The sequence below is a fragment of the Bacillota bacterium genome, from assembly GCA_013178125.1.
Classification (GTDB): Bacteria; Bacillota; SHA-98; order Ch115; family JABLXJ01; genus JABLXL01.
The window spans coordinates 115,344-156,498 of sequence record JABLXJ010000008.1 but is presented as its reverse complement, the minus strand read 5'-3'; the positions used below and the strand labels follow the sequence as shown (position 1 = coordinate 156,498).

The 41,155-nt window shown below is 53.7% G+C and carries 38 protein-coding genes and 1 tRNA gene (1 of these 39 running past the window's edge); 21 read left to right on the top strand and 18 right to left on the bottom strand.

Annotated elements, in window-relative coordinates:
* Positions 1 to 235 precede the first annotated feature (235 nt).
* From HPY71_08950 to HPY71_08930, 5 genes are all read left to right on the top strand, one after another.
* Entirely contained in the window at positions 236 to 820 is a 585-nt protein-coding gene (locus HPY71_08950; GenBank protein NPV53639.1) for a DUF5317 domain-containing protein, read from the top strand.
* 295 nt (positions 821 to 1,115) lie between these two features.
* Positions 1,116 to 3,842, top strand: a complete 2,727-nt coding sequence (gene secA / locus HPY71_08945; GenBank protein ID NPV53638.1) for a preprotein translocase subunit SecA — start codon at positions 1,116 to 1,118, stop codon at positions 3,840 to 3,842.
* Between the two features lie 176 nt (positions 3,843 to 4,018).
* A protein-coding gene (gene prfB / locus HPY71_08940) for a peptide chain release factor 2 (protein NPV53637.1) occupies positions 4,019 to 5,117 on the top strand; the annotation gives its coding sequence in 2 pieces (ribosomal slippage) (positions 4,019 to 4,087 and positions 4,089 to 5,117; 1,098 coding nt in all).
* A 975-nt stretch (positions 5,118 to 6,092) separates the two neighbouring features.
* On the top strand, positions 6,093 to 7,127 hold the full coding sequence (locus tag HPY71_08935; protein NPV53636.1) for an ROK family transcriptional regulator: 1,035 nt from the start codon (positions 6,093 to 6,095) through the stop codon (positions 7,125 to 7,127).
* Positions 7,128 to 7,535: 408 nt separating this feature from the next.
* Positions 7,536 to 7,754 (top strand): hypothetical protein, encoded by a 219-nt coding sequence (locus HPY71_08930; protein ID NPV53635.1) that lies wholly within the window; start codon positions 7,536 to 7,538, stop codon positions 7,752 to 7,754.
* Between the two features lie 18 nt (positions 7,755 to 7,772).
* Here the strand turns inward: HPY71_08930 and HPY71_08925 are convergent, their stop codons facing one another.
* The 3 genes from HPY71_08925 to HPY71_08915 all read right to left on the bottom strand — a co-directional run bounded on the left by HPY71_08925 (position 7,773) and on the right by HPY71_08915 (position 9,763).
* Entirely contained in the window at positions 7,773 to 8,267 is a 495-nt protein-coding gene (locus tag HPY71_08925; GenBank protein ID NPV53634.1) for a phosphohydrolase, read from the bottom strand.
* 28 nt (positions 8,268 to 8,295) lie between these two features.
* On the bottom strand, positions 8,296 to 9,075 hold the full coding sequence (locus tag HPY71_08920; GenBank protein ID NPV53633.1) for a sugar phosphate isomerase/epimerase: 780 nt from the start codon (positions 9,073 to 9,075) through the stop codon (positions 8,296 to 8,298).
* 199 nt (positions 9,076 to 9,274) lie between these two features.
* The gene (locus tag HPY71_08915) at positions 9,275 to 9,763 is read right to left on the bottom strand and encodes a hypothetical protein (protein NPV53632.1); all 489 of its coding nucleotides are present in this window, start codon (positions 9,761 to 9,763) and stop codon (positions 9,275 to 9,277) included.
* A gap of 904 nt (positions 9,764 to 10,667) precedes the next feature.
* On the opposite strand from HPY71_08915, the gene HPY71_08910 reads away from it, so the two are divergent.
* A complete protein-coding gene (locus HPY71_08910) occupies positions 10,668 to 11,747 on the top strand; it encodes a DMT family transporter (protein NPV53631.1) in 1,080 nt (359 codons plus the stop codon).
* A 242-nt stretch (positions 11,748 to 11,989) separates the two neighbouring features.
* Here HPY71_08910 and HPY71_08905 read toward each other — a convergent pair whose 3' ends face one another.
* Complete coding sequence (locus HPY71_08905) at positions 11,990 to 12,646, bottom strand: hypothetical protein (GenBank protein ID NPV53630.1); 657 nt, start codon at positions 12,644 to 12,646, stop codon at positions 11,990 to 11,992.
* Between the two features lie 128 nt (positions 12,647 to 12,774).
* Between HPY71_08905 and HPY71_08900 the strand changes: the two genes are divergently transcribed.
* Positions 12,775 to 12,954, top strand: a complete 180-nt coding sequence (locus HPY71_08900) for a hypothetical protein (protein ID NPV53629.1) — start codon at positions 12,775 to 12,777, stop codon at positions 12,952 to 12,954.
* Positions 12,955 to 13,127: 173 nt separating this feature from the next.
* Here HPY71_08900 and HPY71_08895 read toward each other — a convergent pair whose 3' ends face one another.
* Positions 13,128 to 14,798: an IS1634 family transposase gene (locus tag HPY71_08895; protein NPV53628.1), complete on the bottom strand. Its 1,671-nt coding sequence runs from the start codon at positions 14,796 to 14,798 to the stop codon at positions 13,128 to 13,130.
* A gap of 171 nt (positions 14,799 to 14,969) precedes the next feature.
* Here HPY71_08895 and HPY71_08890 point away from each other — a divergent pair, with 171 nt between their 5' ends.
* From HPY71_08890 to HPY71_08840, 11 genes are all read left to right on the top strand, one after another.
* Positions 14,970 to 15,056 (top strand): AraC family transcriptional regulator, encoded by an 87-nt coding sequence (locus HPY71_08890; GenBank protein NPV53627.1) that lies wholly within the window; start codon positions 14,970 to 14,972, stop codon positions 15,054 to 15,056.
* Between the two features lie 207 nt (positions 15,057 to 15,263).
* Positions 15,264 to 15,695 carry a hypothetical protein gene (locus tag HPY71_08885; protein NPV53626.1) on the top strand — a complete coding sequence of 144 codons (432 nt, stop codon included), beginning with the start codon at positions 15,264 to 15,266 and terminating at the stop codon, positions 15,693 to 15,695.
* A 30-nt stretch (positions 15,696 to 15,725) separates the two neighbouring features.
* Positions 15,726 to 16,136 carry a hypothetical protein gene (locus HPY71_08880; protein ID NPV53625.1) on the top strand — a complete coding sequence of 137 codons (411 nt, stop codon included), beginning with the start codon at positions 15,726 to 15,728 and terminating at the stop codon, positions 16,134 to 16,136.
* A gap of 16 nt (positions 16,137 to 16,152) precedes the next feature.
* Complete coding sequence (locus tag HPY71_08875; GenBank protein NPV53624.1) at positions 16,153 to 16,908, top strand: transposase; 756 nt, start codon at positions 16,153 to 16,155, stop codon at positions 16,906 to 16,908.
* Between the two features lie 2 nt (positions 16,909 to 16,910).
* Positions 16,911 to 17,102: a hypothetical protein gene (locus HPY71_08870; GenBank protein ID NPV53623.1), complete on the top strand. Its 192-nt coding sequence runs from the start codon at positions 16,911 to 16,913 to the stop codon at positions 17,100 to 17,102.
* 347 nt (positions 17,103 to 17,449) lie between these two features.
* Positions 17,450 to 18,508, top strand: a complete 1,059-nt coding sequence (locus HPY71_08865) for a LacI family DNA-binding transcriptional regulator (GenBank protein ID NPV53622.1) — start codon at positions 17,450 to 17,452, stop codon at positions 18,506 to 18,508.
* Positions 18,480 to 19,490, top strand: coding sequence for a nucleoside 2-deoxyribosyltransferase (locus tag HPY71_08860; protein ID NPV53621.1), 1,011 nt, complete (start codon positions 18,480 to 18,482; stop codon positions 19,488 to 19,490). Before HPY71_08865 ends, HPY71_08860 begins: the two co-directional genes overlap by 29 nt.
* Before the next feature lie 69 nt (positions 19,491 to 19,559).
* Complete coding sequence (locus HPY71_08855; GenBank protein NPV53620.1) at positions 19,560 to 20,804, top strand: ABC transporter substrate-binding protein; 1,245 nt, start codon at positions 19,560 to 19,562, stop codon at positions 20,802 to 20,804.
* 93 nt (positions 20,805 to 20,897) lie between these two features.
* Complete coding sequence (locus HPY71_08850; GenBank protein ID NPV53619.1) at positions 20,898 to 21,809, top strand: sugar ABC transporter permease; 912 nt, start codon at positions 20,898 to 20,900, stop codon at positions 21,807 to 21,809.
* A gap of 135 nt (positions 21,810 to 21,944) precedes the next feature.
* A complete protein-coding gene (locus HPY71_08845; protein NPV53618.1) occupies positions 21,945 to 22,712 on the top strand; it encodes a carbohydrate ABC transporter permease in 768 nt (255 codons plus the stop codon).
* A gap of 156 nt (positions 22,713 to 22,868) precedes the next feature.
* Positions 22,869 to 23,951, top strand: coding sequence for a trimethylamine corrinoid protein 2 (locus tag HPY71_08840; GenBank protein NPV53617.1), 1,083 nt, complete (start codon positions 22,869 to 22,871; stop codon positions 23,949 to 23,951).
* A 143-nt stretch (positions 23,952 to 24,094) separates the two neighbouring features.
* On the opposite strand, the gene pfkB is transcribed toward HPY71_08840, so the two are convergent.
* Positions 24,095 to 25,045, bottom strand: a complete 951-nt coding sequence (gene pfkB / locus HPY71_08835; GenBank protein ID NPV53616.1) for a 1-phosphofructokinase — start codon at positions 25,043 to 25,045, stop codon at positions 24,095 to 24,097.
* A 46-nt stretch (positions 25,046 to 25,091) separates the two neighbouring features.
* Entirely contained in the window at positions 25,092 to 26,741 is a 1,650-nt protein-coding gene (locus tag HPY71_08830; protein ID NPV53615.1) for a carbohydrate kinase, read from the bottom strand.
* 515 nt (positions 26,742 to 27,256) lie between these two features.
* Here HPY71_08830 and HPY71_08825 point away from each other — a divergent pair.
* Positions 27,257 to 27,844, top strand: coding sequence for a nucleotidyl transferase AbiEii/AbiGii toxin family protein (locus HPY71_08825; protein NPV53614.1), 588 nt, complete (start codon positions 27,257 to 27,259; stop codon positions 27,842 to 27,844).
* Between the two features lie 58 nt (positions 27,845 to 27,902).
* Here HPY71_08825 and HPY71_08820 read toward each other — a convergent pair.
* A tRNA-Gln gene (locus tag HPY71_08820) sits at positions 27,903 to 27,977 on the bottom strand.
* A gap of 385 nt (positions 27,978 to 28,362) precedes the next feature.
* On the opposite strand from HPY71_08820, the gene xylB reads away from it, so the two are divergent.
* Both xylB and HPY71_08810 read left to right on the top strand, forming a co-directional pair.
* Positions 28,363 to 29,892 (top strand): xylulokinase, encoded by a 1,530-nt coding sequence (gene xylB, locus HPY71_08815; GenBank protein ID NPV53613.1) that lies wholly within the window; start codon positions 28,363 to 28,365, stop codon positions 29,890 to 29,892.
* Positions 29,893 to 30,175: 283 nt separating this feature from the next.
* Complete coding sequence (locus HPY71_08810) at positions 30,176 to 30,658, top strand: hypothetical protein (GenBank protein ID NPV53612.1); 483 nt, start codon at positions 30,176 to 30,178, stop codon at positions 30,656 to 30,658.
* Positions 30,659 to 30,989: 331 nt separating this feature from the next.
* Here HPY71_08810 and HPY71_08805 read toward each other — a convergent pair whose 3' ends face one another.
* From HPY71_08805 to HPY71_08760, 10 genes are all read right to left on the bottom strand, one after another.
* Positions 30,990 to 32,429, bottom strand: coding sequence for an oxaloacetate decarboxylase subunit alpha (locus tag HPY71_08805; protein NPV53611.1), 1,440 nt, complete (start codon positions 32,427 to 32,429; stop codon positions 30,990 to 30,992).
* 56 nt (positions 32,430 to 32,485) lie between these two features.
* Positions 32,486 to 33,586 (bottom strand): sodium ion-translocating decarboxylase subunit beta, encoded by a 1,101-nt coding sequence (locus HPY71_08800; protein ID NPV53610.1) that lies wholly within the window; start codon positions 33,584 to 33,586, stop codon positions 32,486 to 32,488.
* 169 nt (positions 33,587 to 33,755) lie between these two features.
* Complete coding sequence (locus HPY71_08795) at positions 33,756 to 34,157, bottom strand: biotin/lipoyl-binding protein (protein NPV53609.1); 402 nt, start codon at positions 34,155 to 34,157, stop codon at positions 33,756 to 33,758.
* A 270-nt stretch (positions 34,158 to 34,427) separates the two neighbouring features.
* The gene (locus HPY71_08790) at positions 34,428 to 34,757 is read right to left on the bottom strand and encodes an OadG family protein (protein NPV53608.1); all 330 of its coding nucleotides are present in this window, start codon (positions 34,755 to 34,757) and stop codon (positions 34,428 to 34,430) included.
* Between the two features lie 386 nt (positions 34,758 to 35,143).
* Positions 35,144 to 35,854: a class II aldolase/adducin family protein gene (locus HPY71_08785; protein NPV53607.1), complete on the bottom strand. Its 711-nt coding sequence runs from the start codon at positions 35,852 to 35,854 to the stop codon at positions 35,144 to 35,146.
* Between the two features lie 165 nt (positions 35,855 to 36,019).
* Positions 36,020 to 37,045: a hypothetical protein gene (locus tag HPY71_08780; protein ID NPV53606.1), complete on the bottom strand. Its 1,026-nt coding sequence runs from the start codon at positions 37,043 to 37,045 to the stop codon at positions 36,020 to 36,022.
* Positions 37,042 to 38,571 (bottom strand): C4-dicarboxylate ABC transporter permease, encoded by a 1,530-nt coding sequence (locus HPY71_08775; GenBank protein ID NPV53605.1) that lies wholly within the window; start codon positions 38,569 to 38,571, stop codon positions 37,042 to 37,044. Before HPY71_08775 ends, HPY71_08780 begins: the two co-directional genes overlap by 4 nt.
* Positions 38,572 to 38,706: 135 nt before the next feature.
* Complete coding sequence (locus HPY71_08770; GenBank protein NPV53604.1) at positions 38,707 to 39,180, bottom strand: tripartite tricarboxylate transporter TctB family protein; 474 nt, start codon at positions 39,178 to 39,180, stop codon at positions 38,707 to 38,709.
* A 215-nt stretch (positions 39,181 to 39,395) separates the two neighbouring features.
* A complete protein-coding gene (locus tag HPY71_08765; GenBank protein NPV53603.1) occupies positions 39,396 to 40,400 on the bottom strand; it encodes a tripartite tricarboxylate transporter substrate binding protein in 1,005 nt (334 codons plus the stop codon).
* A gap of 121 nt (positions 40,401 to 40,521) precedes the next feature.
* Positions 40,522 to 41,155 carry the final stretch of a dihydroorotase family protein gene (locus HPY71_08760; protein ID NPV53602.1) on the bottom strand. It continues 758 nt past the right edge of the window, so only the last 634 of its 1,392 coding nucleotides appear in the window; its start codon lies off the right edge, out of view; it ends in the stop codon at positions 40,522 to 40,524.

The window sequence follows — 41,155 nt, the reverse complement described above, 5'->3', positions numbered from 1 at the left end:
GCTATGCCTCAGGGGGTGGCCAGACCTGCCCCTGCCAACCTAAGGCCATTGTCTCAGGAAAGCCCCAAAACTTCAAGTCCTGGGCTGTGGATATGGCGCATCTGTGGACTTATGGATAACCCCTTCGGGGTTACCCACAGGGTCCACAGATGCTTGGACAACGCTACGCGTTGACCACATATCCACAGCCCCGGCGACGACTATTTATTCACAGGTATATTTTTTGGGGTCTCTTGTGATCTCAGCTAAAGTATACGAGGGGGTGAAGGTGGTGGTCCTCGACGCGGCTCTGGCATCGGTTGCGATCGGGAAGATACGCGGGGGGCAGATACGAAGGCTGGGGAACCTCCCACTGAGGCGGGTTGATCTAATTATCCTGGCCTTCCTGGTCGAACAGGTATTGATTGCGGCGGGGCTAAAAGGCTGGCCGGCCCTGAGTGAAATAGCCCCGTATCTTTATATCGTAACCTATATCCTTCTTTTTATTGCTGTGTGGTCAAACCGCAGCATGCCTGAGATGCTGGTTATGGGGGCCGGGATCCTGCTGAATTTCATCGTTATCGCGGCAAACGGAGGTAGGATGCCCGTTTCACCCGAGGGTCTTATACGAATCGGCATGGGGGACCAGATATCTCTAATAGAGTCTGGGCGAGCGGTAACTTATTGCCTGGCGGGCCCTGGAGCGCGACTCTCCTTCCTGGGGGATATGGTCGCGATCGGCAGGCCCTACCCTGTTCACCGGATGACCAGCGTTGGAGATATAGTCATAGCAGTCGGGGTCTTTCTTTTGATCCAGAGATGGATGATGCGCCGGGCATAATATAGCGTAGCGGCATAGCGGCACAATAGCATGGTTAGTTCATTAGCTCATCAGCTCGTTCAGCTTGCCAGCTTGCCATGGGGTTGCCCGTCATCTTTTAAAATGGTATAATCAGAAGCGTGGAATTCTGGGATGATCGATGTCAAGATAAGACCAGCAGGTCAAGATAAGACCCGCGGGGTTCTGCTTGACATTTTTTCTGCTGTCTATTCAGTGCTTTTATGATGGGATGCTTGACGTTTTTTTGATGGGAGATAGATTCTCCTGCTGGGAGCTAGATAGGTGGTGAGTGGAGATGTTTGAATTTGTCCGCAACCTCTTTGATTTCAATGAAAAGGAAATTAGGAGGCTCAGGGACAGGGTTCAGGTAATAAATGGTTTTGAATCTGACATTGCTGGTTTGCCAGACGACGCGTTGCGGGCGAAGACTGGTGAATTCAAGGAGAGGCTGGCCAATGGCGCGAGCCTTGATGATATCCTGCCGGAGGCCTTTGCCGTCGTGCGAGAGGCTGCGAAGAGGACGGTTGGGATGCGGCATTTTGATGTCCAGCTAATGGGCGGCATTGTCCTTCATGAGGGCCGGATCGCCGAGATGAAGACAGGCGAAGGCAAGACCCTTGTGGCGACGCTGGCCGCCTATCTGAATGCGCTTCCTGGCAAGGGCGTTCACATTGTCACGGTAAATGACTACCTGGCACGCCGTGACGCCGAGTGGATGGGCAGCATCTACAGGTTCCTCGGCCTGTCAGTCGGTGTTATCGTTCACGGGCTGGACTATGAGGAGCGGCGGGATGCATATAACTCCGATATCACCTATGGGACAAATAATGAGTTTGGCTTCGACTATCTCCGGGACAACATGGTCACGGACATAAGCCAGATAGTCCAGAGGGAGTTAAACTACGCCATCGTCGACGAGGTCGACAGCATACTCATCGACGAGGCCCGAACCCCCCTTATAATCTCAGGCCAGGCCGAGGAGTCGACGGATCTCTATTACCAGTTTGCCAGGCTCGTGCCTAGGCTCAAGCCTGAGCAGGATTACACTGTGGACGAAAAGGCGCACGCGGTGGCCATCACTGAGGAGGGCGTGGCCAAGGTCGAGCAATGGCTCAAGATCGATAATCTGTATGATGACGCCAATGTGGAATTGACCCATCACCTCAACCAGGCACTGCGGGCGCATGCCCTGATGAAGCGCGACAGGGACTATGTTGTCAAGGACGGCCAGGTCATCATCGTAGATGAGTTCACGGGCAGGCTCATGTTTGGCCGCCGCTACAGCGATGGGCTTCACCAGGCCATTGAGGCCAAGGAGAGCGTCAAGGTGGAACACGAGAGCCAGACCCTTGCGTCCATTACATTCCAGAACTACTTCAGGATGTACAAGAAGCTGGCCGGCATGACGGGCACCGCGGCAACGGAGGAGGAAGAGTTTCGCAAGATCTACGGGCTCGATGTGGTGGTTATCCCGACCAACGAGCCGATGATACGAACCGATCACCCTGATGTCGTTTACAAGACTGAGAGGGCAAAATTCAACGCGGTTGTTGAAGAGATCGTCGCATTGCACGCAAAGGGGCAGCCCGTGCTTGTCGGCACGATCTCCATCGAAAAGTCGGAGATACTCAGCGATATGCTCCGGCGTCGAGGGATACCTCACCAGGTCCTGAACGCGAAGCATCATGAGAAGGAGGCCGAGATCATCGCCCAGGCGGGCCGCCTGGGTGCCGTTACGATCGCCACAAATATGGCTGGCCGCGGGACGGACATCATCCTGGGTGGCAACCCCGAGTACCTTGCGAAGCAGAAGCTGCGCGGCATGGGGTACCCCCCTGACGTCATCGCCCTTGCTGCGGAGCGCAGCCCCGTGAGCGACCCTCAGGTGCTGGCCGCGCGGGAGAAATACCAGGAGCTCGTTGCCGAATTCAAGAGGGAAACGAGCGCTGAGCATGAGAAGGTAGTCCAGCTCGGCGGGCTGCATATCCTTGGCACCGAGCGGCACGAGAGCAGGCGGATAGATAACCAGCTGAGAGGACGGTCGGGGCGCCAGGGCGACCCCGGTTCATCGAGGTTTTACGTATCGCTCGAGGATGATTTGATGCGCCTCTTCGGGGGCGAATTCATAACCAACGTTATGAACCGCCTTGGCTGGGATGAAAACCAGCCGATCGAACATCCGAGAATCTCGAAGTCGATCGAGTCGGCCCAGAAGAAGGTCGAGGCCAGGAACTTCGACATTCGTAAGCAGGTCCTGGAATACGACGATGTCATGAACAAGCAGCGCGAAGTCATCTATGACCAGAGGCGGCGCGTCCTGCTGGGCGAGGATCTGAAGCCCGTCGTCATCGACATGATGCGGACTGTTCTAAAGAACATGCTCGATGTATACGCAAATGAGAAGGTGCTTCCCGAGGAATGGGACGTCGCCGGGCTCTGCGAGCGGGTAGCGCAGGTTTTCGCCCTGCCACAGGCGCAGAAGCTGGATGAGGGCTTGCTGGATGGCAAGAAGCGTGATGAGCTGCTCAGCTACCTCGAGGATGTCGTCGTGAAAGCATACGAGGCCCGCGAAGCTGAGATAGGCGCCGAGCAGATGCGTATGCTCGAGCGGCTCGTGATGCTGAGGATAATTGATAATAAGTGGATGGACCACCTGCAGGCCATGGACGACTTGCGGGAGGGTATAGGGCTCCGGGCTTACGGCGAGCGCAACCCGCTCATCGAGTACAAGGTCGAGGCATTTGAGATGTTCAAGTCGATGATAGCGAGCATCCAGGAAGACGTAGTCAGGTGGATGTTCAGGGTTGGCAAGAAGACGGAGGAGGCGCCGCGCGCACGGCGCTATATCCTCACTGGCGGCGGGTGGTCCGGTGCCGCTGCCGGCGCCGGCGCTAGCGGGTTGGGTGCCGCCGGTGGGTCTGGCGGGGGCCAGGTTACGCAGCGCAGGGTGAAGAAGGTCGGGCGCAACGACCCGTGCCCCTGCGGCAGTGGGAAAAAGTATAAGAAGTGCTGCGGAAGGTAAGTACACACTGGCACACTAGGAGATTGCTCGAAAACCCTCACAGCCTTCATATGTTGTAGCCATCCTTAGGAATTGTCCCAATATATTGTGGGATGTAGCCCCTTCGATAGGGTTTTCGAGCATATTCCTAGCAGTCTAGCACTAGGTAAGTATGCACTAGGAAGGGATGATGATTCATGCTTGGGGAGATGAAACAGGAGCTCGAGGGCTTGCAGCAGAGAATCGAAGAGATGAGGGAATATCTTTGAAATAGATGGGAAAAAGGCTGAGCTCGCGCGCCTCGAGGCGGAGATGGGCGGCCCCGGTTTCTGGGATGACCCTGAGTCTGCTCAGAAGGTGCTTCAGAGCGCCAGCTCGCTCAAGGCCTCGGTGGAGACCTGGGAGAAGGTTAACGCACATGCCGAGGACTTGGGCGTCCTGCTCGAGCTGGGCATCGAAGAGGGGGATGAGTCGGTCGGAGAGGAGGTCGAGGAGGGGTTGAAGGACCTCGCCCGCCAGGTGGAGAGGCTCGAGCTATCCACCCTGCTCGGCGGGGAGTATGATGGAAACAACGCCATCCTGGCTATCCATCCTGGCGCCGGCGGCACCGAATCTCAGGACTGGGCCAGCATGTTGCTTCGCATGTACCTAAGGTGGGCCGAGCGGCAGGGCTATAAGACCGAGATAGTGGATTTCCTGCCCGGTGAGGAGGCCGGGGTGAAGAGCGTAACCGTCCTGATCTCGGGGCGAAATGCGTACGGCTACCTCAAAGCGGAGAAAGGGGTCCACAGGCTCGTGCGGATATCCCCGTTTGATGCGAACGCCCGGCGCCATACCTCCTTTGCCTCGGTGGATGTCATGCCCGAAATCGATGACGCTATAGACATCGATATCAAGCCCGAGGACCTCAAGATAGATACGTTCAGGGCGGGGGGGGCCGGCGGCCAGTATGTAAACAAGACTGAGTCCGCCATAAGGATAACGCACATCCCGACGGGGATCGTGGTCCAGTGCCAGAATGAGCGGTCGCAGCACAGCAACCGGCTCATGGCCATGAAGATCCTCCGGGCGAAGCTTTTCGAGCATTACCGCGAGGAGGAGAATAAGAAGCTGGCCGAGCTGCGCGGCGAGCAGCGCGAGATAGCCTGGGGAAGCCAGATACGTTCTTATGTATTTCACCCTTACAATATGGTGAAGGATCACCGGACCGGCGTCGAGGTGGGGAATATCCAGGCGGTAATGGACGGCGAGCTTGAGGTGTTCATCGAGGCGTATCTCAGGAAAAAGAGGCCGTAGGTTTGATAGGTTTTCCCAATAGACTTATCCATAGAGCACTACGACGGACCGGAACCTGATACGGTGAAGCTGCAAAGAAACTTGGCAGGCCTGCCCCCGCTCTACCAAGAAATTTGGCAGATTAACTCCTGGGTGCGGCAAAACTGCCAAGTTTCTTTGCACCTTTATGCGCGACCTGCCAAGGATATTGGCACTTTCACCTTTGACCGGGGCAAACTGCCAAGAATATTGGCAGGATGAGCGAGTAGCTGCCCAGAATCTTGGCATTTTCATGTGCAGCCTGCCAAGAAAGTTGCCACCTTCACCTCTTTGCTGGGACACCCTGCCAAGAATCTTGGCAGAGTGGATGAATGACTGCCCATAAACTTGGCACCCCTGCGCGCAGCCTGCCAAGAAAGTTGGCAGTGCGCATGTTTAGAGAGATCACGACTGAGATTCTCTACATTGCTACTCTTCTAGGTTAATACGTGACGTAGATCACGGGTTCTCAATTAATCGTTCCATATGTCATCATTGAAGGCCAACGTGTGACATATATCACTGGTTCCCTCCCTCAAAGGGAATGCTGATGCACATCACTAGTCATGCCTAACCCGTTCCCCACGTCACGCGTAGGGCCCGAACGCTGATGTACATCACTCTTCTCGCCTAACTAGTGACGTACGTCACTCTATCTCGCCCTACCGGTGACGTAGGTCACTATTCCTCCCCCACCCGTGATGTACGTCATTCATCTCGCATCATCCGTTTTGTACATCACTGGTTCCTTCTTGGGTTATGATAACTTCCATATTATTACCAGAGGCTGGACGTGCTACACCTTGTAGCATATCTGAGGAAAACATGCTACACTACGCAGCAGGTGGCATTTCTGGTTTCAATCCACGCGCCCGCGTGGGGCGCGACCCTTGAGCCAGTCTAAAACTCCCGCGTTAAACGTGTCGCATCCTCAAATTGATCTGGGACGGCGGCCCGATGTCAAGAAGCGAGCTCTCAAAGCTGATGGGTGTGAGCCGCTCTACCGCCAGCGGCATCGTGAATGAGTTGGTCGAGGAGGGGCTGCTCAAGGAGGCCGGCAACGGTTCTTCCACCAAGCGAGGGGGCAAGCCCCCGGTGCTCGTTCAGTTCGATCCGTCCAATTCGTATGTGATAGGTGTGTTCGTTGAGGTGGAACACACGCATATGGCGGTGACCGATTGTGAAGCGAGGGTGCTTAAGAATATAACGTTTGAGACCCAGCCCCGTTCGGGCCCGGAGAGTTTTGTCGAGAGGCTGCGGGAACTAGTGGAGGGTTCACTGGACGATCTGAAGATCAGGCGATCGAAGATTCTCGGGATAGGCATCGCCGTTCCGGGGCTCGCCGATTTCAACAAGGGACTGGTCCAGTTCTGTCCCAAGCTGGACGGGTGGAAAGAGCTTCCGCTCGCTCGGATGGTCAGTGATGAACTGGGGATCCCCGCTTATGTGGAGAATGATACCAGGGCCAAACTGGTCGGTGAGCGACTCTTCGGGTCGTGCAAGAGCGACAGGAATGTGATAATGCTAGATATTATAGAGGGTATAGGTGCCGCTGCCATACTCAACAACGAGCTCTACAGGGGCTCCAGCAACAGCTCTGTTCTCGCCGGTCACGTTCCGGTTATGGCGGACGGACCCCGCTGTTCCTGCGGGAAGAGAGGCTGCTTGGAGGCGGTTGCGTCGAATGCGGCGATTATTGAACGGGTGAAGAATAGTGTTGTGGAGGGGGATTGGGGGAGAAAGAGGGAGGAAGACTGGCTGACGAACCATGTGCGTGAGCGGTTGGGCGGGGATGTTGCGGGGTTGACTATAGATGAGGTTGTGGAGGCTTTCCGGGAAGGTAGCACTCTGGCGAGGGAGGTAGTACTGGACGTTGGGGAGTATGTCGGGCTTGCAGTTGCAGCGCTGATCAGCTATTTCGACCCTGATAAGGTAATCCTTTCTGGGAAGATCTTCGGGGTGGGGGAGCCGTTGTTGGAGGTTATAAATTAGGATGATGGAAGAGAATGTGTTGATGCTCCCCATCCGCCCGGTGAGCATAGAGACATCGTCGCTGGGCGAGGATGCAGGGATAGTGGGGACCGTGAGTCTTGTTCTGCAGGAGATGTTTGAAGTTAAGGGTTAGTGGGGACCTTAGGTTATTGACATGCATCAAATGCACCCGTAGCCGGCGAGCAGGTAGGACTCTTCTGGTCTTCTGAACTCTGGATCTCCAGTTACTGCGTCAGCTGCAACCTCGCGGCTGCAAACGCATGGCTCGGGGTCAATGTGGGTCGCTGCTCCTTCATCGTAGAGACTTTCACTCCTACATCTCGCCGGTCTTAATCGGCGCACCGGAAGTTGGGCGAAAAGCAGTGGAAGATACCTTGATGAAAGTCTCGCAATAATTTCTCCATTGAGTTGTGCAGGATTCGGCTTGATGGGGAGGACGACTTGAGGGTCCCGGGCGGTGGGCAGGCACCAGGCTATATACCCTCTCCCACCGTCTGTGAGGTAGCGTTCGACTGCACAGGACTCAAGCCAAAGATGTCCGAGGTGACGGCGAATGTATTCCGCAGCATCACCAAACTCGGCTGGACCCTTGCTTCTATGAAAGCGGGAGGCCTCATATCACCCTAGGGTTGCCGGGGTTATGTTTCAAAGGCTAAACAGGGAACAGGCTATGGCTTTTCCGGTCGACGTTTTGAAATTCTTTTCAACGATACTCTTTAAACTCTTTCTGTCTCTATCCAGCCCTTCACCCTTTATGTTCACTAATAGGTCAGCCTCCCATAATATCTGGAAATCTAGGCCATCTACCCTGGATGCAGTATGGTGATGGCCTACAATGTAACACACACGATCTATGACACCAGGTGGTCGCTTTAATTTTTCCATGATAGCTTTAGCTATAGGCGGACCTTCTTTCTCTTGATACGGCCCGGCCGATGAGCCGTACTTGCGTTCAGCTTCCTTTATACCTATGTCATGGAGAACGGCCGCATCGGTTATAATATTATGCATATCTTCACTCACGTCTTCCCCAGCCATTATGTCCTCAGCATATCCCAAAACTTTCAGCGCATGATCGACCCGCCTTATATCGTTCCCGAATACCTCCTTCATTTCCCCTATGATTTCTTCTTTTGCCACGGATTACTGCCCCCCTTTCGCCCCCAATTTACCCCCAATTCTCCTTGATGAGCTCTATGGTTCGCCTCACCCCTGCGAGCTGGTCGCCCTTCCCTTCGAATTCAACTGAAAGATACCCATCAAAGCCCGCACCCTTCAGGATGGAAATGCACCTTGCAAAGTCAAACTGGGGCACCCGGCCCTTCTCATCGAAGTCATATGTCTTGGCATGAGCCATGACCGCATACCTGGCCATTGCCTCGAGCCCCCGGTACCTCACCTCGGGCGCAAAATTCCCGAAGTCAGGACAGGCCCTGAAGTTCTTATGACCGACCCCCTCGAACAACCTAACTATATTATCAGGATCCGCTGATATCCCGCCATGGTTTTCGAGAAGCACCATCACCCCGATCTCCTCGCCGTATTCTACAAGCCTGCGATACGAATTCATGGTTATGGAGAGGTCGACGACCCCGGACCCCTGGCTCCCATCCTGGCTCCCAGTATTAATCCTGACGCTTGGGCACCCGATATATGCCGCAACATCCATCCATCCCTTCATAACCTCCAGGTCGTGGTTGCGCTTACGCTCGTCTGGCTGAGATATATTCCCCGTGTCTACAGGCATGTTTATTACTATCGCACCGGCTTTCCTCAGGCCGTCAACTATCTCATCCAGGTATCTTGCATCCTGAGCCTGGAAGTGCATCTGGCAGAGCTCGACTGCGTCCACGCCGTAACGTTCCTTCACAAAGCCGGGAAAGTCCTTAAGAAGAAAATCCTTGTTCACATGATCGCGCAAACTCCATGTGGATACGGCAACCTTCATCCTTAACGCCTCCTGTCTTAGGCTTTCTGTTGAATTTCGATCTACCCGCCCTGCCCGGCCGGAGCCTACCTGGCCGGAGCCCCCGCCCGCTTCTTGAATCCCACCCGCACCAGCCAGGCGAGACATCTTCTAGGAACGGACGCCAGCTCGAACGGCCGTGATTGGGGAGCAACTTCGCATAGCAGTTGCGGACAGGTACCTATCCCATGGGGACATAGATACTATCTTCCAGGTCCACAACGACATATTTCTTGCCTTTTTGGATTATCGTATGTCCCTCCTGCTTCAACAACTTCCTTTGAGCTTCTACGCCACCGGGATATTTTTCATTTACCACCCCGCCTGCTTTTAATGTCCGCCAGTAGGGAGTAATATCCTTCTTCCCTTCCGCTGCCATTTCCTCTGCTGCATGAGCCGCAACCCAAGCAAAAATCCCGGTGGTCAGCGGGCAAGCCATTGTAGCACCATGTTTTTGGGCGAGTATTGTACGAATCTGATCTATTGTAATCACCTTGCCCTCAGGGACCTTTCTCATGATCTCATCCACTTCTATCGGGGCTGGAATGACAACTGTACCTGTCCCCCACCTCTTACTCATCTTGTCAGTGATCTCTTCAACCTTCGGCAGTCCCTTGCTATCTGCTAACTTTTCTTGCCACGATTTACGAGCTTTAGATTTACCGCTCATCCATTTTTGCCTCCTTTTATCTCCTTCCAGCTTTTTCTTTATGCCTGGACGCCACCAATGCAGGAAAGCCATCACCATATCGTCAACTCTCAAACAGACCCCCCTCTATTTTTTCGCCACATTCCGAACTCTTCCTTCTCAACTAAGCGGGAACCCAGCAAATCAGACGTCAAAGCGCGGTTGATGGGTTGGAAGAGAACTTCGCCACAAACTATCTTACCCACTCAAATCCATTAAACCCCGACCATTGACCATTATTCGCTTCGGGGCATAGATATGAATAACCCTCGACCATCCAGCGCAAGGTCCGAATATGGAATCGCCATCTTTTGCGACAAAAGAAATGAAGGAAATCCCCGGGTCGAATCGAAATCCTAAATGGGTTAGTCGAGAATTGACCGCATTTTTCGTGGTGAGACGACGATTAGTTACTGCAGTTTAGCCCGATAACGGGCTTACGATGGAGGTAATACAACCGGCATAGATTATGGATAGAAGGGGTTAGACATTTATGATGATAACAGAATATGAGGCATTTTCTAGACGATAACGGTATGCCAGCACCTGGCCCACCCGGTAGATTAGCTTGTTATCTCGGTAGAATCATTGTGTCCACGCTCACGTGTCCTCCTGGGGAGCTCATAGAAACCGATGTCCGGTGTCGTCGACACGACCAGGGCGCAAACCCTGCCCGGGACATATCCGAGCTATGAGAGCCGCTGATACAGGCGAGATCGAGTGGATCTGCCCAGAATACGGGGATCATGTTGGGACGGGGCCACAGTTTCGGCGGTGGAGGTGTACGATATCATGGGCTCTTGCGCTATAATATAGCTATAATATACTCTGACATCTGCCTTCATACTCGAAAGGATGAATCCGGGTGAGCCAGCTCGCATATCCCATGTTCCTGGCTATCTTGGCCGCGGCATTGTTCGGGGTAAGCTCTCCTCTCGCCAAGTTGCTATTAGGGAATATTGAGCCTATTCTGCTTGCAGCCTTTTTGTACTTGGGGAGCGGTTTTGGCCTGTTATTTATCAGGAGCTTCCATCTATTTTCCATATCCAACGAAGCACGAGTAGGACGAAATGATCTACCCTGGCTGGCAGGATCAATACTCACCGGGGGCGTCGCGGCCCCTATCATCCTATTCTTCAGCTTGCGCCACACCCCGGCTGCCACCGCGTCGCTCTTACTCAATTTCGAAGGAGTGGCCACCGCCCTCGTCGCCGGGCTAGCGTTTAAAGAGGCCATAGGGAAGCGTATCTGGCTTGCCATCGGCACGATAACAGGAGCAAGCGCTCTATTATCATTGAATATAGGCGGCCAATGGGGGCTTTCACTCGGTGCCGTAGGAGTGCTCTGCGCGTGCCTTCTATGGGGAATTGACAACAATTTCACTCGTAACATCTCCGGGAAGGATCCACTCACCATAACCATGATCAAGGGTTTGGGAGCCGGTGCCTTTTCCCTGGTCCTGGCATTCGTCCTACATAATCCTTTTCCCGGCATGCTAACTGTTTTCAAGGCCATGCTCCTGGGCAGCGTGAGCTATGGGGCAAGCATCGTTCTATTTATTCTTGCCATGCGTAACCTTGGCGCTGCGCGAACAAGTACCCTTTTCGGCACTGCGCCATTTGTCGGGGCGGTTCTTTCCTTCCTGCTTTTCCGTGAATCTCCCGGCGCGTTATTTGCTGTTTCAGCACCGATGATGATTGTCGGGGCGATGCTTCTTCTCGGTGAAGGGCATAGCCATATCCATAAGCACCCATTTTTGCAACATGAGCACCGCCACCGTCACGATGACGAACATCACATCCATTATCATATTAGCGGGGAAATCCCACCAAATGATTATCACTCGCATCTACATACCCATGAAGCCATCGAACACTGCCATCCTCACGCGCCTGACATTCATCACCGACACAGCCATAGAAAGGCCAAAGCTATGCTTTCCCCCAATGCGTCCGTCGGAAGATAATGCTCGATGGCGGCGACATAGCCTTGCAGGTTTAGACCTTCCATGACGTCATGAACCAGCGCTGTAATAAGCAAGTCCACAGGATAGCCAAATTGCGCCAGGATAGCAGCAACCCCTACCGGATGGAGTAATGTATGGCACAGATGATCCTTTGCGAACCTGTCCTCTATGAGCCGCTGCCGCGACATGGAGATATTTTGAGCCTGCTTGCGATAGTTCTTATCTTCATCAGGTTGTACAAATCAAGTACCCAAATGGGTACGCTGAGAGTTTCCAAGACGATGCCCCTGCGTTTTCCTGTAGTGCCTTCTTGCCTTAGCCCGGTTTCCGCAATCCTCCATCGAGCACCATTTCCGGGTCCTGTTCTTGCTTGTGTCGAGAAAAAGCCACCCACAACCGTCTCCTGCACATTCTCGCACCCGATTGAGATCTCCTGATGTCAGGAGCTCGGCGGCTGACCATACAACAGGCCAGAGCATCCGGTCTAATTCCCCTTCGCCGTTCCACCCCAGGGTAAAGCTGTTACCTAAAGAAACGACCTGCAAGTGAACTAAGGCTTTGTTAAGAATGGTATTCACGATGGCAATATCCTCAACATTCACCTCCCTTTTCGAGGCAATAGCTGAGAATATCCGGTAGAGCGCTTCCCTTAGGCTAATCGCCCTCTCCAGGACTGAGGCAGCCTCTTCTGGTTGGCGTGTAGCTGCATGATTGAGATCCTGGGCTTGCGCCTCTGTCAATATACCAGCGTGGCGGCTCCACGCTACAAGGTCAGAATAGCTGGTCAACCATTCTCTAGGATGGTCGCTTGCATGCCAGTCCACGGTATTTGCGAAATCCAGGCAAAGCCTGCCTCCCAACAAGTCAAGGTTGCCAGCCCAGGTGGTCGAATCGTCCATAATCCTAATCTCCTCTTAACTATATAACCTATTAAAGTCACTTGACAGGTTAGATTTTGTCGTGTTATTATCTAACTGACATTTATATTATAGCCGGTTATAATCCAGGTGTCGAGGGGGGCTATATTATGGAGCTCGTGATCAGAAACCTGATAATCAGGGTACAGATCGAGAGACTCGCCAGGAAGGAAGACCCCAATCATGCCGAGCGTCTTTATCGTCAGGCGGAAGCAGAGCGTTATTTCAACAAGGTGAGAGAAGAAGCCCTGCAGAAGGTGCTATTTCTAGGGTTGAAACCGTGGCGGTAGGTTCGGTAGATTCTTCCCGCCAATTATTGCTCTCACTTATCAGAGTTAGACCGGCGACCGAGGGTGTTAATTAGAACCAATCTGCCGTTGTACAGTAACGAGTCACAAAAAAGGCGCGGAGACCCTTCTGCCATAAAACTTCGCGGCCATTGCACCTTGAAAAATGATTGTTACTACATCTCCTTCTTGGCAGGTTTCATAGCATAGAACCTGGGTGGGAGCTTTAGTTTCAGCTTTTCCAAGAGGCCCTTTACCTCCGCCTGGAGTGGATTTGTCTGCCAGACCTCGCCTGATGAAGCCCGGTGGATGCCTATCTTAAGAGTCGCAAGGCTCTTCTTCATCTGCCGCCATGTCTTACCGGTCTCGTCCTCGGCTACCCGGATCAACAGCATGGCTAGCCAGCAGAGGAGAACGTGCGCCCTTATGCGGTCGGGCAGCCGGTGATATACCGGGCGGATGTCCACGAGGTGCTTCAAGTCGCGGAAAACCCGCTCGATCTCGGAAAGCTGCTTATATCCAAGGACTACGTCTTCCACTGAGAGCCAGTCGTCCGAGGTGGAAAGCAGGTATTTCCCGTCCAGGTGCTCTTCAGCCTTAATCTTTTCTCTATTCAACTGAAGTTCGCCGGTGGGGGTTTGCTGAACATACCGACCATATGTATCGTGACTTCGCAGTTCACACGCAGCTTTCTGGTGAGGCTCGCCGGAGGTCTGCTTAAGTTCAGCCAGGCGTTTCTTCACCTCAGCTACGATGTCTTCACGCTTTTCCTTGTCACGCTCGGCCTCCTCGGGGTTCTTGACTACCACAAACCGGCGCCTCGCTTCGCTATCTTTGCCAACGATCACTTCCTTGCATAAAAGCCCATTTGGGAGCGTCCGGTACTTCCCGCCTCGGGTCAATGCCTCAGCCGGCATCCCTTTAGAGCCAAGGCGCATTTTCTCGCCGATTATGTAGTGACCACCAGCTCCCTGCAGAGTGCGGCGGTTATCTTCCGAGTTGAATCCCGTATCCTGGACCATCACCACCCGGCCCAGATGCCAATCATTCAGATCGCGCTTGACCTGCTCAACCACGTCCTGATCCGGGGTGTCCCCCGGCCAAACCCAGCAGCGTACCGGGATACCGGAACGGGTCACGGCGAAGGCGATAACTACTTGGGCCAGATCGTCCCGACTGTCCTTGCCATGTCCCCACTTGCGCAAGCCTTCGTCTCCATCCTCGCCTTCAATCTCGAAGTAGGTGGTGGTCGTGTCCAGGAAGATGAGGTCGACTTCCAGGTTGAAGAGGTTGGCAACGGAAAAGAAGACTTCCTTTTGGATCTCCGGCGCGGCTTCTAGCAGGAAGTCCATGGCTCGATAAAGCTGATGGACCTCGGCCTCTGGCAGTCCGTCTATCAAAACTTCCTGGGCTGTCCAGTCCTCGATGCTCAACTTGCTCCCGGGATTTAACGCCCGGTTGGCTACCATGGCGAAGATCGACCGCTCCACGGGAGTCCGATAGTCCCTATTAGCGAGGAGCCTTTTGAGGACAGTGTCGATGCGAAGCCTCTTCCACATACCGTCTAGGAGCCAGGGGCCGCCGAATTGGCGGGAGCCGAGGAACTCGAAGCCGTAGTCCTCGCCAAGCTGTTTATGGATCTCGGCTGCTTCGTCCGGCCCCAGAAGCTTGGAAAGGCTTTTTATGAGGCGCCTTACGGCTTCAAGGTCGAGATGGTCGGCACGCCCGAAGTTGAACAGGACCTGGGTCTTGGAGATCCCGGTTGCCGGGTCCCGGTGGTTGTGGGCGAGCTGGACGTATTCCAGCGGGCCATTTTTGGTTTTTGCAGTGACAGTTCGGATATACATTGTAGCTATATTATATAGCTAACTGCCTCATCTAGTCAAGAAAGAATCCTATATTATTTGTTACTACAAGTTTTCGTTTTACCTACGATACGTGATCCCGAAAAGCCTTGTCACGCTTGATCCAGGTTTTGCGAATAGGGCGTTTTGTGAGGGTTTACTGTTCAACGGCAGATGGGCTTCAGTGACCCCCACTATTTCTCTAAGGTCTTCAAACGCTACACCGGCTTTAGCCCAAGCGAATTGGGTCCGCGATTTTGAGGTGTTTACCAGTATCTGGACTTTTGATATAACCTTCCAGATCTTTACCATCCGTCAATTATACCCCAGTGCACCATTGAAGCCTTCTCAAAACATAAAATATTATTATCGATTTACAATAATTACCAGAGGTACTCCCTCCTTTATGTCGAATGTCCTGATATAAAACACTTTGGGCGCTATTGCTTAGGCGGAAGATATACTCATATGACTGAAACTACCACTAATTCCACAATAACTCTTAGATTTGCAACCCGCGACGATAACCGGGTCGCCAAGGCCATTTATGACCGCGAGGAGATCGATTCCCTCCATACCCTAGATTCAGCCGGCCTCCTCGATGGCCTCCTTGTCTTCATGAATCACATCGGCTTCATGGATGCTTTGAAAAGATTCAACATCGTGTCATATAAGCGCATGATCCTTCCCCTGGTGCAGTTTACCCTGACTTACATGACCAAAATCCTCCTCGACATCCCTTCCATGAACGCCATGCCGGAGATGCTTTTCGCCAATTGCGCTACCCTGAAAATAATCTTACAGAGGTCATTTTCATTCTCTGGTGGTGCCGCTTATGCGGCATGGGGGGTCTACCCTGAAAATAGCTCCACCCGCATCAGGGGATTTTCCTTTACCTGATGGTTCTGCGTAGCGGCATGGGCGTCTGCCATGGAACTACTCGGATTTAATGCCCAGGTGCTTAAGGATGGTATCTGTAATCGAGGTCATCATAGCCGCGCCCAGGGCAAAGAGAAACCGACCCCATTTTCCCCGCAGACCCTGGCAAATGTCATGGAGAGGTTTTCTATCGAGAAAGCTGAAGCGCTTCTTAATATCCTTATCTCCCTAATCGCGAGAAGTGCGCTCCTGGATGAGGAGCTCTACACGATAATCGACGCAACCGACCTCATAGTCCCTGATAGCTTTCCCAAGGACGACTGCGGCACGGTCATCCGAAAACAAAAGGTCGTAGACAAGCACGGTAAAATCCAGGAGGTCGAGGTCGTTGTCCATGGCTTTAAGCTCATAATGGTGCTTTGGCAAAAAGGCCGTATCCCCCCTTGCGGCGAAGATAGTTAAGATAAACGAGCACGAGGTGAACTACACCCTCGAACTCGTCCGTAAGGCCCAGGAAAACATCGGGTCCTACGCGAAGATAACCCGTCTTTTCTTCGATAAGGGGTTCTTAGATGGTCCAACGCTATATGAACTGGATAAGATGCGCATCACCTTCGTCACCCCAGCTAAAGACAATATGCGTGTGACATGTGACGCAAGATCCATTGCCTCATCTGGTGAGGGGCATGTCGCAAGCCGCACAACTGAAGTCTCCCACGGCTATGGCAGCGCCAAGACTACCGAACGCCTCCTTACCGAGCTTGTAGGGATAGAAGGTCTCTGTACTTACGATCAGTATTGCCCTCAAGAAGAGGTAAACCATATATTCCGAAAAGACCATATTCCTCAGCCTATAGACGTCGTGGTGGTGAGGAAGTGGGATAGCAAAGATTCTGGTCCCGCAGGCAAGACTGTCTTTCTCACCAATGGGCCGGTTGATGATCCATTTGTTGCCTTTGACGGTTACGATGAGAGGAGCAACATAGAAAACCTCCTCCACCACGAGGGCAAACAGGCATTTGGGCTTGGCATCATCCCTAAGAAATTCCTCAATGCTGTATATAACCATATCTACATGGTCCTTGCCACGTTCGCTCCCGTACAGGCGTATAGGGCGTATCAGGCCTTGATGCCGAGCTCTGGCCTACTCAAGAAGGCCTGGATGGATCATCTAAGCCTCTTGCCTCCACAAGGAATGGTAGCCGGAAGGAATCTGATCCCTTTCAGGAAGTAGGTATGGCACGCTGGCGCCGCCAGCTTGCCAGCGCCAATATGGACAAGATTATCGTCTTTTATCAAGGTTCATATGGCATTTTGGATGTTACGGAACTCGGGATCCTATCAGGGATGAGGCTTAAGGGACCCCAGGAAGATCACGACTTCGTGGCGTGTATCCTGGAGCGTTACGGAATCGACCCTTCTCCATGAGCCTATGAAGTGCCGGGTTCCAGCAAAGAGACTTCTTATACGAGCGCCGGTACCAATACGGCGCTATCGGTGCGTACCGTCTTGGTAGCACACAGCCCACCTCTGACACTCTCAATCACTCCAGACGCTTGCCCTAGCTCTAACGGAACCAACGCACGGCAAGTGGATAGCCAAAGAAGTAATTTTGCGACTCTTTCCATGCCATCTGTTTCTAGCACAGACTCCCAGCTAGCTGCCGCATTCCATATAGTGGGGCCTCATATCATAAGTCCAGTACCAGTATTCATCCTCTTGACTACAAGAATTAACAATGCTACTATATAAATGAAGCGCTTCATTGAAAAGGGATGGAAGGGAAAAAGATGCCTACGATCTACGATATAGCAAGAGCAGCTAAAGTATCGGTGGGGACAGTATCCAATGTGATCAATGGCAAACCTTCCGTACGCCCCGAACTGTGTCGTCGGGTAGAGATGGCCATGCAGAACCTCGGCTACGTTCCCAACCACGCCGCTCGCACTTTGGCCAGGGGAAGCAATAACTCAATCGGGGTATTGTACCCCTTTGATCCAGATAATCACCCTGGAGAAAGCTATCTTGAGTTTATATCTCAGGTCATAATATGCGCGAGAAAACGGGGGTATTACGTAACACTATACCCGAATCAAGAATCACAATCGAGGATTACCGGAATAGAACAAGTAGTTGAAGGCGGCCAGGTGGACGGGTTCCTGGTTTTTGAAGTAGAAATGATTGACCCGCGGATCCCGGTCCTCAAGAGCCGCGAAGTCCCCTTTGTTTTGGTAGGCCGTTGCGCTAATAATGATGGCCTCGCCTACGTCGATGCGGACGTAGAGCAAATTATCCGTGAAGCGGTTCAGCACCTGTTTGGTAGGGGATGCCGGCGTATAGCCCATCTGGGCCGAAGATCTTCGGTAGCTGTTGATCTTCGCATTTATCAGGAGTTGATCAAGAATTGCCAGCAAGCAGGGTTGGATATCGATCATTCTCTCTGTGTGTGGAGCACAGGCAAACAAAATGAGCGGAGACGGGCTATTAGATATCTAATCAGCCGTCATCAAGAATTTGACGGGATTCTCATCAGTGAAGGCACGACCCGTTTCCAGTTTGTCCAGGAAGCTTTACAGGCGGGGATTAATATCCCTGACGAAGTAGCTGTCATTGGCTATATGGGGGGAGATTTGGATGAAATGAGCCAGCCAGGAATCACCGCTTTTGATGTACAGTCCGACCTTATTGTGGAGAAAGCAGTCACTATGTTATTGGATATGTGTACAGGGGACAGCAGTGGCAGCCAAACGCTGATTCCCGGCATACTTATACCCCGAAATACTACCGAAACGAGGGGGAACCCTAGTGAAACTAAGCATCAAGCCGGAGCCTGACTTCAATCGGATTCGTAGATCCCTCACCTTAGAGGGGCGGTCCGATCGCCCACCCTTGGGGGAATTTCTTATTGCCAAAGAAATCAAAGAATTGGTAATTGAACATCCCTTGCAGACTGCGGCAGATGAAGTGGAGTTTTGGGTAAAAGCCGGATATGATTACGTACATGTTCGGCCGGATTACAGATTCGATGCCATTGACCATAGAGATGCTTCTATTGAAAGCGTAGGAGTACTGCGAACTTGGGAGGATCTGAGAGAAAGGAACTGGCCTTGGCGCACCGAGCTGGACAACGTCGACTATTCTCTTTTGATTGATGTAAAGAAACACCTTCCACAGGACATGAAGATCATCCTGTCTACCGGCGACATTTTCACAAAAGCATGGACCCATATGGGGTATACCCATTTCTGCCTTTCCCTATATGAACAACCGGAGCTTGTGGCCGAGCTCATGCAACAGCTGGGGCACGCCGTCTATGAGGTTAATAGGAGAGCGGTTGAACTTGCGGGTGAGGCGGTCGGTGCCATTTGGTATACCGATGATATCGCGTTCGGATCTGGTTTATTGGTCAACCCCGAATTTCTGCGGGGTCATCTGTTCCCTTGGATGAAAAAGATCTCTGTCCTGGCGAAACAACTAGGGGTGCCATTCCTGTACCATACCGATGGCAATTTGTGGGAGGTCTTTGATGATTTCGTCGATATCGGTGTGTCAGCAATTCATCCCCTAGAACCCAAATCTATGGATGCAGAGGAGGTGAAAGCCAAGAGGGGGCATCAATTCTGTCTTATCGGTAATATCGATGTAGACCTGTTGAGTCGTGGGACCCCGGAACAGGTACGGCTGCTGGTGCGAGATCGTATCGAAAAGCTAGGTTACAATGGAGGTTACTGTGTCGGCTCCAGCAATACCGTACCGGATTACGTGAATCCGTTGAACTTTAAAGCTATGGTGGAGGCAGCTTTTGAAGGTTACTGAGGGGTCAGAAGCAACACGTCACAAAAAAGGGTGCACAACTGGTGCACAACAAAAGGAGGAGAAATCAAAGTGCTGAACCGCAGGTTCGTAGTTATAGGGGCAGTGATGCTGCTGCTAGTATTTGCTTTAGGAAGTATTTCTGCCGCAGCTGAACAGGTTACCCTTCGGTTTTTGAGTCACAACTACAAACCCTGGAATGATCTGCTGAGAAAACAAGCCACGGAATTTGAGAAGCTGCATCCCAACGTCAAAATCGAGTACACTACAGTAAATCATGAGGATTTATACACCAAACTGATGACCTCGCTGGTTGCTGGAACCGCTCCTGACATCATCGGCGTTCACGGCCCGTGGATGGCGGAGCTGGTGAAAAGTGGCTGGCTTGACCCAGCTCCCACACCGGTGGTTGAAGATATCCGGCAGAATACCGTGGCAGTTGCCGGCCAGAGTGCAGAGTATAATGGTAAGATCTATGGGTACATTCAGCACATTGGTATCCCCACGCCCATTGTCAATGTGGACCTCTATGAGCAGGCCGGCTTGGAGCTCCCTACGACATACGAAGAGTTGCTGGCAGCAAACAAGAAGTTGGATAAATACGATGCGAACGGGCGGTTAGTCCAGGCTGGAACTACACTGATGGCAACCAAAGAAGGTTATTGGAACGTCATCCACTGGAGCACTATTGTAAGAGCCTTTGGCAGCCAGTACATCTCCAAAGATGGCACCAAAGCAGCATTCAATACTCCCCCGGGCTTGGAAGCTACCAAGGTTTACGCGAAACTCACACATGCCAACTTCATGAATGCTCCTGACGCCTTTACCTTGGGCAAGTCAGCTATGATGTGGGGCGGCCCCTGGGATAGAGCCTTTTTCAGGCAGAACAATCCCCGTCTCAAGTTTAAGGCTATTCCACCCCTAAAGGGCCCTGCCCGTCAAGTGACTTCTATGTATGCTTGGTTCTGGGTGGTAAATGCCGCTTCGTCCCCCGCCCAGAAGGAATGGGCCTGGAAATTCCTCCAGTACCTCTCAAACGACGAGAAATACCTCGAGATGGCAAACAAGATTGGGTTCATCAGCTTCCGAAAGGCAAACTACAGTAATGAAGAATATGTGAGCGACCCTTGGATCAGAGCTTTTGGGAAAGCCCTGGAAGTTGCAGAGGTTTACTACGCCAAAATCCCGGGCTGGGCAAAGGTCGACACAGCCATGGCAGAGGAATTGGAACGGATGGTTGTAGGCGAGCAGTCTCCGGAGAAAGCTCTGGCTAAAGCTGAAAAACGTATCAATGCGATATTAGCTGAACTCAGATAGAGCCGACATGTTTGAATGTTTGAGGCCGAGAGATCGAATCTTCGATTTCTCGGCCTTCAAAGGAGGCGTTACAGCGCAATGGTCACTCGGATCATGAGCCGTAAAGACAGGGTCAAACGCAGGTTTTCAGCGGGCAGAGCCAAACAGTTGCGGTTTATTGTCATCGGTCTCTTTCCGGTGATGACTTATTTTCTTATTTTCTCCGTGTATCCTGTAACCTCCGCTTTTTATATTAGCCTTCACCGCTGGGGCCTTTTAGAAAAGGAAAAGCCGTTTTTCGGCATGGGAAATTACTTGTGGGCGTTCAATGACCCCGTTTTTTGGGTCTCGGTAAAGAACACCATATATTTCGCCTTTTTTTACGTTCTTCTTGGTATTGTTTTCGGGCTGCTGTTGGCCCTCTTTGTCAATAGCCTGAGGGACCCTTTTAAGAGCCTCATGCGAGGGGTAATCTTCATGCCTGTAGTCACCTCTATGGTGGCGGTGGCTTTGATGTTTGTTTGGCTCTACCAGCCCACGTTCGGCGTGCTTAATTACGTCCTGGGCTTTATCGGCCTGGGGCCTTACGAATGGTTAAACTCATCCTCCCAGGCTATGCCTTCTATTATTATCATGAGTGTCTGGAAGAGCGTAGGTTACACTATGGTGCTATTCTTAGCAGGGCTCACCACTATCCCCGGCGAGTTTTACGAAGCCGCCAGGGTTGACGGCGCTTCCCAGTGGAGGACACTACTTCATATCACCATCCCGTTACTTAAACCGACTACGTTATTCGTATTGGTCACAGGTATGATCGGGGCGTTTCAAGTTTTTACCCAGATTTACGTCATGACCCAGGGTGGACCGGGTACAGCCACCCGAACGCTGGTAATGCATATCTACGAAACGGGCTTCAAATTCTTTGAAATGGGCAGAGCCTCGGCTTTGGCCTTTATCCTTTTTGCCCTGGTTTTGGTCGCAACAATTCTACAACTCAAATACTTTAAGCCGGATTTTGAGTACTGACAAATCCACGTACACGAAGCGGTAAATAAACCCATGGTAATAGGGAGGAATAGGGAGGAGATCAACTTGTACACCCAGCTCAAACTCCTCAAGAATCTTGCCAAGGCAGTGTTCTGCGCCCTTGTCGCAAGCATAATGCTGGCACCTTTTATTTGGATGGTTTCCACCTCCTTCAAGTATAACTGGGATGCCATTTCATTTCCCCCGCGCTTTTTGCCGACGGAGTTTGCCGGGTTTACGGCCTATGCTCGAGTTTTAAGTGAAATCCCCTTCTTCAGCTTCCTCTGGAACAGCCTGATCGTCGCTACCACTATCACCTTGGGTACCTTATTCACCAGTTCTCTGGCAGGTTACATTTTCGGCAAGTTTGATTTCTGGGGTAGGAATATTTTGTTTCTGGGCATCTTAGCCACAATGATGGTGCCTTTCGAGGTTATCTTAATTCCAGTATACATCATAGTAAGAGACTTAGGGATGCTAAACAGTCTAACGGCACTGATCATCCCCCGGTTGGTCAGTGCCTATGGGATTTTTCTGATGCGGCAGTTCATGATGGGGATCCCGACAGCCCTGGTCGACGCAGCCCGTATCGACGGGTGCTCGGAATTTGGGATTTACAGTCGTATAGTGCTTCCTTTATCTAAGCCGGCTTTATCCGCCCTGGGAATCTTTATCTTTATGTTCAGCTGGGATGACTTCCTCTGGCCCGTATTGGTGATTGACGATATGGCCAAGCGGACTTTGCCTTTGGGGCTGGCGCTTTTCCGCCAGACTTTTGGAACGCTGGATTGGAACGTGATTATGGCAGGTACACTACTGTCGATATTGCCCGTGCTAATCGTCTTCTTCGCAGCCCAGAAGAATTTCATCGAAGGCATTACCTTGAGCGGCCTGAAGGGCTGAGACTGCGTAAGAGAGCGGCGGCCGCTACCCCTCTAGACCCCATAGTGACGCTGTTTGTGGCGAATTTGCTCAAGTTGCCGCTGCTGCCTGGTGATGGGGAGAACTCTGCCATACCTTGCCCGAGCGGATACGGTGAAGATTGGAGGATCAATAGCAATGTATAAGCGAGATTGGGGTGAAGCAAAGGAGCGATTTATAGCATGGTGGAACCATTCCAGCATAGGTAGGCCCATGCTCAGAATTATAGCGCGGCGTAGCCATCCGATGGAGCCTATTGAACCGGTGCAACCGCCTAAAGACCCTGAAGCGCTACACCTTGATCCAGAGCGGCTTGTAAAGGAGATGCGTAACTTTTGCCGTACCCATATATTCATGGCGGAAGCATTCCCTTCTGTGGACCTTAACATCGGTCCGGGTTCTATGGCCACATACCTCGGGTCGGAGCCTAATTTCGCATGGGATACAGTATGGTACACACCATGTGTGAGAGAAAACTGGCGCCGACACGGGCCGCTGAAATACGATGTTGACAATCATTGGTGGAAGCGTCATGTAGAGTCGGTGAAGCGAGCAAAGGAGCTAGCGGATAAAGATATGTTGGTCAATATCCCGGATATTGTCGAAAATGTCGACATCTTAGCTGCTATGCGGGGGCCACAGGAGTTTTGTTTTGACCTCGTGGATGAGCCGGAGTTGGTGAAAGATTACATACATCAGATAGACGAACTATATTTCCGATATTATGATGTCTTTTACGATATCGTGGCAGATGATGATGGCAGCAGCAGCTATACAGCGTTTTCCATATGGGGGCCGGGGAAAACGGCCAAACTGCAATGTGATTTCTCGGCACTGATGTCGCCAAAGCAGTTCAGGGAGTTTGTGCAGCCATCATTGCGCAAACAATGCAAGAGGCTGGATTACTCACTCTATCACCTCGACGGGCCGGACGCTATTAAGCATCTGGACGCATTGATGGAGATAGACGAATTGGATGCGCTGCAATGGACGCCGGGGGCCGGTAAGCCCGATGGAGGCAGCGAGCTCTGGTATCCCATATATGATAAGGCTAAATCTGCGGGGAAATCGCTTTGGATAGGTATATCGGACGGGACTGTTGAAGATTGGATCGAGAAGGCCACAAAGCTGGTCAACCGCTACGGCTCTGATGGTTTGTATCTGTTATTCCCAGTAATGGAGGAAACGGACGCTGAAGCGCTGATGTCGAACTTCTGTTAACCCCCGCGTGGGCCCGGCGAATTAGGCCGGGCCTAATTGCCTCCCTTCCTTCCGAGCTCAGGTATCTTTGGGTATGCGCCTTACCGACCGCTCGTATCCTGCGCATCATGAACATGAAAACGAGAAGCCCGAGGGGTCTATCTTTATAGACGGACTAGCTTCACGAGCCGCAAAGCATCCAGGGCTTCGTCATAGGCCGGGAATTGCGTCCCTTCTTTGGTTGCTGCTACAGTAGCTGCGGCCACCGCAAACCTTGCAGTGTATTCCCAGGACCACCCGCGCTGCAGCGCCAGCAGGATGGAGGCCACCATCGTATCCCCGCATCCCGCGGTGCTCTTCGGCTCCACCGGCCCTCCGGCTCTGGCCCAGCATATCTCATTTTCCCTGGCGTTCCCCCTGACGAAGATCGCGCCCTCCGCCCCGAGCGAGATCACGACGACTGAGAGGCCCTTCCCCAGCAAGTCGGTTGCGGCCTCTACGATCTCGCCAGCCGAGGGGAAGGCCTTCCCAAATAGCATCTCCATCTCGAACCTGTTAGGCTTGATCATAAAAGGCCTCGCCTCGATGCCGAGCCTGAGGGCTGAGCCGTCACAATCGAGGATGGTCTTGACACCGTGCTTATTGAGCAGTGCCACGAGGTCAGAATAGAAGTCATCAGGAACCCCGGGAGGGCGGCTGCCTGATAGCACGGCGAATTCGAATTCCTTGTCCGCGGCGGCGGATAGTATGGTCTCCTTCAGCCTCTCGATATCGCCGTCCGAAACGAGAGGACCGGGTTCGTTTATCTCGGTCATCCTGCCGGTCTTATCCTCGACAACCTTGGTATTGGTCCTCGTGTCGCCTGAAACCCAAGTGAACCTGGTCGAAATGCCAAGGGCCTTGATGCCCTCCTCGAGCTCCCTGCCCGGGTCTCCGCCGAGGAAACCGAATGCTATGGAGTCCATCCCGAGGCATTTCAAGGCGCGCGATACATTTACTCCCTTGCCGCTCGGGTCCCGTCGGACCAGCCTGACGCGGTGAAGCTTCCCGGGCACCAGCTCATCTACGAATACCGTCCTGTCTATCGATGGATTCGGCGTAATTGTAGCTATCACTGCTGCGACTCTCCCCGTTTCCGTTCCCTGGCTCAACCTCTTGTGTTTAACCTATGGTATTCAACCTGGACTCGAGCTCCTTCAGTTTAGCCTCTAATTGAGTTTCGATAGAATAGCTGATCTCCCTGGTAGCAGGGTAGATAGACTTATAGATCGAATAGGCGGAATCATAGATGGGCTGCAGGTCGCCGTCGGGCTCCACCTGCCCGAGCTCGCGGTAGGTATTCCTCACCGCATCGGCCTCGTCCTTGTAGATGCCGGACCCTATACCCGCAAGGAGCGCTGCGCCGAGGGCCACGGCCTCGGGATTTCCGGGCAGCTTTACGGGACGCCCAAGAACGGTCGCCTTTGTCTCGAGCCAGAATCTATTCTTGGCCCCACCGCCTATCGCCCGGATCTCCTGGACGCCCGAGCCCATCGCCGCCTCCAGGGCCTGGAGGCCTGACCGGAGCTCGAGGCAGAGGCCCTCGATTGTGGCCCGTGTGATGTCCGCCAGCGAATGATGGGTCCTGAGCCCCAGGAAGACCCCTCGCGACATGGGATCGCGCCTTGGCGGACCGCTCCCCCTGAGGTGCGGGAGGAAGAATAATCCCCTGGCGCAGGGCGTGCTCTCCCGGGCCAGGCTCTCTATTATCCGATACACATCTTTTACCTCACGTGTCTCAGTCTCACGGCCGCCGTGCGCCGCACCAGCATGGGAACCGTGGGGGGCGCCAGCATTGCTGCTGCCAGAGCTATTGGCTATAAACGTTCGCGCGAGCCACTCGATCGATGCCCCTGCGCTGAGGGTGCCACCCATAATGTAATATTTATCCCTGACCACGTGGTGTCCCACGCCGAAACCCATCTTGTGAACCTCAGGCGAGAGCCTCGGCGCATCAGTGACCCCGAGGAGGCTCTCTGCCGTGCCTATGGAATCCAGCACCAGGCCCGTGCCGATGATCCCGGCGGCCAGCGCGCCGCAGAGGTGGTCATGCCCTCCGGCAAATACGGGGATCCCCTCCGGGAGCCCTGTCATGCGGGCAGCTTCACGGGTTACCCTCCCTACGAGCGTGCCTGAATCTACGGCGGGCGGCATGAGCGTTATGGGAAGCCCCGCATGGCTAAGAAATTCCTCCGACCAGGCCTGCTTTCGCTGGTCGAACAGCATAGTCCGGGAGGCGAGGGAGAGATCCATCGCCATCTCCCCTGTGAGCCGGTAGTTTATGTAATCAGAGGTGCATAGCCACCTGGTCGCCTTGTTATAAGCATCGGGGTGGTTATTCTTTATCCACATGATCTTGGTTACCGAATACATCGGGTCGGCGTTGAGCCCCGTAACGGCGAAGATGTCCTCCGGGCCGACCGTCTCGCGCCACCAGTTGCTCTCCGCCACAGTCCGCAGGTCATACCAGGCGATGATCGGATAGAGCCACTGGCCGTGGGCATCCAGCAGGACGCCGGCCTCGGCGACGCTCGCCACTGCGAGGCCTTCTATCTTCCGCGCATCATCCAGGCCGCCCATCTCTGAGACCGCCTCCGCTATCGTGGCTGCGACAGCATGCCAGAGTTCATCCGGGTTTTGGTCGACTTTGCCGTCGGGGAAGGCTATCGAAGGGGTATTCCGTATCGATCGAGAGATCTCATTCCCCTTTTCGTCGAATACGATTGCCTTGAGATGCGTGGTGCCGACATCGACTCCCAGGAGATAATGCATAAGGCACTCTTCCTTTCGAGCGTGATCAGGGATTGTGTGCTACTTTATATTCTGGGCTCTGGCCGCCAATTCCTCCAGATATCCATGAAAAATCTTGACGTTTTGCAGATGAGGTTTGCGGATGAAGGATAAAATACGGGATGATAAAATATGGTATCCATGATATAATAAAGCTGCAGGGGATCGAGAGACGGCTTTCTTGAATCGAGTCGCGTAGGGGAGGGTTGCCCTATTCTACCCGATTTCGTGCATAAGTTTTTTTGGGACGTAGACCCCAAGAGGATAAACCCTGATAGGGACTATTTCTTTGTGATCGAGCGGCTTTTGGAAGACGGAGACGACCGGTCAATAAGATGGGTTATGTCCTATTACAGTGATAATCAAAGGTTGGAGGTCATTCGCGCAAGCAGGCGCCTTTCGAGAAAGACCGCTCGTCTCTGGCAGAATTATTATGGCCTGGCAGAGGAAGAGGTTAGATGTTTGTCAACGTATTACCGGAGAATGGAGAGTCCGTTTTGGCCTCATTAAAGAGCAACAATCTCACGTCACGTTTTTATATAGCCGGCGGCACGGCTGCAGCGTTGCAGTTGGGCCATAGGCTATCTTACGATTTCGACTTTTTTTCAAGGGAAGAATTTGATCCAGTCACTCTGATACAGAGGCTAGCCTCACTGGGTAGCTTCAGCTTGACGGGCGAAGCATGGTGTACCGTGCATGGAATACTGGACGGAGTCAGGGTCAGTTTTATGACTTATAAGTACCCGCTGCTTTTCCCCGTGAAAAGGTTTAAAGGGATAGATATAGCTGATCTCAGGGACATCGCGCTTATGAAGATTACGGCTATATCGAGCCGGGGTAGTAAGAAGGACTTCATCGATTTATATGTGATCTGTAAAGAGGTCATCCCCGTTAATGAGCTTTTGAAACTTCTCGAGGATAAATACAAAGGGACCGGATACAGCCTTTATCATATAATCAGGAGCCTTGCCTTTTTTGATGACGCCGAAAGGGATGTGGACCCGATCACCTTGACCCGGATAACTTGGACTGAGGTTAAAGAGTATTTTACAAGGCTCCAGAAGGAGCTCCTTGCAAGCTATTGAAATGCTCTTTAAACAAAAAAACCTCGCCGATTATGTGCGGTTGGAGGCTTAAAACTGCTGGCTGGGGCGGGAGGATTCGAACCTCCGCATGCAGGATCCAAAGTCCCGTGCCTTACCGCTTGGCTACGCCCCAACAGTATACCATCTTCCCCGGATACCTTTCTGGATAGCCTGATGAAGTCCTAATAACTCCTGATGGAGCCCTAGTAACTATAGATAAATATAGCAGAGGCATGGATTGTTGTCAATATGCGCGGTCCTGGATAATATCCAGGACTTGGTTGACGCTACCGCCTGGGCCATGGTAGAATAAGGCTAGGTTAGCTGAAGCCGGTTCCTTGATTTCGAATCTTGAATAGCAATGAATAATGTAATGCAGTATCTGGATAGGTTTTATACAGCTGTCGAGGATCTCTTTTTGCGCCTTGCGGTGGAGTTTATGGGTATCCCCAGTAAATTTCACTTGGATCGATGTTACTTACCATGTGGAAGATTCGAGGAAGAAGGGATGAATGCGTATGGCCTATCTAATGGGGCTCGACATCGGCACGTCAGGCGTAAAGACTCTTATCTGCGATCCATCCGGCAAGACGATTGGAAAGGCCTTTGAGGAATACCCTCTCTACAGTCCGAAACCTGGCTGGGCGGAGCAGAACCCGCAGGACTGGTGGGAGGCAACGGTGAGGTCCATTCAAAAGGCGCTGGCCTCATCCGGGATAGCCGGCCAGGATGTGAAGGGCATAGGACTTTCTGGGCAGATGCACAGCTCCGTATTTTTAGACGAGAACAATAACGTCCTGCACCCCGCGCTCCTTTGGTGTGACGTCAGGACAGCGGAGGAGTGTCGCTGGATTACTGATACAATTGGCCGGGACAAGCTGATCGAGTATACATGTAATCCGGCCCTCGAAGGCTTTACGGCTCCCAAGATAATCTGGCTCCGTAAGCACAAGCCGGAGGTATTCGCCAAGGTCAAGAAGGTGGTTCTTCCCAAGGATTACATACGTTACAAGCTGACAGGCGAGCTCGTCACCGAGATTTCGGACGCGGCCGGGACCCTGCTGTTTGACGTAGCCAGGAGGGACTGGTCCCGCGAGGTCCTCGAGGGGCTGGGGCTGCCCCTTGATATAGTGCCAAGGTGGTGCGAGTCGCCGGACGTGTGCGGCTACGTGACACGCGAGGTGGCGGAGAAGACGGGCCTTGCGGCCGGGACGCCCATGGTGGGCGGCGGGGCGGACAACACCTGCGGCGCCGTCGGCGCAGGCATTGTGAGGACCGGGCGCGCTCTATCGAGCATCGGCTCCTCAGGTGTGATCGTGGCGCAGGTTGATGAGGTCAAACGAGACCCCCTGGGGCGGGTGCATACGTTTAACCACTCAGTCCCGCACAAGTGGTACCTCATGGGTGTAATGCTCTCGGCCGGCATGTCGCTCAAGTGGTTCAGAGATTCCCTGGCGCAGGTGGAGAAGGAGGTCGAGAGGGCTTCCGGTATCGACGCCTATGATTTGATCGGGCGCGCAGCCGGGCGCATCCCGCCTGGATCTGAAGGCCTCGTCTTCCTTCCATATCTTACAGGTGAGCGCACGCCCCATGCGGATGCTAACGCGCGTGGTGTATTCTTTGGCTTGAGCCTGCGTCACGGGAAGGCCCATATGGCCCGTGCGGTAATGGAGGGTGTCGTGTTCGGGCTCAGGGACTCTCTCGAAATTATAAAGGGCCTCGGCATCGAGGTAAAACAGCTCAGGGCCATCGGCGGGGGCGCAAAGAGCCCGCTGTGGCGGCAGATGCAGGCCGATATAATGAATGTCGAGGTTGTTACGATAAACGTGGACGAAGGACCCGCCTTTGGAGCGGCGCTGCTTGCTGGGGTCGGGGTCGGCGTTTACCGGAGCGTGGAGGAGGCGGCCGAGAGCACGGTCAGCATCATGAGCCACACCGAGCCGGATGTGGCGAATGTGAAGGTATATGACGGGTATTACAGGCTCTATACCTCGCTTTATCCCGCCCTCCAAGAGGCATTCCGGCAGGGCGCGGCGCTTGCAAGGTAGCTGCAAGATAGCTATAGGATAGCTGCAAGATAGCTACACCTTAGGGGGATGATAAATAAGGGTAGACCCCGTGCGCTGGCGCAGCGCCAAGAAGAATAAGAGGGATCAAATCTCTAGAAGGGATCGAATTTCTAGTTGGAGATAATTGGGTTATTCCCGGAGGAGACCCTCATGCCGCGCTGCGGCGCCACAGGTAATGAAAATATTGCCTGGGAATAGCTGGGCAGTTTTTAGGTAGTAACAGTAGGTGGATAGCGAGGTGGAGGCCATGGTGGAAGCAGGGTTGGAGCTAAAAGTAGTCAAGATCGATAAGCCAGAAGACATGAATATGATTCTCGGGCAGGCCCACTTCATAAAGACCGTCGAGGATATCTATGAGGCGATGGCGACGTCGGGCCCGGGGATCAAGTTTGGCGTGGCGTTTTGCGAATCTTCGGGCCCGCGGCTCGTGCGGTATGCGGGGAACGACGAGCGCCTCGTCGAGCTTGCACGGAACAACGCCTTGAAACTGGCGGCGGGGCACAGCTTCATCATCCTCATGGAGAATGCCTACCCAATCAACGTGCTCAACGCCATCAAGCAGGTGCCCGAGGTATGCGGCATCTATTGCGCAACCGCGAATCCTGTTGAGGTGATCATCGCCGAGACGAAGCAGGGGCGCGGGATTCTGGGCGTCATCGACGGGCTGGTGTCCGCAGGGATTGAGGGCGCGGAGGATATAGCCGCGCGGAAGAAGCTCCTCAGGACTATAGGATATAAGCTTTAAGAGATCTAGAAGCTCTGCGCCGGACGTGCTACTGATACGTCGGGGCTGCAAAGAAACTTGGCAGGATGACTCACCTCTTGCCAAGGAATTTGGCAGGCTAACCCCTGTACGCGGCAAAACTGCCAAGAATCTTGGCACCTTTACGCGCGACCTGCCAAAATTCTTGGCACTTTCACCTTTGGCCGGGGCAAACTGCCAAGAATATTGGCAGGATGAGCGGGTAACTGCCCAGAATCTTGGCATCTTCACGTGCAGCCTGCCAAGAAAGCTGCCAATTTCACTTTTGACCGGGGAAGACTGCCAAGAATCTTGGCACTTTGCACGGCACCTGTTACGCTCCCGCCTGGGCCTCTTCCTGCACTTGCTCTCGCTTCTTGAAGAAGTCCATGGCCACCTCGGGGAAGAGCACGTAAGAGAGTAGGTCCTCCTGGCTTTGCATGTAGTCCCCCAGCTCAGCCTCTGCCTTTTCGAGCTGTGGCTCGAGAAGGTCCGCGGGCCGGCACGTGACGACTTCCTCGTCGCCTATGATCATCCGCCTGATATCATCATTTATCGGGGCTGGCGGCGTCCCGTAGAGGCCTTTGACATAGTCGCGGATTTCTTTTGACTTTATCGCATACCTCTTCCCCGTAGCGATGTTCAGGACAGCCTGCGTCCCGACGATCTGGCTCATGGGCGTTACGAGGGGCGGGTAGCCCATCTCCTCGCGCACCCGCGGGACCTCGTCGAGAACGGCGGGGAGCTTATCCAGCATGCCCTGCGCCTTCAGCTGCGCCCTGAGATTCGAGAGCATCCCGCCGGGTATCTGCCAGATGAGCCCTTCAGGGTTAACGGCTACAGGGGCAGCCACCTTTGCGTATTTTTCCTTTGCGCCCTTGAAATAGGAGTTTATCGAGCTGATGAGGCTGAGATCCAGCTCTGTATCGTAAGGCGTCCCCTGCAGGGTCGCAACCATCGTTTCCGTAGCCGGTTGGGAACTCCCGAGCGCGAGCGCGGACAGGGCGGTATCTATGCCATCGGCGCCCGCCTCGATTCCCTTGAGGTAGGCCATGGCGGCCAGGCCATTGGTATAGTGGCTGTGAAGGTGAACCGGGAGGGCGATCTCCTCCTTGAGGCGCTTCACGAGCTCATAGGCTGCATATGGAGTGAGGAGCCCGGCCATATCCTTGATACATATAGAATCAGCGCCCATGTCCCTCAGGGCTCTTGCTATCTTCACATAGAGGTCCAGGTTGTGCACCGGGCTCGTAGTGTAGACGACAGACGCCTGGGCGTGCCCTCCTTCACGCTTGGTGGCCTCGATGGCTACCTGCATGTTGCGCACGTCGTTGAGCGCATCGAATATACGCATGATGTCTATCCCGTTAGCGATGGAGAGCTTTATGAATTCCCGCACCACATCATCTGGATACTGGCGGTAGCCGAGCAGGTTCTGCCCGCGGAGAAGCATCTGAAGCGGCGTGTTCTTGATTCGTTCCTTCAGCTTACGGAGGCGGACCCAAGGGTCCTCGTCGAGATACCTGAGGCAGGAGTCGAAGGTAGCCCCACCCCAGACCTCCAGGGAATAATACCCCACTTTATCAATCTCGTCGGCCACTGCGAGCATATCCTCGGTGCGCATCCTGGTGGCCAGGAGGGACTGGTGCGCGTCCCGGAAGATCGTATCGGTGACCTTTATCCGCCTCTTTGGCGCCGGCGTCTCTTGCAGCGCAGCGGCGCTGCCGGCCTTGCTTTCTTTGAGTGCATGGTTTCTGACTTCGTCAGCGCTCATGATATCCCCTCTCAATCCCCTTTCGATTCAATTCTTCCTTAATCCGAAATCCGATATTACCCGAGGGCGGCAAGCAGGACGCCGGCTGCGATCGCCGAGCCTATAACCCCTGCCACATTTGGCCCCATCGCGTGCATCAGCAGGAAGTTCTCCGGATTGGCCTCCTGGCCCACCTTTTGTGAGACCCTGGCGGCCATTGGAACGGCCGAGACGCCCGCCGAGCCTATCAAGGGGTTCACCTTGCCCCCGGTTAGCTTATACATGATCTTGCCGAAAATGACCCCGCCTGCGGTGCTTGCGGCGAAGGCCAGGAGGCCTAGGATAACAATGCTGATGGTCCGGAAGGTCAGGAATGTGGCCGCATTTGCTGTGGCGCCCACGGTCAAGCCAATGAATATCGTCACGATGTTTATCAGCTCGTTCTGGGCGGTCTTGGTCAGCCGGTCCACAACGCCGCTCTCGCGCATAAGATTGCCAAGCATGAGCGCACCTATTAGAGCCCCGGCGGACGGGACAATCAAGATTCCAAGGACGGTGACAACTATGGGGAAGATGATCCTCTCGGCCTTAGATACCGTTCTTAGCTGTGCCATCATTGTCTTGCGCTCTTCCGGGGTCGTCAGGGCCTTCATTATTGGAGGCTGGATAATTGGGACGAGAGCCATATAAGAGTAGGCTGCTATCGCGATGGGCCCAAGCAAGTGGGGCGCCAGCTTGGATGTGAGATATATCGCCGTCGGCCCATCGGCCCCGCCGATTATGCCGATCGAGGCAGCCTCCTTCAGGGTGAAATTGAGACCTATAGCACCCAGGAAGGTGGTGAATATGCCAATTTGCGCTGCCGCCCCGAGGAGTATGCTAAACGGGTTTGCAATCAGCGGCCCGAAATCCGTGAGCGCCCCGACCCCCAGGAAGATGAGGGGCGGGTATATGCCGAGCTTGACCCCCTGGTAAAGGTTGTATAGCAACCCGCCCTTCTCCATTAAATTGGCGAGCGGGAGGTTAGCGAGCATGACCCCGAACCCGATCGGGACCAGGAGCAGCGGCTCGTACCCCTTTTTTATGGCCAGGTAGAGCAGGACAAATGATACAAGAATCATCAGGGCCTCGCCAGGGGTGATATTGACGAAACCCGTGCTCCTTATGAACTCCAACATTCGAGTTAGCACCTTGAACTATGCCCCCTTAAGGACGTTTATTGCTATTGCCATTACTATATATAGATCGGGATATAGATCGGGGGACCGATCTACTGAATTCTACCTTAATTATTTTTCCCGCGTTTTCCCACTGCTCACGGTTGATAACCATCAGTGTTTATAACCATCAGTCAAGTTCGATAACCATCAACGTCTGCCCGATCTCTACGGTGTTTCCGGACGACACGACGATTTCGCGAACAACCCCGTCTGCCGGCGCAGCAATCTCGTTTTCGAGTTTGAGAGCCTCGAGGGTCAGAACGATCTGCCCCGCCTTAACCCTGTCCCCTTCTTTGACGTTGACCTTGAGGATGGTTCCACCAAGAGGGGCGGTGATCGTCTTGGAATTGGGGGCATGCCCCTCGCGGGTGGGCTTGGGCTGTACGGCTTTGGGCTTCGGCGCCGGTGCCGGTGTCGCCACGGCGACGGGCTTCTTCGCAACAGGCTCTGCAGCCGCCTCTTCCTCGCGGTATTCTTCAACTTCTACGTCATACTCGTTTCCGCCGACCACTACTTTAAATTTTCTCATAAAACGACCATCTTGCCTTTCTAATAAAAAATATAATGGGGTAACCCCTTTAGATAGATAACCTCTTCGGGTGCCCCTGGTAATCGCTATATGTTATTTGTCGCTCAGTGACTATCACTTTGGTAACCATTGTAAACCCTCAACCACCAGCAAGTTGACCATTGGCGATTCAAATTAGCCATTGGCCACTATTGACTATCGTCCAGCTATCGTTCTCAAATTGTGAACTCATGTACAATGTTTTCGAAAGGATATCCTTAAGAGAACATCCTATGCTATAGCACGGTCCTCTTTCTCCTCCGCTGCGCTCGCGTCCGCGGGCCGTATGGTGACGCGCTTCGGGTTGACTCCTGCGGCAATAAGGCTCGCAGTAATCGCCGCTATTATCTCCCCGGCCAGACCCTCATATACCTGAGCCTCTTCTCGGCCACCCTCGGCAGGCTCAAGCTGAGCCATGCCCTGCTCCTGCTCGAGAGGGGCGTTTTCGGGGCCGAAGAGCCTCTCGAGGAGCTTTATGCAGAACGCGAGGACCAATAGGCCAGCGAAAACTGTGACCATTCCTACCACTGTAATCCCAAGCGCTTCAGTAAAGCCATTCATAAAGAAACACCCCCTTTGTAGCATCCAATCTTGTCGTAGTCGAGTGAGTGAGACTTCTAGTTAGACCATTATACCGCCAACCCTTGAAGCAATCCATCATTGACATTGATGATCAGGGTTACCACAGGTAGGTGGGCCGGACCCCGGTCAGGTACAATCTTCTTCCGTATTCGTCGCCATATTAGTTTTTCCTTCGGTAGAAGATTTCATCATTTTGAAAGTTGGGGGAATCTAAACTTGATATCTATCGGCGATAGACTCGAGTTAGACTCAAGTGCAGTTATCGAGGAATATAGCTGAGGCCACGTCCCCCATGTTACTTAGTGGGCTGTACACGCGGCCTCATAGCCTCATGCCTTATAATAGAGCGCGAGTTGTATTATCCCCTAATCGCCGCAGCCGTTGTAGCGCTCTACGAAATAAAACCATGAGCTTGTAGGCGTATGGCGGCTCTGATGATTCTCGCCGTAGACTTCTTCGGGGGTCACGGGCCTGGCTGAGCCCAGCAGGCTCGCCTTGAATTGGATATCAGCGTTCATCTCGAGCATAAAAGCGTTCACGCAGGCCTCCTCGAGGGTTTCGCCCACGACCACGATCCCATGTCCACGGAGGAGCAAAGCCTTGTTGGGGCCCAGGTTGCGCGCAAGCTCCTCGCCCTTGGCTTCCGTATCGATCTGGCCCGGGTAATCGAAGATCGGCACCTTCGGCCCGAGCTGCACAGCCCTGGCAAACACTGGGATGATCTCAACACCTGCTATGCCGAACGGCAAGGAGGCGAGGGGATGGGCATGTATCACGGCTCCTACGTCCGGCCTCGCGCGATATATCGCTGTGTGAATAAACCTCTCCCCAGGCGGGCCGAGGCGCCCATCTATGAGATTCCCATTCATGTCAATAGTCACCATATCGCCGGCCGCGACCTTGCTGAGCGTCTTCCCAAGCCTGTGAGCGTGTCCCAGGATTACTATGCTCCCATCGGATTTAACTCTCTGGCTTACGTGCCCCACCATGAGGGTGAGAATCCCGCCATTGGCCAGGACGCGCACCGCCTGGGCCAGATTCTCCTTTATTTGCTGGATATCCTCTGCGACGTCCATCGGAATGCCTCCCCGTATACTTTAGCTCCAGAAGCGATCTGAATTTATTCCGACTTTATCCCCAAATGATGCAATTCAGCCCGACTCAGGGCTGATCAATCTGGGGCGGGTGCCGGTAGAGTAGATGTCATTATAGTCATATATTGGGTCATATTAGTTATTCGGTCAGAGCCCCGGGACTTTCAGGAGCGGCGGGTCAGGGATGTGCTGGAGGGCGATCCCTTTGATAGAGTCCAGCGAGGAAAGCCCCTTCCTCTCCATGAAGTCCTGTATCTCCCTGAGTATCTCGAGCGAAATGTCACCCTTTCTATAGACGGCTGTGCTGATACACGCCGCCGAGGCGCCTACCATAAGGGCCTCAATGATGTCTAGGCCTTTGCCCAAGCCGCCTGAGCATATGAGCGGGGTCTTCGTGATTTTTGCAAGGTAGGCCGTATGCAATATCGTGCTCGGCTTGACGGGCCCCGTGACCGTCGGCATGACAGGTATGCCCTTTTCGAACCTCAGGAGCGTATTCCCCGGGAATTTCGGCTTTCCCGTATCGGTATCTATCACGAGGCAGGGCATGCGCCCGCCTATGAACGCATACGCATCTGGCGGGGCCTTCGCATCCACCTCTTTTATGAATTCGGGTTTGATGATGCTGCCCAGGGTGCACTTCGCCCATACCGGCGCGTTGACAGCGGATTTCACGGCAGATATGACCGAGATGACCCGCTCAGGCGTTTCAGACCAGTACTTGCCGAGGCGGTCATAATCCGGCCCGAGATGGGGGCCTGTGGACGGGCAAACGAGGTTGAGCTCAATGCCATCGGCTCCCGCGCTCTCGAGGGCTCTTGCCATTTCGGCCATCTCCTGTTCAGACTGGCCGCTGAGGCTCGCGATGATTTTACAATCCTCCTGGGCGGCAAGGGGCTTGCACCTGGCTATAGCCTCGCAGACCTTCTCGTAGCCCGGGTTTCGCAGGGCCTCGACCCCGCTCAGCATCCGCTTTTCATTCGGGTCGTACCAGAATATCCTCGGTGGGGGCGCACCTGCGAGCGGCTTCCTCGTGACCGTCTTTGTTATCACGGCCGAGAAGCCGAGCCTTATATATTTTTCTATCCCCGATGCATTCGCGCTGTAGCTTGCTGATGCAAGGACTAGGGGATTCTTGAGCTCAAGCCCCCCGGCTTTTACGGACATATTCATGACTCGCACCTCCGTGGTGTGTCCAATGCCCCGTTTTTATCCCTATTTTTCTGCCGCCGCGTTCTTAAAACGCTTGAAATATATGGAAAGGCGAGCGCGAAAACAATGAGCAGGATAAGGGCTTGAGATATCAGGCTGGAAACGAATATCTTAAAGGAGCCGCCGGATATCAAGAGGGCCCGGTAGAAGTTCTTTTCCGCTATGGGCCCGAGGATCACGGCGAGCATCATCGGGACCACAGGGAATTTGAGCTTCTTCATGATGTATCCCAGCAGTCCGAATATGGAGACCGTGAGAATGTCCCAGATGTTGTTTCTTAGCGCGAAAGCCCCCACATAACAGGTTATCAACACAACCGGCATAACGATGCTTGTTGGGACTATGGTCACCTTCGCCCAGAGATTAGAAAACGGCACTCCTATCGCGAAAAAGAGGATTTGGCCTATCAGCAAGGCCGTAAAGAGCACATAGACAAGGTCGGGGTTGTTCCCGAAGAGATCTTTGCCGGGCGTTATGCCGTACATCATGAGCGCGACCAGGAAGACCGCCGAATCGGAGTTGCCCGGAATGCCGAGGGTGAGGGCGGGGATGAGGGCGCCACCTTGAACAGCATTGTTTGCAGTCTCGGCTGCCACTAATCCTTCCTCGTCACCTGAGCCGAACGTTTCCGGGTGGCTGGAGCTCCTTTTTGCCTCCGTCCAGGCGACCATGTTTGCAGCGGCGGTGCCCACGCCGGGAGCGAAGCCGAAGATAACTCCTATGAGGCAGCTCCGCACCAGCGTTACGACATACTTGAAGGGGATGAGTATACCCTCGAAGGCGCTACCTACCACTTTCCCCGCCTTGGCGACCGTGGCTTCGAGCTCCTCGGCGAAGACGAACGCCTGCGAGACGGCGAAGAGCCCGATTATCACGTCCAGGAAGGGGATGCCATCCTGTAAGTAGAGGGTTCCGAAGTCGTAGCGTATCTCGCCGGAGATCAGGTCATAGCCTATAAGGCTGATGAGAAGGCCGATCCCGGCGCCTATGAGCCCCTTGAGGGCAGCGCCTTCTGTAGTCGTGGCTATGATGCTCATACCGAATATAGCTAGAAGGAAGTACTCCGCAGGCCCGAATCTTAAAGAGAAGCTGGCGAGCAGTGGCGCAAATAGGATCAACACGATGATCCCTACGAGGCCGCCCACCATCGATGACATAGCGGATATCCCGAGGCCGACCCCGCCTCGACCCTTCTCCGACAAGGGGAAGCCATCGAAGCACGTCGCCACGTTGCCGCCGGTCCCCGGGGTATTCAGCAGGATGGCGGTGATGGAGCCGCCCCACAGGACCGCCGACCATGCCGCGATCAGGAACGGTAGCCCTATGGTTTTGGGCAGCGTAAATGTAAATGGAATAAGTAGTGACATGGTCAGGCTGGCACCAATCCCCGGGAGGGCTCCCCCGATGATGCCAATTATGCACCCAAGCAGCATGAACGCTATGCATGCGGGGTTTGCCAGGGTGGAGAGGGCCTGAAGCCATTGCATGGGACCTCACTCCTTTCGGGGTTTTTAGAGATTCAGAAAGGGGTTTTTAATTCGAGAAGGACCTCTATACCGCATATATCGCGTTTATTTATATCTACGCGCTTTAGCGGTAGCGGTCTTATCCTGGCCCAGGTATTAATGGAAAAGTAACTGGAATATCAGCCCACGCGGCAGCGGGACACCGAGGAGCATCCCAAAGACCGCATATAGAAAAAGCGTGGCGCCGATTGGCACAGCGACAAGCACCGGGGTGCGGCGCATCCCGAGAATATATGTGAGGGCCGCTACCAGGACCAGAGAAGCGATAATGAAGCCCAGGAAATGGAGGATCAGGATAAACACAGGTACGGCCAGGAGTGAGTAAATCAACGCCGCCTTATTGGCCCGCGGCATCGGCACCGTCTTTGCGTCCCTGCGATCCATGCGTATGAGCGCCAGGTGTGCCACCAGCATCGCCGCGGTAATAGCTGCGATGATTTGAGGCAGTTCCCTCGTCCTTGGTTGATATCTAAATCCCATAAAGAAGAGCAGGAGGCAGAATGCCAGCAGGACAAGGGGAAATAACCACTCAGCGATGCCGACCCAGGTATAGGTCGCCTTTTTTGACATATCTTCGCCCCCTCGTGTCTTTTACATCAGCTCCAGCCCACTATTATAGGTGTGTAGTTTAGTGTGTGGAGCCCGCTGCGGCCCCGGTGGCGCATCCTGCGCTGGCAACCCTGAGGTCGCAGCGAGGTCGCAGCGGGCTTACCCCTGTTTAGACTGAAGCCGGACAATGAACGGCGATTAATGAACGGCAATTCGCAGGTATGATGCTTTTGATGCTATTTGCTCGTCCCCGCTGCCTTCATCAGCATAGGCAGGACCTTTTGGATGTTCTTATAATCATCCATCGTCGTCCTGTAGAATTCCTCAGCATTAAGCGGTTCGAGGAGCATATCGGTCTTCTCAGCCCATGCCTTGAATTGCGGGTCATTGGATGCCTTGACGATCGCCTCCTCGAGGATTTTGGCCTTCGAGGCCGGGGTCTTAGGAGGCGCCCAGGCGCCGACACCGTAGGGAATTACCACGCCTGGGAACCCCAGCTCCTCCATGGTAGGCACATCAGGACATTCGGGCATCCTCTTGCGCGAGTGGACGGCCACGATCCTCACATCGCCCGTTTTCGCATACCGCAGGGAGCTCGAAAGGGGCATCAAACCGAAGTCCACATGTTTCCCGAGCACTGCGGCGGCAACCTCCGCCGTGCTGTCGAAGGGGATAAACTCAGCATTCAGACCAACGACATCCTTCAACATGACGGCCTGGAGCTGCGACGTGGAGCCGAGGCCCCCTCCACCGGCGGCCGTCAGCTTCCTCTTTTTGGATTCATTCAGGATGTCGTTAAATGTCTTAAATTTCGATGATTTGGCCACTATTATCGATCGATAGTCCCCGCCCACCCACGCTCCGAGGTGGACGAACTCCGACATCTTATATTTCGACTGGGGATAGGTCAGCTCACCGAGCAGCCTGGATGGGAAGGCCGACACCACGATTGTATAACCATCGGCGGGAGCCTGATTAAACATATATTCCATCGCCCGCCGCCCGCCGGCGCCGACCATATTCTCTGGTTGTATATTCACCCCGAGGTACTTCTCTAGGTAAGGGATTATTCCCCTTGCCGCCATATCGACGCTGCCGCCGACATCATGCGTTATAATCATGCGGATGGGCTTGGTCGGAAACTTCTCCTCCTGGGCTGCGGCCACCCCCACGCACAGGGATAGGAACATTATCCCCATCAACAAACCGCTTGCCAGGCGTTTCAAACCCCTATTCATCATGAAACTCCTCACCCCCTGTAAATTATAGTTGCTTCCTTACCTGCAGTTTACTATTACCCGGCTATTACTTATCGATATCTACCCGTCTACCTTTAGTTGCTACCTATAATTTTAATTGTGCCTACCTCTGCGGCGTAATGAACTTCCCATGCCCGGGCTCGCCGATCACCTCCCCGTTCTCCATGACTACCTTGCCTCTCACGATCGTCTGGATGGGCACGCCCTTTACCTCCCATCCCTCGAAAGGAGTCCAGCCGCACTTACTATAAATTCTATCTGTGGTTATTTCCTCCTTTTTATTCATGTCGATGATTACCAGGTCGGCGTCAGAGCCGGGCTGGATGACCCCCTTGCGCGGGTAGAAGCCGAAGACCTTCGCAGGCGTCTCCGAGCAGAGCTTGACGATCCGCTCGACTGTTATCCTGCCCTCGTTCGCCGCCGTGAGGAGCAGCGAGAGATAATGCTGGATATACGGGGCGCCGCCGTGCGCCTTCCACATATCCTGCCAGCCGATCTCCTTCTCCTCTTTCGCGTGAGGCGCGTGATCGGTTGCAAGCAGGACGGTAAACAGGTCCTCCGTGCATGCTCGCCACAGGGCCTCCTGGTCCTTGGGCGGCGTCCACGTCCCCAGCACATAAGGGCCCTTCTCCTGGACGTCCTTCCATGTGACAAAGAGGTGCGGCGGGTTGATCTCAGCCGTCACATTCACGTTATACTGCGTGGCAAGCCTCACCATCTCGACGCCGAGATAGGTG

Excerpts from the sequence above, each read along its gene's own strand:
- secA (NPV53638.1), top strand. The coding sequence starts at position 1,116 with ATGTTTGAATTTGTCCGCAACCTCTTTGATTTCAATGAAAAGGAAATT.
- HPY71_08935 (NPV53636.1), top strand. The coding sequence starts at position 6,093 with ATGTCAAGAAGCGAGCTCTCAAAGCTGATGGGTGTGAGCCGCTCTACC.
- HPY71_08920 (NPV53633.1), bottom strand. The coding sequence starts at position 9,075 with ATGAAGGTTGCCGTATCCACATGGAGTTTGCGCGATCATGTGAACAAG.
- HPY71_08915 (NPV53632.1), bottom strand. The coding sequence starts at position 9,763 with ATGAGCGGTAAATCTAAAGCTCGTAAATCGTGGCAAGAAAAGTTAGCA.
- HPY71_08910 (NPV53631.1), top strand. The coding sequence starts at position 10,668 with ATGTTCCTGGCTATCTTGGCCGCGGCATTGTTCGGGGTAAGCTCTCCT.
- HPY71_08905 (NPV53630.1), bottom strand. The coding sequence starts at position 12,646 with ATGGACGATTCGACCACCTGGGCTGGCAACCTTGACTTGTTGGGAGGC.
- HPY71_08900 (NPV53629.1), top strand. The coding sequence starts at position 12,775 with ATGGAGCTCGTGATCAGAAACCTGATAATCAGGGTACAGATCGAGAGA.
- HPY71_08895 (NPV53628.1), bottom strand. The coding sequence starts at position 14,798 with ATGTATATCCGAACTGTCACTGCAAAAACCAAAAATGGCCCGCTGGAA.
- HPY71_08890 (NPV53627.1), top strand. The coding sequence starts at position 14,970 with ATGGGCTTCAGTGACCCCCACTATTTCTCTAAGGTCTTCAAACGCTAC.
- HPY71_08885 (NPV53626.1), top strand. The coding sequence starts at position 15,264 with ATGACTGAAACTACCACTAATTCCACAATAACTCTTAGATTTGCAACC.
- HPY71_08880 (NPV53625.1), top strand. The coding sequence starts at position 15,726 with ATGGAACTACTCGGATTTAATGCCCAGGTGCTTAAGGATGGTATCTGT.
- HPY71_08870 (NPV53623.1), top strand. The coding sequence starts at position 16,911 with ATGGCACGCTGGCGCCGCCAGCTTGCCAGCGCCAATATGGACAAGATT.
- HPY71_08865 (NPV53622.1), top strand. The coding sequence starts at position 17,450 with ATGGAAGGGAAAAAGATGCCTACGATCTACGATATAGCAAGAGCAGCT.
- HPY71_08850 (NPV53619.1), top strand. The coding sequence starts at position 20,898 with ATGAGCCGTAAAGACAGGGTCAAACGCAGGTTTTCAGCGGGCAGAGCC.
- HPY71_08845 (NPV53618.1), top strand. The coding sequence starts at position 21,945 with ATGCTGGCACCTTTTATTTGGATGGTTTCCACCTCCTTCAAGTATAAC.
- HPY71_08840 (NPV53617.1), top strand. The coding sequence starts at position 22,869 with ATGTATAAGCGAGATTGGGGTGAAGCAAAGGAGCGATTTATAGCATGG.
- HPY71_08830 (NPV53615.1), bottom strand. The coding sequence starts at position 26,741 with ATGCATTATCTCCTGGGAGTCGATGTCGGCACCACGCATCTCAAGGCA.
- xylB (NPV53613.1), top strand. The coding sequence starts at position 28,363 with ATGGCCTATCTAATGGGGCTCGACATCGGCACGTCAGGCGTAAAGACT.
- HPY71_08805 (NPV53611.1), bottom strand. The coding sequence starts at position 32,429 with ATGAGCGCTGACGAAGTCAGAAACCATGCACTCAAAGAAAGCAAGGCC.
- HPY71_08800 (NPV53610.1), bottom strand. The coding sequence starts at position 33,586 with ATGTTGGAGTTCATAAGGAGCACGGGTTTCGTCAATATCACCCCTGGC.
- HPY71_08795 (NPV53609.1), bottom strand. The coding sequence starts at position 34,157 with ATGAGAAAATTTAAAGTAGTGGTCGGCGGAAACGAGTATGACGTAGAA.
- HPY71_08790 (NPV53608.1), bottom strand. The coding sequence starts at position 34,757 with ATGAATGGCTTTACTGAAGCGCTTGGGATTACAGTGGTAGGAATGGTC.
- HPY71_08785 (NPV53607.1), bottom strand. The coding sequence starts at position 35,854 with ATGGACGTCGCAGAGGATATCCAGCAAATAAAGGAGAATCTGGCCCAG.
- HPY71_08780 (NPV53606.1), bottom strand. The coding sequence starts at position 37,045 with ATGAATATGTCCGTAAAAGCCGGGGGGCTTGAGCTCAAGAATCCCCTA.
- HPY71_08775 (NPV53605.1), bottom strand. The coding sequence starts at position 38,571 with ATGCAATGGCTTCAGGCCCTCTCCACCCTGGCAAACCCCGCATGCATA.
- HPY71_08770 (NPV53604.1), bottom strand. The coding sequence starts at position 39,180 with ATGTCAAAAAAGGCGACCTATACCTGGGTCGGCATCGCTGAGTGGTTA.
- HPY71_08765 (NPV53603.1), bottom strand. The coding sequence starts at position 40,400 with ATGATGAATAGGGGTTTGAAACGCCTGGCAAGCGGTTTGTTGATGGGG.